44 protein-coding genes and 1 pseudogene are annotated in these 50,507 nt (G+C 69.0%); 20 read left to right on the top strand and 25 right to left on the bottom strand.

The genetic code is table 11. From position 1 onward, the window contains the following. The 5 genes and pseudogenes from OO70_RS47830 to OO70_RS47850 form a co-directional block, all read right to left on the bottom strand. Positions 1–582, bottom strand: a pseudogene (locus tag OO70_RS47830) (condensation protein); the annotation flags it as partial. Then, entirely contained in the window at positions 579–4,991 is a 4,413-nt protein-coding gene (locus tag OO70_RS47835; protein WP_043687095.1) for an alpha-(1->3)-arabinofuranosyltransferase, read from the bottom strand. The pseudogene OO70_RS47830 and the gene OO70_RS47835, both read right to left, overlap by 4 nt. Next, a complete protein-coding gene (locus OO70_RS47840; RefSeq protein ID WP_043687097.1) occupies positions 4,988–5,713 on the bottom strand; it encodes a class I SAM-dependent methyltransferase in 726 nt (241 codons plus the stop codon). The genes OO70_RS47835 and OO70_RS47840 overlap by 4 nt, the downstream gene beginning before the upstream one ends. Positions 5,714–5,787: 74 nt before the next feature. After that, positions 5,788–6,942, bottom strand: coding sequence for a glycosyltransferase family 4 protein (locus OO70_RS47845; RefSeq protein WP_043687100.1), 1,155 nt, complete (start codon positions 6,940–6,942; stop codon positions 5,788–5,790). A gap of 205 nt (positions 6,943–7,147) precedes the next feature. Continuing rightward, on the bottom strand, positions 7,148–8,125 hold the full coding sequence (locus OO70_RS47850; RefSeq protein WP_043687103.1) for a DUF3068 domain-containing protein: 978 nt from the start codon (positions 8,123–8,125) through the stop codon (positions 7,148–7,150). A gap of 162 nt (positions 8,126–8,287) precedes the next feature. Here OO70_RS47850 and OO70_RS55625 point away from each other — a divergent pair, with 162 nt between their 5' ends. The 4 genes from OO70_RS55625 (at position 8,288) to OO70_RS47865 (ending at position 11,431) form a co-directional block, all read left to right on the top strand. After that, positions 8,288–8,440: a hypothetical protein gene (locus tag OO70_RS55625; protein ID WP_199827545.1), complete on the top strand. Its 153-nt coding sequence runs from the start codon at positions 8,288–8,290 to the stop codon at positions 8,438–8,440. A gap of 4 nt (positions 8,441–8,444) precedes the next feature. Further along, positions 8,445–9,716, top strand: coding sequence for a helix-turn-helix domain-containing protein (locus OO70_RS47855; RefSeq protein WP_051742371.1), 1,272 nt, complete (start codon positions 8,445–8,447; stop codon positions 9,714–9,716). 102 nt (positions 9,717–9,818) lie between these two features. After that, entirely contained in the window at positions 9,819–10,592 is a 774-nt protein-coding gene (locus OO70_RS47860; protein WP_043687106.1) for an IclR family transcriptional regulator, read from the top strand. Then, positions 10,589–11,431 (top strand): SMP-30/gluconolactonase/LRE family protein, encoded by an 843-nt coding sequence (locus OO70_RS47865; RefSeq protein WP_043687109.1) that lies wholly within the window; start codon positions 10,589–10,591, stop codon positions 11,429–11,431. The genes OO70_RS47860 and OO70_RS47865 overlap by 4 nt, the downstream gene beginning before the upstream one ends. Before the next feature lie 121 nt (positions 11,432–11,552). Here the strand turns inward: OO70_RS47865 and OO70_RS47870 are convergent, their stop codons facing one another. From OO70_RS47870 to OO70_RS47880, 3 genes are read right to left on the bottom strand one after another with little or no spacing between them, the layout of a single operon-like run. After that, the gene (locus OO70_RS47870) at positions 11,553–12,728 is read right to left on the bottom strand and encodes an MAB_1171c family putative transporter (protein WP_043687113.1); all 1,176 of its coding nucleotides are present in this window, start codon (positions 12,726–12,728) and stop codon (positions 11,553–11,555) included. Next, a complete protein-coding gene (locus tag OO70_RS47875; RefSeq protein WP_043687118.1) occupies positions 12,725–13,909 on the bottom strand; it encodes an MAB_1171c family putative transporter in 1,185 nt (394 codons plus the stop codon). Before OO70_RS47875 ends, OO70_RS47870 begins: the two co-directional genes overlap by 4 nt. Beyond that, positions 13,906–14,445, bottom strand: a complete 540-nt coding sequence (locus tag OO70_RS47880; protein ID WP_078651870.1) for a toxin — start codon at positions 14,443–14,445, stop codon at positions 13,906–13,908. The genes OO70_RS47875 and OO70_RS47880 overlap by 4 nt, the downstream gene beginning before the upstream one ends. A gap of 274 nt (positions 14,446–14,719) precedes the next feature. Between OO70_RS47880 and OO70_RS47885 the strand changes: the two genes are divergently transcribed. The 5 genes from OO70_RS47885 to arfA all read left to right on the top strand — a co-directional run bounded on the left by OO70_RS47885 (position 14,720) and on the right by arfA (position 20,440). After that, a complete protein-coding gene (locus OO70_RS47885) occupies positions 14,720–16,078 on the top strand; it encodes an extracellular solute-binding protein (protein ID WP_043687120.1) in 1,359 nt (452 codons plus the stop codon). Further along, a complete protein-coding gene (locus OO70_RS47890; protein WP_043687123.1) occupies positions 16,075–17,013 on the top strand; it encodes a carbohydrate ABC transporter permease in 939 nt (312 codons plus the stop codon). Before OO70_RS47885 ends, OO70_RS47890 begins: the two co-directional genes overlap by 4 nt. Continuing rightward, positions 17,010–17,867, top strand: coding sequence for a carbohydrate ABC transporter permease (locus OO70_RS47895; RefSeq protein ID WP_043687126.1), 858 nt, complete (start codon positions 17,010–17,012; stop codon positions 17,865–17,867). The genes OO70_RS47890 and OO70_RS47895 overlap by 4 nt, the downstream gene beginning before the upstream one ends. Positions 17,868–17,888: 21 nt before the next feature. Further along, on the top strand, positions 17,889–18,857 hold the full coding sequence (locus OO70_RS47900; protein ID WP_043687128.1) for an arabinan endo-1,5-alpha-L-arabinosidase: 969 nt from the start codon (positions 17,889–17,891) through the stop codon (positions 18,855–18,857). A 68-nt stretch (positions 18,858–18,925) separates the two neighbouring features. Beyond that, positions 18,926–20,440, top strand: a complete 1,515-nt coding sequence (arfA, locus tag OO70_RS47905; RefSeq protein WP_043687130.1) for an arabinosylfuranosidase ArfA — start codon at positions 18,926–18,928, stop codon at positions 20,438–20,440. A gap of 30 nt (positions 20,441–20,470) precedes the next feature. On the opposite strand, the gene OO70_RS47910 is transcribed toward arfA, so the two are convergent. After that, positions 20,471–23,446: a glycoside hydrolase family 35 protein gene (locus tag OO70_RS47910; RefSeq protein WP_043687132.1), complete on the bottom strand. Its 2,976-nt coding sequence runs from the start codon at positions 23,444–23,446 to the stop codon at positions 20,471–20,473. A 118-nt stretch (positions 23,447–23,564) separates the two neighbouring features. Between OO70_RS47910 and OO70_RS47915 the strand changes: the two genes are divergently transcribed. Further along, the gene (locus OO70_RS47915) at positions 23,565–24,023 is read left to right on the top strand and encodes an RrF2 family transcriptional regulator (protein ID WP_043687133.1); all 459 of its coding nucleotides are present in this window, start codon (positions 23,565–23,567) and stop codon (positions 24,021–24,023) included. A gap of 217 nt (positions 24,024–24,240) precedes the next feature. On the opposite strand, the gene OO70_RS47920 is transcribed toward OO70_RS47915, so the two are convergent. Then, positions 24,241–25,092 carry an intradiol ring-cleavage dioxygenase gene (locus OO70_RS47920; protein ID WP_043687135.1) on the bottom strand — a complete coding sequence of 284 codons (852 nt, stop codon included), beginning with the start codon at positions 25,090–25,092 and terminating at the stop codon, positions 24,241–24,243. Positions 25,093–25,360: 268 nt separating this feature from the next. Here OO70_RS47920 and OO70_RS47925 point away from each other — a divergent pair, with 268 nt between their 5' ends. Then, a complete protein-coding gene (locus tag OO70_RS47925; RefSeq protein ID WP_043687138.1) occupies positions 25,361–26,017 on the top strand; it encodes a DUF4360 domain-containing protein in 657 nt (218 codons plus the stop codon). Positions 26,018–26,103: 86 nt separating this feature from the next. Here the strand turns inward: OO70_RS47925 and OO70_RS47930 are convergent, their stop codons facing one another. After that, a complete protein-coding gene (locus tag OO70_RS47930) occupies positions 26,104–26,886 on the bottom strand; it encodes an intradiol ring-cleavage dioxygenase (protein ID WP_043687140.1) in 783 nt (260 codons plus the stop codon). A gap of 146 nt (positions 26,887–27,032) precedes the next feature. Here OO70_RS47930 and OO70_RS47935 point away from each other — a divergent pair, with 146 nt between their 5' ends. Beyond that, the gene (locus OO70_RS47935; RefSeq protein WP_043687143.1) at positions 27,033–27,551 is read left to right on the top strand and encodes a hypothetical protein; all 519 of its coding nucleotides are present in this window, start codon (positions 27,033–27,035) and stop codon (positions 27,549–27,551) included. Positions 27,552–27,576: 25 nt separating this feature from the next. Here the strand turns inward: OO70_RS47935 and OO70_RS47940 are convergent, their stop codons facing one another. Together OO70_RS47940 and OO70_RS47945 are read right to left on the bottom strand one after the other, a co-directional pair. Beyond that, positions 27,577–28,569, bottom strand: coding sequence for a catalase (locus OO70_RS47940; RefSeq protein WP_043687145.1), 993 nt, complete (start codon positions 28,567–28,569; stop codon positions 27,577–27,579). A gap of 7 nt (positions 28,570–28,576) precedes the next feature. Beyond that, on the bottom strand, positions 28,577–28,999 hold the full coding sequence (locus OO70_RS47945) for a hypothetical protein (protein WP_043687147.1): 423 nt from the start codon (positions 28,997–28,999) through the stop codon (positions 28,577–28,579). A gap of 61 nt (positions 29,000–29,060) precedes the next feature. On the opposite strand from OO70_RS47945, the gene OO70_RS47950 reads away from it, so the two are divergent. Continuing rightward, positions 29,061–29,459, top strand: coding sequence for a MerR family transcriptional regulator (locus OO70_RS47950; protein WP_043687200.1), 399 nt, complete (start codon positions 29,061–29,063; stop codon positions 29,457–29,459). Positions 29,460–29,467: 8 nt separating this feature from the next. On the opposite strand, the gene OO70_RS51585 is transcribed toward OO70_RS47950, so the two are convergent. Genes OO70_RS51585 through OO70_RS47965 form a run of 3 tightly spaced genes read right to left on the bottom strand, consistent with a single transcriptional unit; the run spans position 29,468 to position 31,667 of the window. Further along, positions 29,468–30,604, bottom strand: coding sequence for a hypothetical protein (locus OO70_RS51585; protein ID WP_051742373.1), 1,137 nt, complete (start codon positions 30,602–30,604; stop codon positions 29,468–29,470). Positions 30,605–30,651: 47 nt separating this feature from the next. Beyond that, a complete protein-coding gene (locus OO70_RS47960; RefSeq protein WP_043687149.1) occupies positions 30,652–30,846 on the bottom strand; it encodes a DUF397 domain-containing protein in 195 nt (64 codons plus the stop codon). Further along, positions 30,843–31,667 carry a helix-turn-helix domain-containing protein gene (locus OO70_RS47965; RefSeq protein WP_043687150.1) on the bottom strand — a complete coding sequence of 275 codons (825 nt, stop codon included), beginning with the start codon at positions 31,665–31,667 and terminating at the stop codon, positions 30,843–30,845. Before OO70_RS47965 ends, OO70_RS47960 begins: the two co-directional genes overlap by 4 nt. Positions 31,668–31,797: 130 nt before the next feature. Between OO70_RS47965 and OO70_RS47970 the strand changes: the two genes are divergently transcribed. The 5 genes from OO70_RS47970 to OO70_RS47990 all read left to right on the top strand — a co-directional run bounded on the left by OO70_RS47970 (position 31,798) and on the right by OO70_RS47990 (position 36,981). Then, positions 31,798–32,268: an ATP-binding protein gene (locus OO70_RS47970; protein WP_043687153.1), complete on the top strand. Its 471-nt coding sequence runs from the start codon at positions 31,798–31,800 to the stop codon at positions 32,266–32,268. Between the two features lie 7 nt (positions 32,269–32,275). Then, complete coding sequence (locus OO70_RS47975) at positions 32,276–32,605, top strand: hypothetical protein (protein ID WP_043687155.1); 330 nt, start codon at positions 32,276–32,278, stop codon at positions 32,603–32,605. A gap of 58 nt (positions 32,606–32,663) precedes the next feature. After that, entirely contained in the window at positions 32,664–34,049 is a 1,386-nt protein-coding gene (locus tag OO70_RS47980; RefSeq protein WP_043687158.1) for a DUF3500 domain-containing protein, read from the top strand. 125 nt (positions 34,050–34,174) lie between these two features. After that, positions 34,175–35,359, top strand: a complete 1,185-nt coding sequence (locus OO70_RS47985) for a 4-hydroxybenzoate 3-monooxygenase (protein ID WP_234337119.1) — start codon at positions 34,175–34,177, stop codon at positions 35,357–35,359. 17 nt (positions 35,360–35,376) lie between these two features. Beyond that, positions 35,377–36,981 (top strand): methyltransferase, encoded by a 1,605-nt coding sequence (locus OO70_RS47990; RefSeq protein ID WP_043687162.1) that lies wholly within the window; start codon positions 35,377–35,379, stop codon positions 36,979–36,981. Positions 36,982–37,036: 55 nt separating this feature from the next. Here OO70_RS47990 and OO70_RS47995 read toward each other — a convergent pair whose 3' ends face one another. The 8 genes from OO70_RS47995 to OO70_RS48030 all read right to left on the bottom strand — a co-directional run bounded on the left by OO70_RS47995 (position 37,037) and on the right by OO70_RS48030 (position 47,566). Then, positions 37,037–38,713, bottom strand: coding sequence for a pyridoxal phosphate-dependent aminotransferase (locus OO70_RS47995; RefSeq protein WP_043687166.1), 1,677 nt, complete (start codon positions 38,711–38,713; stop codon positions 37,037–37,039). 180 nt (positions 38,714–38,893) lie between these two features. Then, positions 38,894–40,054, bottom strand: a complete 1,161-nt coding sequence (locus OO70_RS48000; protein ID WP_043687169.1) for an aldose epimerase family protein — start codon at positions 40,052–40,054, stop codon at positions 38,894–38,896. A 73-nt stretch (positions 40,055–40,127) separates the two neighbouring features. Then, positions 40,128–41,372 (bottom strand): multiple monosaccharide ABC transporter permease, encoded by a 1,245-nt coding sequence (mmsB, locus tag OO70_RS48005; protein ID WP_043687172.1) that lies wholly within the window; start codon positions 41,370–41,372, stop codon positions 40,128–40,130. Continuing rightward, positions 41,369–42,919, bottom strand: coding sequence for a multiple monosaccharide ABC transporter ATP-binding protein (gene mmsA / locus OO70_RS48010; RefSeq protein ID WP_043687175.1), 1,551 nt, complete (start codon positions 42,917–42,919; stop codon positions 41,369–41,371). The genes mmsB and mmsA overlap by 4 nt, the downstream gene beginning before the upstream one ends. 47 nt (positions 42,920–42,966) lie before the next feature. Next, positions 42,967–44,079, bottom strand: coding sequence for a multiple monosaccharide ABC transporter substrate-binding protein (chvE, locus tag OO70_RS48015; protein ID WP_043687178.1), 1,113 nt, complete (start codon positions 44,077–44,079; stop codon positions 42,967–42,969). A gap of 232 nt (positions 44,080–44,311) precedes the next feature. Then, a complete protein-coding gene (locus OO70_RS48020) occupies positions 44,312–45,286 on the bottom strand; it encodes a hypothetical protein (RefSeq protein ID WP_043687181.1) in 975 nt (324 codons plus the stop codon). Between the two features lie 121 nt (positions 45,287–45,407). After that, positions 45,408–46,412: a zinc-dependent alcohol dehydrogenase gene (locus OO70_RS48025; protein WP_043687184.1), complete on the bottom strand. Its 1,005-nt coding sequence runs from the start codon at positions 46,410–46,412 to the stop codon at positions 45,408–45,410. After that, entirely contained in the window at positions 46,409–47,566 is a 1,158-nt protein-coding gene (locus tag OO70_RS48030; protein WP_043687186.1) for a mandelate racemase/muconate lactonizing enzyme family protein, read from the bottom strand. The genes OO70_RS48025 and OO70_RS48030 overlap by 4 nt, the downstream gene beginning before the upstream one ends. A 245-nt stretch (positions 47,567–47,811) precedes the next feature. On the opposite strand from OO70_RS48030, the gene OO70_RS57250 reads away from it, so the two are divergent. After that, entirely contained in the window at positions 47,812–48,600 is a 789-nt protein-coding gene (locus tag OO70_RS57250) for an SCO2400 family protein (RefSeq protein ID WP_043687189.1), read from the top strand. Positions 48,601–48,645: 45 nt separating this feature from the next. On the opposite strand, the gene OO70_RS48040 is transcribed toward OO70_RS57250, so the two are convergent. Further along, positions 48,646–49,092, bottom strand: a complete 447-nt coding sequence (locus tag OO70_RS48040; RefSeq protein WP_043687191.1) for a MarR family winged helix-turn-helix transcriptional regulator — start codon at positions 49,090–49,092, stop codon at positions 48,646–48,648. 116 nt (positions 49,093–49,208) lie between these two features. Here OO70_RS48040 and OO70_RS48045 point away from each other — a divergent pair, with 116 nt between their 5' ends. Next, on the top strand, positions 49,209–50,207 hold the full coding sequence (locus OO70_RS48045) for an NADP-dependent oxidoreductase (protein WP_043687194.1): 999 nt from the start codon (positions 49,209–49,211) through the stop codon (positions 50,205–50,207). The last annotated feature ends 300 nt before the right edge of the window (positions 50,208–50,507 follow it).

Genomic DNA, 50,507 nt, shown 5'->3' on the forward strand with positions numbered 1-50,507 from the left:
GTCCGTGGGGGGTTCGGGGGTGTCCGGGGGGCGGGTCGGTGGGGCGGTCGGGGCGTTGTCCTTGCCGCCGTACAGCTCCGCTGCGGTGGCGAGGACGCGGAGGCAGGCGGGGCCGTCCAGTGCGGTGTGGTTGACGGTGAGGATGAGGGCGGTGCGGGGTCCCGTGCCGGGGGCTGAGCCGGTGTTGTGGGCGAGGGTGATTGCTTCGAGGCGGATGGGTGGGGATGCGGTGAGGGGTGGGGCCTCGTCCAGGGCGCGGGTACGGGCCTTCTTGAGCGCGTCTCGGGTGGGGGGTGGGAAGGCCACCACCTCTATGTCTGGGGATTCCGTCAACTCCCATTCGTAGCGGCGGCGGTACCAAGGGCCCGGGGCCTCGCGCATGAGGATGCGGGGGTGGCGGTGCAGGGCTTCGGTGAATGCGGTGCGGAGCCGTTCCGGGTTTATGGGGCCTGGGAGGTGGACCTCGATGTGGACGGTTTCCGGTTCGATGGATTGGTGGCAGTGGCGGGCGATTTCGTCGACTGTGGGGAAGGGGATGCGGGTGGGGTTGCTGGCTCGGGCGGGTTGGTCCAGTGCGGTCATTGGGGTGCGTCCTTTTGCTGCGGGTCCGTGGGGGCTGGGCGCGCAGTTCCCCGCGCCCCTATCGGGGCGCCTTCGGGTGCCGTTGGTCGAGTGGCGGGGGCCTGGTGTCCCGGGCCCCGTGCCGAGATCGTCGGGCTGGACTCCACCGGCCCCGGCCTCTCCCCGGAACTCGGTTCCTCGTAGCCCGTTTCCTCCTCGGTGTCCGGTCGCTCGCCCAGCGCGCTCGTTCCCCGTTCCCTGTGTGGCAGGGGTGCCGGGGGCAGCGGCTGTGTTGAGTCGGGGATGCTCGGCTCTCTCCACTCCCTCACGCTCACCAGGCCCGCGAACAACCCGATCAGTGCGAGGAGTTGGGCCGCGTGGCTGAACGCGCCCTCGCCTGCGCCCACCGGGTCACCCGCCCCCGTCGCCGCCACGATCCCCGATCCCGCCAGTGCCACGAAGGCGATCGGGACCAGCAACGCGTGTCGGCGGTATGCCAGTAGTGCCAGTGCCGGTACCAGTAGGGCGAACCAGCCCGCTATCGCCACTCCGACCAGCGTCAGTGCCACCGTGCCCAGCCACAGGCCGGGTAGGGGTGGGGGTGGTTGCATCTCGTCCGTGTTGGGTTCGTCGCGGCGCCAGATCACCAGGGCCAGGAGGATGACCAGTGCGGCTCCGCTGCCTATGAGGCCGGCCTCGTATGTTGTCGCCGGTTCGTAGGAGAGCTTGATCGTGCCGCCCGCGCCTGCGGGGACGCGCCAGCCCTGTTGCCAGCCGTCGAGGCGGACCGACGTCAACTCCTTGCCGTTCAGGGTGGCTTTCCAACCGTTGTTGTAGTTCTCGTAGGTCGTGAAGTAGGACGCGACGCCCGCGCCCACCGTCACCTCGCGGCGGTCGCCCAGCCAGTCCTGGATCGTCAACTTCCTTGTGTCAGGGGTGGGTTCGGTCACCGTTCCCCGGGTCAGGGTCACGTCCGTGAGTTCCAGGGGGCCGGCGTCTCCCGCCTCCACCCGGTGGGGGCCCGAGGTGAGCTCCAACTCGGCGTCGTTCCGACCCTCCTGACAGGGCGTCACATCGACCGATCGCCGCTGCGTGAGGTCTCCTACCGTTCCTGTCACGCTCGTCTGGTACAGCTCGCCGTCGACCGCCACCACGGGCCCTTTTCCGCAGGTCAGCGTGAAGGTGCGGGTGGGGTCGGGTTGGGGGGTGCGGTACTGGTCCAGGGCCGGGATGTAGGCCTCGGTCAGGCCCACGGGGAGTTGGAGGTTCTCGTCCGCTATGGGGTTGTGGAGAGTGAGCGGGGCCGTTTTCGTGATCGTGATGTCCAGGCGGTCCGTGGTGATCGGGTCGAAGCGGACCACGCCGTTCTCGTCCACGCCGGCGATCGTCGCGCCGTCGGGTGAGGTGATGTCCACCTCGGTGGCGCGGGTCGAGAGGCCGCCCGCCGGGGCCAACACCACTTCCCCTACCGCCTGTTTGCCGGTCCAGGAGAGGTGGATCGTGGGGCGGTCGCCCGCTATCCAGCCCGTCGTCAGGTCGCCGTCCGTCAGGTTGCGGGCCGAGAGGCCCGCCCCCAGCGCCGCCGTGGAGTCCGCCGTCGCCGTGATGCGGTCCTGCTGGGCGGGGGCCACCTCGTAGAGCAGCTTGTCCAACTCCTCGCCGGGGATCGCCACCGCGCTCGCCTTCATCTCGTACGTTCCCGCCGTCGGCGTCGAGAACGTGCGGTGCAGGCCCGCCTCCGTGCCCGTCGCGGAGAGGCCGGTCGGGTCGGCCGTGCGGTGCAGGGAGATGATCTCGGCGGACGCGTCGGAGGAGTTCGCGTCGGTGGGGAGCTTGAGGAGCCGGGTGACCTGGATGTGCGGCAGGGCGATCTCGGAGAAGCCCGCGCCGGTGAGACCGGTGCGTCGGGCCACCGAGTCGACGATCGTCAGCTTCATCCAACTCGTCGTGCCGGACGGGGCTTTGACGGTCTGCGTCATGCCGTTCGGCTGGAGGTAGCTGGTCACCGACCCCTTCGCCGTCTCGACCCGCACCTCCGTGGCCGCCGCTCGCACGCTCTCCTGGGGGAGAGGGGTGACCTTGAAGGACTTCGGCATGTCGTACGAGCCGCCCGTGAAGCCGATCCGCAGCCACTGCCCGTTCGGGGAGCCCGCCGCGCCTTCTGCCCACGCGGTGTCGGGGTTGCCGTCGAAGGCGTTCACCGGGTCGTACTGGGGCAGGTAGAACAGCCAGTTGCCGCTGGAGGACGCCGTCACCGAGCGGGCGCCGCGTACCTCCGCCACCGTCTGGTGGGCGATGCCCTTCGTAGGCAGGATCTGTTTCGGTTTCTTGCCCGCGTCCTGGACGGCGTCCGGCGCGTTGCGTTCGTCGGGGGTGTACGTGTACGACGTGTTGCCGTCGACGAGGCCGAACCGGGTGTCCGCCCGGCGCAGTCCGTCGCCGAGGATCTGGAGTGTGGGGGAGCCCAGCCCCGGGTGGTTGTCGCCCGTCAACACCGTTGCCCTGCCCCGGAGTTCGGTGGCCAGGGGCAGGATCGACTCCGGGCCGCCGGAGACCACCGCCGTGTCGGCCACCGGCGTCAGGCCCGCCTGGCCGGGGCGGCTCACGTCCTTGCTCGTCGGCTCGTAGATCTCCACCGCCCGTTGGCGCGGGTAGAGGCCCTCCACCTGGAGCGGGGTGTCGTTCGCGATCCGGCCGCCGGTCATGACCGGGCCGAGGCCGGTCACCCGCTGGTAGCCGGACTGTTCCAGGGTGCGTTTGACGGTGGTCGTCGGGACGTAGCCGATCTGGTCGGGGTCCAGGTCGTTGCGGACGACGACGTAATAGACGCCGGCCCGGCTCAAGTAGTCGGCCAGGCCCGGGACTTCGCTCCCGCTCGCCAGTGCCTGCTCGACCGCGTCCATCGCGCGCCGGTTGCCTGGGGTGCCCATCGGGACGTAATCCCGTTCCGCCCAGCGGGAGTTGGCCAGGACGTCCAACGGCTCGTCGATGGGGGAGCCCCAGGTGTAGATGCCGTGCGCGGTCGCCGGAACGACCAGGGCCCGGGAGTCCGGGGAGTATTTGTGCAGCCAGTCGGCCGTGGCCTGCCAGTACTTGGGGAGCTGCTGGAACGAACCCGGGTTCAGGATCGACCCGTTGAGATACGGCCAGGCCAGACCGGGGAGCACGAGGATCAGCGCGATCAGCGGGACGAGTCGACGGCCCCGGACCGGGCGGGCTCCGCGGGTCTCGGCCGCCACACCCACCAGGTGGGCCAGGCCCAGGACGAGTGCGAGAGCGAGCCCCGCCTGGAACTTGTAGATGTTGCGGAAGGGGACGAGCGGGCCGTTCAGCCAGTCCTGCACCAGCCCGTGGAAGGGCGCCCCGAACGAGCCGCCGTACCCGGCGAACAGGATCAGCGCGACCGACACCCCGATCAGCACCAGCCAGCGCCGCTCCGGCATGTCCCGGCGCGCCAGTCCCGCGAGCCCGAGACCCGCCGCGAGCGCCGAGCAGACGATCACGATCACCGAGGAGGCGACCGTCCAGCCGGCCGGTATCCACGCCTCGCCCAGGTGCAGATAGGCGACCCAGTCACCGGCTCCGCGCAGGCCCTCCGTAGCCGACATGGTCTCGGTCGTGGTCTGTGAAGTCTCCACGTAGGGAAGGAAGTTCTCGCCGTAGACGCCGAGCATGAGGAGCGGAATCCACCACCAAGCCGTCGCCAGAATCACCCCCGGCACCCACCAGGCGATCAGCTTGCGCTGCCGTGGACCGGCTGGACGGGAGAGGAGGTAGAGCCCTACCGGCAGCAGGGACGCAAGGGTCGCGGCCGCGTTGACCCCACCCATGAACGGGACGATCAACGCCGAACGGAGGGCCGCGATGCGGGCCGTGTAACGCTCGTTGGTGAGTGGCAGCAGGACCCAGGGGAGGAAAGCTCCGGGGAGGGCGGCGGCCGAGGTCGAGCCGACGACGATCGTGAACACCGGCCACAGCGCGTAGGTCACGGCGGCGAGCAGCCGGGACGCGGGGCTCCCGACGCGCAGCCGTTCGGCGAGGCGCAGGGCTCCCCAGAAGGCGACCGACACGACGAGCGACAGCCACAGCCGTTCCGCGAGCCACACCGGGAGTTGCACTGCGTGGGCCAGCCAGTAGAACGGCAGCATCGGCCAGAGGTAGCCGGCGTACTGGTCCTGGATACCGCCGAAGGAACCCCGGTCGTGCCACAACTGGCCCAGATCGGAAAGGAATTGGCCGGGGTCGACGGTGACGCCGAGCTTGGTGTCGAAGGTCTGGCGCCCCGGATGCACGGCGAGGAACAGCACGAACACCACGGCCCAGAACCCCAGCAGCCAGCTCCGCGACCTCGGGCCCTCCGGGGGGCCCGCCAGTGTCGTGGTGGTGGGGTCGGCCGCCGGGGGCGGTGCCTGGACCGTGGTCGCCGTCATCGTGGACACCGCCGGAGAATGAGGAGGAGGTTCCAGGTGGCCAACTCCCTTATCCCGGGCGCCTTGACGACGGCTCGGTCGAGGAAGGGCCAGTAGCGGGAGCGCGCCGCGACGACCATGACGTCGTCGCGGGCACGGACCTGCCGCAGGGTGGCGCCGATGTGCACGGCGAACAGGTTCTCGCCGAGGGTGTGCTTGGCGTCCTTGCCGGTACGGCGCCGATAGCGGGCACGGGCCCGTTCCGCACCGAGATAGTGCCAGGGCGCCCACTCGTGACCACCCCACGGAGACAGCCAGTTCGTGAACGACACATAGATCAGCCCACCGGGCCGCGTCACCCGCGTCAGCTCACTGAGAAACGTCTGCGGATCGGCCACATGCTCAAGGACGTTGGACGAGAAGGTGACGTCCGCGATCCCGTCGGACAGGGGCAGCAGATACCCGTCGGCGATCACGGTCCCGTCGGGCGGCTTCTCCCCCAACTCCCGTACGTCAGGCTCGAAGAGGTAGGCGTGGGCGCCACGCCGCCGAAACTCCTCGGTGAAGTACCCACTCCCGCCACCGACATCGACAACGGTCCGTCCGGCGAGGGGCCCGTAGTAGCCCTCGACCTGGTCGGCGGCATCACGGGCGAGCAGCGAATAGCAGGCTTCCGGGTCATCCTGTTCATGCAGGAAGGCACGAAAGAGGGCGAGGGACCGACGAAAAGAGGGATCTTTCATACGCCGGAGGACTGGGGCGCCCCGATAGGGGCGCGGGGAACTGCGCGCCCAGCCCCCACGCACCCGCAGCCAACTCACGACCCCCAGCCCTTCACCGCCTCGCCGGCCACCACACGAAACTGTCTAACTGTCCGATCCCACCGATAACGCGCCGCACGATCCCGCGCAGCCTTGCCCATCACCTCACGGCGATGTCCAGACAGAGCCAACGTGCACCAGGCCGCCGCGAATGAAGACTCCCCACGCGCCAGTACACCGGTCTCGCCGTCGACCACGGAGTCACGCAGACCAGGTACGTCAAACGCGATCGCCGGAGTCTCCCGAGCCGCAGCCTCCGTCACGACCAACCCCCACCCCTCCAACGCAGAGGGATGCAGCAACAGCCAGGCAGCACAGAGCAGTTCATGTTTCCGAGACTCCGAGACATGCCCCGTGAACTCCACCCCGGGCCCCGCAAGCCGCTCCAAAGACTCCCGCTCAGGACCATCCCCCACGATCACAAGACGCCCCCCAACCACGGGACGTACCCGCTCCCACAACCGCAGCAGCAGATCGACCCGCTTGTACTCGACCAGCCGCCCCACCGCCACGAACAACGGCTCCGGCGACCGGTCGGCACGAGGCCCCGGCTCCTCAACTCCGTTGTGGACCACCCGGATCCGGTCCCGCTCGACCCCGATCCCGCGCAGCGCGTGCGCGGTCGAGGGAGAGACCGCGACCAGCAGGCCGCGATGCTGCGCCCCGGTCAGCGCCCAGTGTTCGAGTCTTCGGCCGATCCTCGCCGCCGGTGCCATCGGCCCGCCGAACCGCATCTTCCACAGGTCCGTGTGGACGTGGTTGACCAGGCACAGGGTCGGGCCGTGGTGCCACACGGGGGCGAAGTAGGGCATGCCGTTGCACACCTCGACCAGCAGATCGCAGTCGCCGATGCGCCGGGTGAAGGCGGTACGGGCGCGCAGGAACTGGCCGTAGGTGCCGCCCGCCGACACGACGTGGTAGTCGCGGACGGGGGACGCGGGGCCGCCGCACAACAGGGTGACCTGGTGGCCGAGTCGGGTCAGGCCGTCGGCCAGTCGGTCGACGAGGAGTTCGGAGCCGCCGGCCGAGGGGTTGTCGAGATCGCGGTGCGCGAGGAAAACGATTCGGCGCGGTTGCGGCACAGGCGCCGGGGGGTGCTGCGCGATCTGAGGGAACGGGGCGCGCAGCGAATAGGGCACGTGCTGGGGCATGGGTGCTCCAACTCGTCTCAGGGTGCGGAACTCTGCAGGGTGAGGGCGGGACGCGGTGCGGAGTTCTGTGGGGGGTCTGAGCTGTGGTTAAGGACAGGTTGTGGATGGGCTGTGCTCGGGTGGGGTTGGACAGTTTTCGCCCCGCCGTCCGACTCTGCTACTCACCGAGGTGACAATTTCCGGGGTTATTAGAACTGACGTCACGTCACATCGTGGGCTCAGAAGGGTCCGAGTCGGGGTATTCCGGGCGCCGACGCCCTCGTAGCACCAAAACGCCACCGATCACGGCGAGGACGAATCCGGCCACAGCGGTACCGATCGGCAACGACTGGCCCACCAGGCGCAGTTGGCCGCTCTCCTTCTTCGCCAGTTTCACCTGTGCCTTCTGGGTGGCGGTGGTGAAGGAGAGCTTGTCGGCGTCCAGGAGCAGCACCGCGTCGTAGGCGTGGCCGGGGGCGCGGAGGGTGCGGCGGGGGCCGACCTGGGCGTAGATCACGCGGCCGGTGCGCTGGTCGACGATCAGCTCGATGCCGTGGTTGGAGTACCACTCCTCGGCCAGCACCTGGGGGGAGTCGGGCTGGTCGACGAGGCTGCCGGGCACCAGCCGGGTGCCGATCTTCGTGGGCGGGACCGTGCCCTTGAAGACGTAACCCGAGTAGCCCTGCACCTTCTTGGTGCCGGAGTAACGCAAAGTCACCGTGGAATTGAGGGAGTTGTCCCACCACTGGTAGGCGTGTTTCTGCACGTCGAAGGGGAACTTCAGGAAGGCGTCGCCCTCGAAGTAGGGGTTCTCGTGACAGCAGTGCACGGGCTTGTTGGTCTTACGGTCCGTGACCCAGCGGCTGGGGAAGAACTCCAGCGCGTCGTGCGGATCGGCGGCCGGCAGCGACTTGTCGGTGTCGACGGTCGTGGTGACGTCCCACACCGCGTCGCCGCTCTTCTCGCTGTCCGCGACATCGCCGCGGACCTGCTGGGTCACGGTGATCCGCTTGTCGTCCACGGTCTTCAGCTCGCCGGTGTCGAAGTAGCTGCCGGTGCCCTGGTAGACGGCGGTGGTGTCGATGTTGATCGGGGTCACGGCGGCCCGCGGCTCGACGTACCACGCCAGCATCGGCGCCAGGACCAGCAGAAACGTGCCAAGTCCCAGCAGGATCAAGGAAAGTGGAGAGGCTGTACGGCGCATCCGGGCACTCCAGAGGAATGTGGTTACGGAGTTCGGTAGGCCCTCGGGCCGGGAACCGTAGGCGCCCCTTGACGGAGTGTCAATGTCTGCCGACACTGGGGCCGACGGGCAGGGGCGGGACGACCCAGGACAGAACCTCGCAACAGAGAGGCCGACCCTGCGATGTCCAGACTGCTCGCCGCCGCGCTCACCATGGCCCTGGCCGCCGCCCTCGCCGTGGGTGCCGCGTTCGGCATCGTCGCACTGCTCGACGCCAGGCCCGACCAGCCGAACACACCACTGATCACGTACGAGCAAGCGGGCCAGGGGAGTTGACCCCATGGCCGCTCGACCGGCGACCGCACCACCGGCGACCGTCCGCCCGGCGACCGTGACGGCGCGCTCGGCGTGGCTCGACGTGCCGCGCCTCCAGGTGCGCGAGTTCGCGGCGATCGCCATGGCCGAGGCGCCCGCGCTCGCCGAGGAGATCCTGCGCGAGATCCGCCGCGAATACCCCCAACTGCCCCTGGTCCTCGACGACTCGGGCGAACCCATGGCGATGATCGGCATCCGCCGCGCCATCGAGGTCTTCGTCCAGCACCTGGAGACCGCCGAGGGCCGTCCGACCGTACCGCCGGGCGTCTTCCAGGAGTTCGGGCGCGGCGAGGGCCTGCACGGCCGCAGCCTCGACTCGCTCCAGGCGATCTACCGCATGGGCGTACGGCTTGCCTGGCGCCGCTTCGCCGAGATCGGCCAGCGCGTGGAGATCCCGCCGCCCGCGATGTACGAACTCGTCGACGCGGGTTACGAGTACCTCGACGGGCTGGTCGACCAGTCCGTGCGGGGGTACGCGGAGGCCGCCGCGAGACAGGCGGGGGAGCGGCTGCGGCTCCAGCGCCGGCTCATGGAACTCCTCCTCGCCGAGCACCATCGCGGCGACCCGGCCGAGGCCCTCGCCGAACGCGCCGCCCGGATCGGCTGGCCGCTGCCCGACAAGGTCGCTGTCGGTGTCCTGCTGCGCCCGGCCCGCGAGGCGGTCGCCCCCGCCGTGGGGCAGGAGGTCCTGCTCGACATGGAGTACGAGCAGCCCCGCATGGTCGTCCCCGAACCGGACGCCGCCGGCCGCCCCGATCTGCTGCACCGGGCACTGACCGGCTGGGCCGGCGCGATCGGGCCGCCGGTGCCGCTGGCCGACGCGGTGAAGTCGGCGCGCTGGGCCGAGGCCGCCGTAGGGCTGATGGAGCGGGGGCTGTTGCCGGCGGGAGGGGTTCTGTACTGCACCGAGCACACCGAGGCGCTGGTCCTGTTGCAGCCCGAGGAGCTGATCGACGATCTCGCGCTGCGGTGTCTGGCGCCGTTGGAGCACTCCGGGCCGACGCATCGGCGGCGGCTCGCCGAGACGTTGCTGGCGTGGCTGGAGACGCGGGGTGGGGCGCCGGAGGTGGCCGCGCGGCTCGGTGTGCATCCGCAGACCGTGCGGTATCGCCTCCGGCAGATCCGCGAACTCTGGGGCGACGAGATCGATCATCCCGACCGCCGGTTCGAGCTCGAACTCGTCCTGCGCGCCCAGCGGTTGCGTGGTGAACTGGGTGATCCGAGGGGCGGTCGGTAGTCGAGCGGTCACACGACCATTGCCCGTGCAACCCTCTATGGCTAGCCTGTGTTCGTTATCCCGATCGTCAGTTGAAATTTCGAACACAGAAGGGGGCCGGTTGTGGGACGCCTCGTACCTGCCGTGACCCGGGCTCTCGACATTCTCGAGCTCTTCCTCGACGGGGACGGGACGCTCTCCGCCCCGGACATCGTGCGCAAGCTGCAGCTGCCGCGCACCACCGTGCACGAACTGGTCACCACCCTCGCGGCCCGCTCGTACATCGTGCCCGTGCCCGGACAACCCGGACGCTACCGGCTCGGGGTCCGCCCGTACCAGCTCGGGAGCCGATACGCCGAGCAGCTCGACCTCGCCGCCGAGGGCCAGCAGGTCGCCCGGTCCGTCGCCGAGACCTGCGACGAGACCGTCCACGTGGCCATCCTCGAGGGCACCGACGTCATCTACATCGCCAAGGTCGACTCCACGCACGCCGTGCGCATGGTGTCGGCGGCCGGCCGCCGGCTGCCCGCGCACTGCACCTCCGTGGGCAAGATGCTGCTGGCCTCCCTCCCCGACCAGGAGCTGACCGCCCGCATCCCCGCCGACGCGTCGCTGGTCGCGATGACGCCCAACAGCATCGTCGAGCCGGCCGCCCTGCGCGAGGCTCTCGCCGAGATCCGCTCGCGCGGGGTCGCGGTCGAGAGTCGTGAGTCGAATCCGGATGTGTCCTGCGTCGCCGCTCCGGTCCGCGACCGCACCGGCCAGGTCGTCGCCGCGCTCTCCATCTCCGTCCCCATGATCCGCTGGAGCGACGAACGCCGGGACGAGCTGGAGCAGCTCGCGGCGAAGGGCGCGGCCGAACTGTCGGAGCGACTCGGACACCGGAGCGTGGCATGACGTACGAGGTGGCGGTACGGGCCGAGGCGACCCTCGGTGAGGGGCCGACGTGGGACGCGGCGGCCGGGCGGCTGATCTGGATCGACATCCTCGGCTCCCGAGTGCATACGTACGACCCCGCGTCCGGCGTCCGTACGGTCCGGGTGACCGAACAGCACGTGGGCGCGGCGAAGCCTCGGGTCGGCGGGGGGCTGGTCCTCAATCTCCGGGACGGGATCGGGCTGCTCGACGAGGACGGGGGGTTCCGGTGGCTGCACCGGGAGCCGGTTCCCGGGCGGCGGGCGAACGACGCGGCTGTCGCGCCCGACGGGGCGTTGTGGGTGGGCACGATGCGGTACGACGAGGCGGCCTGTGGTGGCACGTTGTCCCGGGTCGCCGGGGACGGTTCTGTGCAGCTGATTCTTGATGACGTCGCGGTGAGCAACGGGACGGGGTGGAGTCCGGACGGGCGGCTCATGTACTACATCGACTCGCCCACGCGGCGGATCGACGTGTTCGAGTACGCGGACGGGCGGGTGACCAAGCGGCGGCGCTTCGCTGAGGTCGAGGTCGGGGCGGGGTTCCCTGACGGGTTGACCGTGGATGCGGACGGGTGTGTGTGGGTGGCTTTGTGGGACGGGGGTGCGGTGCGGAGGTATACGCCGGACGGGGAGTTGGAGCGGGTGGTTTCGTTGCCGGTGCCGTTGGTGACGGCGTGTGCGTTCGGGGGTGCGGATTTGACTGACCTGTACGTGACGACGGCTCGGGTGGGGTTGGACGCGCCGCATCCTGTGGCTGGGTCGCTTCTTGTTGTGCCGGGGGCGGGGAAAGGGTTGGCGCAGCCTGCATTTGGGGGGTGAGCGTTGAGTTTTGGGTGCGCGCCCGGTGGGGGCTGGGCGCGCAGTTCCCCGCGCCCCTAAGGGACTTGGGCCTCGCGTGTCTGGAAGGCCCAGCCCCCTGCGCCCCTAAAAGCAAACCCGGTCAGCGCGGCGTTGCCTTCATCGTGCCCTCCGGGATCGTCGCCGTCAGGCGGGCTCGGGCCACGGCTCTTGCCAGTTCGACCAAGCCGCCCGTGTCGGAGACTTCCGTGGCGTAGAGGCGGTATGTGCTTGGGGTGATGAAGGGGTCCTCGTGGGCGGCGGCGCGGCGGGCTGCGTCGGCGACCATGGCGGCTTCGGAGGCTACCCGGGCCTCGTGGGGGGAGCGGCCCGCGTGGAGGGCGGCGTCGCGGGTTTGTTCGCGGACTCGGTCGTCGAAGTACGGGGCGAGGGCCAACAGGCCGTCGTGTATGGACACTTCACGCCAGTGCAGCCGCATCCGGGGCAGCTGCCACAGGCCGCTGGGCGGCTTCGGGGCGAGGGACGCGAAGCGGACCTCCGACCACAGCGGGCCGAGGCCGCGCAGGTCGCCGAGGTCGCGCCAGTGCGCGCGGGCCGTGGGCAGCAGCCTCGGCAGGGCGAAGCCGGCGGAACAGGTCAGGGCGGCCAGCGATGCCATCGGCGGGGCGATCCGGGTGGAGAGGAAGTCCAGGTCGTGACCGGTCCAACGGGCCGCCACCGCCGCGTACTTGACGAACTGGAAGCCGACCACGTCCAACAGGGTGCCGAGGAGGATCAGTTGCAGTCCGGTCCTGAGCAGACCGGTGACCTTGCGGACCCAGGTGAGGCACACGGTGCACATCACGAGGGTGGCCGCGCTGTGTCCGAGCAGGTAGAGCACGATCATCTCGCGCATGTACGGGGTGTTGGCGTAGTACGTGTCGAGGTCGGTGAGCCGTTCGGTGTTCGGGTCCGCGAGCATGAAGAGCACGACGATGACGACGATCAGCGCGCCGTAGGCGGCCATGCTGCGCAGCACCATGCGGCGGATCCGGGCGGGGGAGCCGCCCCGCCACTGGATCAGCAGGACGAGCAGGGAGCAGCTGTACGCGGAGAGCATGCCGTAGGTGAGCGGGGCGCCGAAGTTCGGGATGCCGGTGAGGGCGTTGACCGCGCTCAGGGTCAGCGGCGCGGAGCAGACCAGGGCCAGGGAGCCGAGGACGATGGCCGCGCAGGTGGACACGGTCAGCGGGTCGCGCGGGATGCTCAACGGGCGGCGCAGCAGGACGGTGCAGGAGAGACCGAAGACGGCGGCGGCGACGTACACCATGAGGCTCATGCCCGGGTGCTCCCTTCCGTCGTGCCGGTGCGGACCCGGGCGGCGGCGACGAGCGGCGACCGGGTCAACTCGTCGGCGATGTGAGGGAGAAGGGCGGTGCCGGGGGCCGGGTCGGGGAGCCGGTCCGGTTCGCCGGCGGGCGCCAGGCGCGGGTCGTGCGTCCGCTCCTCCGCCACGGCCGCGGCGACGACCGCCGCCCACGCGGTCGCCTCGGCCCGCTCCGGGTCGCCCGTCGTGTGTGCCGCCGCCTCCAACGTCCGTTCGTACAGGGCCCGGTCGAAGAACGCGTCGAGGTGGCCGAGCGCGTTGTGGATGCTGGTCTGGCGCCACACCAGCCGGGTGGCGGGGGAGGACCAGCGCGGCCGGGGCAGGCGCAGTGCGCGGCGGGTGAGGAGTTCGTCCAGTTCGTGTTCCAGCGGTTCGAGACGGGCGTACGTCCGCCGCTCGCGCCGCCGGTCGGTCAACCGGGGCCCGGTCAGCGGGATCAGGACGCCGATGACGGTCAGGACGGCGCCCAGTCCGGCGGCGACCGGCGAGACGGTCGTACCGAGTTCCGTCCAGTCCCGCCCGCTCCAACGGGCGATCACCGCCGCGAACTTGGTCAGGCTGTACCCGGCGCCGCACAGCGAGCCGACGCCCAGCGTGATCAGGCCGGCCCGGAGCCAGCCGTGCACCTGCCGGGCCCAGCGCAGCGACGACACCGTGGTGACACTGACCGCGGCGAGATGCCCGGCCAGGTACAGCACGATCATCTCGGCGATGAACGGGGTCGTCGCGTAGTAGGTGTCCAGGTCGGTGCGGCGCTCCACGGGGGTGTCGCCGAGCGCGAACATCACACCGATGCCGACGAGGACGAGGGCGTAGGCCATGATCCAGCGGCGGGCGGTGCGGTGCACGTGCGGGCCGCCCCGCCAGTAGACGACCAGGACCTGCGAGGAGGCGCCGTACGCGGTGACCGACGCGTACGTGAGCGGTGCGGCGAGGTTCGGGACGCCGCTGAGGTCGTTGATCGCGCCGACGGTGGGCGGCGCCCCGAGGAGGAAGCAGGCGCCGGCCAGGCCGAGGAACACGCAGATGACGCGGAGATAGGGATCGCGCCAGTGGCGTATCAGGTCCGGGGCCTTCACCAGCAGGCCCAGCCACAGCAGAGCGCAGCTGAGGTAGTCGATCAGGGCGCTCATTTTCTGGTTCCGCGGTAGTTGAGGGCGGCCCCGATGCGCCCGGCGACCCCGTGCTGCGTTCCGTCGTCGGCTACGGCGGGGTCGTGCGCGGAGTCCCCGGCCGCCGCGGACTCCAGCCAGGGCCGCAGCCGTCCGCTCATCAACATGCCGAAGCGGTCTGCCTCCTGCTCGTCGGCGAGGCTGAAGTCGGAACGGGCGGCGACGGCCCGGGGGCTGCCGTCGGGGGTCGGCGCGGGGGCGGGCCCGGCGGTCCGCTGGTGCATGTGCCACACCTCGTGGCAGAAGATCACGATCTGGTGCCAGGCGGCGGCCCGCCTGTCGATGACGATGACGTCGTACGTGTCGCCCTCCAGCCACAGCCCGCTGGCGGTGTGCGGCGGGAACACCTCGCGGCGCACGACGACTTCACGCCCCCGCCAGCGGATGACGGAGGCGACCAGCGCGTCGAACAGGGCCTCGGGATCGGCGGGGACCGGAACGCGCATGGGATCGATGAGGGTACCGGCGAACCGCCGCATCTCCTTCTTCGTGCGCACCGCTGCAATATGCCAGGACATACGCCGACTCAGCCACCTCACCGTTGCACAGCCGGTCCGAGGTTACGCGCCCACAACTGCCGACGTCATGTCATTCGGTGGCCGTTGTGGGACCGGGAACGACCGCTGTGTCCAGAAATCGACCCCGTGAATGAACGTTGCACTGTGCTCAACCCATTGACGCGGAAGCGCTTCGATTTTACGGTCCCGTTCGAAGTTACGAGCGACATACGGCATTTCGAACACGATGGGACTCCTACAGTAAGGGCAGGGAATGGGACTACCTGACCTGAATCGCCGGCGGCTACTGGCTGCGGCGGGCGGCCTCGCGGTCGCCGGAAGCTTCGGTTTCGCGGCCCTCGGCACCGGCGCCGACGCACTCGCGGCGGGCGCCCGCACCCGCGTGACGTACTGGAATCTGTTCAGCGGGGGCGACGGCGGCAACATGGTCGCGATGGTCGACGCCTTCCAGAAGGCCACCCCGGACATCGCGGTCAAGGCCTCGACACTCACCTGGGGCGGCCCCTACTACACGAAGCTCGCGATGGCCGCCGCCGGCAGCCGCGCACCCGACCTCGCCGTCATGCACCAGGGCCGCGTACCCGGCTTCGCCCCCGGCCGCCTCCTTGATCCATGGGACATGGACCTCCTCACCAAGTACGGCGTGAAAGAAGCCGACTTCAACCCCGTGCTGTGGCAGCGCGGCATCGTCGACGGCAAGCTCTACGCCCTGCCCCTCGACATCCACGTCCAGCTGAACTTCTACCGCACGGACATCTGCAAGAAAGCCGGACTCCTCGACGCCGACGGCAAGTTGCCCTCGGCCACCTCCACCGACGACTGGTTCCGCATCCTCAAGTCGGCCAGGAAACAACTGAAGTCGGGCGTCCAGACCCTCGGCCTGCACGCCAACGACCAGAACTTCTCCTGGTGGTTCTTCGTCGCCTTCTACCAGCAACTGGCCGGAACCTACTTCGACGACGCCCGCACCGACGTCACCTTCGACACCCAAAAGGCCACCCGGGTACTGGAGTTCCTCCGCCGGCACGTCACCGACGGCTACGCGATCGTCGGCGAGGCCGACGCCGAGGCGTTCCTCGCCGGATCACCCTTCACCTGGGAGGGCGACTGGTCGGTGCCGTACTACAGCGGGGCGAAGGTCGGCTACGGCGCCCAGCCGCTCCCGCCCGTCTTCGGCACCCCCGCCACCCACGCCGAGTCGCACTCCTTCGTCCTGCCCCACCAGTCCGACCGCGGCGGCGCCGCCAACGAGGGCGCCCACCGACTCGCCGCCTACCTGGTCACCCACGCCACCGCCTGGGCGGGCGGCGGCCACGTCCCCGCCTACCTCCCCACCTTCAAGGACCCCGCCTACCTCCAACTCACCCCGCAGGACGAGTACTCCAAGCCCGCCATGGAGCACCCCGCCACCGAACCCCACATCTGGTTCGCCGGCTCCACCGGCATCCTCGCCCAGCGCCTCGGCCCGATCATCGCCGCCTCCAACCTCGGCTCCACCAAGCCGGACACGGCGGCCCGCAGGATGAAGTCCGCCCTGGAACAACTCCTCGCGATGAAGAACCCCATGGACGGCCGCACCGCCGCCCAGGAGCTGACGGGAGCCGGCACATGACCGCCACCGTGGCCACCGCCACCCTGCGCCCCCGCACGACCACCGCCACCGACTCCGCCCGCCTCCGCTGGGGCCGCCGCTTCCAGCACGGCGGCTGGTTCGTCGCCCCGTTCTTCGTCCTCTACGGCCTCTTCGTCGTCGTACCGGTCGTCCGCGGCCTCTACCTCAGCTTCACCGACGCCAACATCTCCGGCGACCACACCAGCTTCATCGGCCTCGCCAACTACCGCGAGGCCCTCCAGGACGACCTCGTCTGGTCCTCGCTGTGGCACAGCGTCAAGTTCACGCTGTGGGTCGTACCGATGATCGTCGTGGTGGCGCTGCTGATGGCACTGCTCGCCCACCACACCGTCCACTTCAAGTGGCTGTGGCGCCTGTGCTTCTTCGCGCCCTTCCTCCTCCCCTCGGCGGTCGTCGGCAACCTGTGGTGGTGGCTGTTCCAGCCCACCAACGGCATGGTCAACCACGTCCTCGGCCTGCAGACCCCGTGGCTCGCCCAGAAGTCCACGGCCATGCTCGCGGTCGTCATCGCCACGCTCTGGTGGACGGTCGGCTTCAGCTTCCTCCTCTACCTGGCCGCCCTCCAGAACATCCCCCAACACCTCTACGAGGCAGCCGAGTTAGACGGAGCGGGCCCCTTCCGGCGCCTGCTCCACATCACCGTGCCCAACCTGCGCAACATCACCGGACTGGTCCTCGCCCTCCAGATCCTCGCCTCGCTCCAGGTCTTCGACCAGGCCGTCGTCATGTACCAGTTCGGCCCGGGGCCCGAGGAATCGACCCGCACCTTCGTCCAGTACACCCTCGAACAGGGCTTCACCAGCTACCGCGTGGGCTACGCCTCCGCGATCTCCTTCATCCTGTTCGTCGTCATCGCGGCCGTCGCCCTCGGCCGGATGTGGCTGCTCCGCCGACGCGAGGAGGACGCCCGATGACCACGCCAACTCACCTGCACCGCAAGTCGCGCAGCACCTGGACCCCGGCTCAGATCGCCCTGACGACGGTCGCCGCCGCCCTCTCCCTCATCTGGCTCTCCCCCCTCGTCTGGGCCCTGTCCACCTCCCTCAAAACCCCGACGGAATCGGTCGCGTCCCCGCACTGGATCCCGGACCACTTCACCCTGGAGTCCTGGAAGGGAGTCCTCGACGCCGGCAACATCCCCAACTGGTTCGTGAACTCGGTCGTCGTCTCGGTCTGCGTCACCGTGATCGTGCTCCTGGTCGCCTCCCTCGCGGCCTACGGCTTCGCCCGCACCGAGTTCCGCGGCAAGGGCACCCTGATGGCGCTCACGATGGCGGGCCTGATGTTCTCCCCGGCGATCCTGGGCGTACCGCTGTTCACGACGGTCCAGTCGCTCGGGATGGTCGACACGTACTGGGGCATGATCCTCCCGCAGTGCGCCCCGGCCGCGATGGTCTACATCCTCTACAAGTTCTTCCAGTCACTGCCGAAGGAGCTGGAGGAGGCCGCGTTCATCGACGGCGCGGGCCGCTGGCGGATCTTCTTCACCATCGTCCTGCCCCTGTCGAAACCGTCCCTGTCGGCGGTCGGCATCTTCACCTTCATCGCCTCCTGGAACAACTTCATCTGGCCCTACATGGTGACCAACAACCCCGACCTGATGACCATGCCCAACGGCATCGCCACCGTGCAGAACGCCTTCGGCATCGTCTGGCCCCAGCTCATGGCCGGCGGCCTCATCGCCGGCCTCCCGCTGATCGTCGTGTTCGTCTTCTTCCAGAGCCAGATCGTGCGGGGCGTAGCCCACACGGGCCTGGCAGGCCAGTAACTCACCGATGGAGGCACTGAGTTGAAGAGCCTGAGACTTACGACCCTGATCGCCGCCGCGACGTTCGCGCTGCTCCCCTCCACGGCCCGGGCGGACGTCACCTACCCCGACCCCCAGCCCATCACAGGCCAGCAGATCATCCACGACCCCACGGTCATCCACCTCAAGTCCGGTGGCTACGTGGCCTATTCGACCGGCGGCATCATCGGCGCCCGCACGTCCAGGGACCGGGTCCAGTGGGACGACGCGGGCAACGCCTTCGCCGCGCCCCCGAGTTGGTGGTACGAGTACAACGCGACCGGCGACCCCTGGGCACCCGACCTCTCCTACCGCGCCGGCCGCTACTGGCTCTACTACGCCGTCTCCTCCTGGGGCACCAACCACTCCGCGATCGGCGTAGCCACCTCCCCGACCGGCCTCCCCGGCATCTGGACCGACCACGGCAAGGCGTTCACCTCGGAGACCACGGACGCCTGGAACGCCATAGACCCGGCCGTCGTCCAGGCCGACGGCAGACTCTGGATGGCGTTCGGCTCGTACTGGACGGGCATCCGCATGGTCCAACTCGACCCCGCAACGGGCAAGGCACTCGCCAACGCCCCCGTGGAACACCTGGCAACCCGCCCGGACGCGCCGTACGCGGTGGAGGGTGCGTATGTGCTCAAGCACGGCGCCTACTACTACCTCTTCGCGTCGTACGACGCGTGCTGCGCGGGCGTGAACTCGACGTACAAGATCCGGGTGGGCAGGGCGACGACGGTGACAGGCCCATACGCGGACAGCACAGGCAAGCCAATGCTGGACGGCGGCGGCGACCTGCTCCTGGCAACCCACGGCCGCTACATAGGCCCGGGCGGCGAATCCATCTTCCAAGACAAAGGTAAGGATGTCTTGGCATACCACTACTACGACGGAGAGGATAACGGCACCCCCAAGCTGGGGCTCAACACCCTGAGCTGGACAAGAGACGGCTGGCCAAAGGTCTTTTAGGGGCGCGGGGAACTGCGCGACCAGCCACAACGCACCGGCAGACAAAACTCAACCCCCGGAAGGAAGCAATGCGCACCGCCCGCTTCACCCTCGACCCCGCCTTCACAGTCGGCGAAGTCAACCCCCGCCTCTTCGGCTCCTTCGTGGAACACCTCGGCCGCTGCGTCTACACCGGCATCTTCGAACCGGACCACCCCACAGCGGACGCGGAAGGCCTCCGCCAGGACGTCCTGGACCTGGTGAGAGAACTCGGCGTCACCACCATCCGCTACCCCGGCGGCAACTTCGTCTCCGGCTACAAGTGGGAAGACTCGGTAGGCCCCGCAGAGAATCGACCCCGCCGCCTCGACCTCGCCTGGCGCTCGACGGAGTCCAACCGCTTCGGCCTCTCCGAGTACATCGCGTTCCTGAAGAAGCTCGGCCCCCAGGCAGAACCGATGATGGCGATCAACCTCGGCACCCGAGGAGTCGCCGAGGCCCTGGAACTCCAGGAGTACGCCAACCACCCCTCCGGCACGACCCTCTCCGAGCAGCGCGTGGCCCACGGCGACAAGGAACCCTTCGGCATCAAGGTCTGGTGTCTCGGCAACGAGATGGACGGCCCCTGGCAGACGGGCCACAAGACCGCCGAGGAGTACGGCAGGATCGCCGCCGAGACGGCCCGCGCGATGCGCCAGATCGACGCCGGTGTCGAACTCGTCGCCTGCGGCTCCTCCTCCCAGGCCATGCCGACCTTCGCCGAGTGGGAGTCGACGGTCCTCCAGGAGACGTACGACCTGGTCGACTACATCTCGCTGCACGCCTACTACCAGCCGACCGACGGAGACCTCGACTCCTTCGTCGCCTCCGCCGTCGACATGGAGTCCTTCATCGAGAACGTGGTCGCGACCGCCGACCACGTGGGCGCCCGCCTCAAGTCGAAGAAGAAGATCAACCTCTCCTTCGACGAGTGGAACGTCTGGTACACGTCGGACTGGGAGGAGCAGGCGAAGAACGCGGACCCCGCCGACTGGCCGGAGGCCCCGCGCCTCCTGGAGGACAACTACAGCGTCATGGACGCGGTGGTCTTCGGCTCGCTCCTGATCGCGCTGCTCCGGCACGCGGACCGCGTCACCGTCGCCTGTCTCGCCCAGCTCGTCAACGTCATCGCGCCGATCATGACCGAGCCGGGCGGCCCGGCCTGGCGGCAGACGACGTTCTTCCCGTTCGCGCAGGCGTCGAAGTACGGGCGCGGCCAGGTCCTGGACGTCCGCGTCGACTCCCCGACGCACGAGACGAAGAAGTACGGCGAGGCCGACCTGCTGCACGCCACGGCGGTGCGCGGCGAGGACGGTTCGGTCACGGTGTTCGCCGTCAACCGGAGCCGTACCGAGTCGCTCCCGCTCCAAGTCGGCCTGAACGGGCTGGACTTGACGTCGGTCGTCGAGCACAGCGCCCTCGCGGACGCCGACCCGGACGCCCGCAACACGCTGGCCGACCCGGAGCGGGTGGCCCCGCACCAGGTCGAGGGCACCGCCCTCCAGGACGGCACCCTGACCGCCGTACTGGAGCCGCTGTCCTGGAACATGATCAGGATCAGCTGAACCGCAGCAGAGCCCTGAACCGAAGCAGAACTACCGGCCGGGGGAGGCCACCGGCGAGACCGGTACTCCTCCGGCCGCGCTGCCCAGCAGGGTCAGGCGTACGTCCTTCGGGCCCGCCGGTGTGGTGCCGTCGGACAGGACTGCCAGCGCGAGTGTGTTGGTGCCACGTGTGCGGAGGATCCCGTTCGGCAGGGCGAAGGTGTGCTGCGGGCCCACGTCGTTGATGTACTGGCCCATGTTCCAGCCGTTCAGGAAGATCTGGACGCGGTAGGCGCGTGCCGGGTCGTCGTCGAGGACGAGGCCGATCGAGGCGTCGATGCCGGTGTCCACGGCGAGCTTGAAGGTGGTCCGGTACCAGGCCACGCCCTGCCGCTGGTCGGCGCGGGGGAGGGTGACGGCCTCCCAGCCGGAGTCGGCGTAGTCCGGCAGATGCCAGCCCTCGCGTTCGCCGTACAGGCCGCCGTTGTTCTGCGGCCCGCGCACCGGGTCGGGAGTCGTCTCGCCCTGGATGCGCCAACTCACCTTCGGGGAGGCGCCCTTGAAGGTCGCGGCGGTCAGACCGCGGGCCACCTTGTGGGTGTCGAGGGCCTTGCCGTCCTGGTCGTGCTGCATGCGCCGGACGAGGACGGACAGGACGTGGGGGCCGGCCGTGCGCAGCTTCTCCGGGACGGTGAGAGTCGGCTTGGCGGTCCAACTGCCCTGCCGCACACTGCTGGTGGTCGGTACCGGCATCCGGTGTGTGCCCAGCGGTTCGCCGTCGAGCCAGGCCATCAGCAGGCCCTGGGTGCCGGTGCTGTAGGCGAGGGTCACCGATTCCAGGGCGTCGGTGGTGGCCGTGGTGAAGCGGCCCCGGTACCAGACATCGCCGTAGTGGAAGCCGTAGTCGTCCGCGAAGAGCACGGGCTGTCCGGCGGGGACGGCCGTCGTGCTGAACGTCGAAGTCCTGTTCGCCGCCGTCCACTTGGAGTCGTCGAAGGCGACCGCGGCCTCCTGGTTCTCCACCTTCCGCCGCCAGCCGTCGAGCGCGGGCAGCGGTACGGCGGGCACCCCGGGCAGCAGCGCGTCCGGGTTCGAGCGCAGGCTCCCGGCGTTGGTGACGGTCGCGGGCACGGCCTGTCCGTTCCAGGTGACCGTGGCGATGCCGCGCGGGCCCCACACCTCCAGGCCGGTCTCGCCGATGACGTCGCCGGTGAGCTGGGCGGTCGTGCCGCTGACGGTGGCCTCGCGCAGCAGTGCCGGACCGTAGACCAGCGCGGTGCCCGAACCGGTCTCGTACGGCCACAGGCGGACGGAGGTGGCCTCGTCGGCGAAGAGGAGCAGGAGGGGGTTGTCGACGCCGCCGCCCTGGACGAGGACCCGGGTCAGGCCGCCGATGCCGAGCGGGACGGTGATGTGCAGGAGACCGCTGTTCCACACCCAGGCGGCCTGTGCGTCGAGCCGGGTCACCACCGGCTCCTCCGGGCAGTCGAGCACGACGTGGGCCATCTCGCCGCGCTTCCCGGCGAACACGGCGAGGTCCTGCCGGCCGGTGGTGAGGGACATCATCGGTGTGATCGTCGAGTACCTCAACTTGCGTCCGTTGAGCGCGAGTTGGGTGACAAGGAGACGCGCGTCCTGGGCCGCGACGGTGACCTCGATGTCGTCGGTCGCCGTCGGCAGCGTCGAGGTCACCGCCTCCGTGCCGTCGTTGCGCAGGACGTAGACGTGGGAGCCGGTGTCGGCGTTGGTGAGGTGGTAGACCTTCAGGCCGTCGGCCTTGACGTCCGCCGCCTTGTCCAGCTTGGCGAAGTCGGGCACGGTGCGCAGCAGATGGCCGAGCTGGTGCATCGGGACGAGCTTCGCGGTCGGGTTGCGGCCCTCGTCGAAGGCGGCGCCGTAGTCGTACGACGTGTAGACGACCGGCGCGGGCAGCCAGCCCCACGAGGTGCCGCCGAAGGTCATGTAGACGCTGTGCAGGGTGAGTCCGTTGGCGAGGTTGGTGAGATAGAAGCGGCGCTCGTACGCCGCGTCACGCGTCCGGCGTGACTCCGCGTACCCCTTGCCCTCGAACCAGGACCCGCCCCACGGGTCGAACCAGCCACCCCCGAACTCGGGCACGAAACCAGGGGTCTTGGGGCTGGCGGTGGCCCCGCCCTTCGCCCCGCCGATCCCGAAGTGCCCCCAGTCCGGCGGTAGTTGGGACGGCGAGGGATAGCCGTCGAAGCCGTACAGCCAACCGCCCGTGTCGGTACCGGTGTCGAAGGACCCCGGGGTCCAATAGCCGTTGCGGCCCTTGTCGTTGTGGAACAGGGGGACGTCGATGCCGTCGGCGCGCACCTTCTTGTACAGGTGGGACATGTAGGCGGTGCCGTCCGGGTGGGTCACCTGGCCGTCGTACTCGTTCTCGATCTGGTAGAGCAGCACCGTGCCCGTGCCCCGGGTGAACAGGTGCTTCGACACAATGGAGTTGACCTGGGTCAGCCACTCGTCGACGTGCGAGAGATACGTCGGGTCGGCCGTCCTGGCGGTGCCCTTGGTGGCGGTCAGCCAGCCGGGGAAGCCGCCGGCGTCGATCTCGGCGTTGATGTACGGGCCGGGGCGCAGGATGACGTAGAGGCCGGTCTCGGCGGCCATGCGCAGGAACAGGTCGAGGTCGCGGACGCCCGTGAAGTCGTAGCTGCCCTGGGCGGGGGAGTGGTAGTTCCACGAGACGTAGATGCTGACCGCGTTGTAGCCGAAGGCGCGCATCTTCTGCAGGACGTCGAGCCACAGGGACGGGCTCGGCAGCCGGAAGGGGTGCATCTCGCCCGACCACAGGACCAGGCGTTTTCCGTCGACGATCAGGGAGTAGCGGTCGTAGCCGATCGTGTGGCTGAGGCCGTCCGCGCTCGGTGGGGCGGGGGCCGGGCCGGTCGGCACGACGTGTGCGGCGTACGCGTCGCCACCGCCGCCGCTGCCACCGCCCAGCGCGAATCCGAGCGCGGCCGTGCCCGCGAGGGTGCTGAAGGTACGCCTGCTCAGCTCCACTGGAAGCTCCTCCCGGGTCCGGACCGTCGGCGGCACGTGCGAAGCCATTTTCCGTGGTGATCCCAGGAGGCCGTCGTGCGGGGTCATTCTGTACGCCAGAACGGCCCACAATGGACGCATGAGGATCTCGGCACGGGCGGATTACGCGGTACGGGCGGTACTGGAGCTCGCCGTACGGGGTGACGACGGCCCGCTGAAGGCCGAGACCATCGCCACGACGCAGGACATCCCGCACAAGTTTCTGGAGGGGATTCTCGGCGATCTCCGGCGCGCCGGGATCGTCGACAGCCGGCGTGGCGGGGGTGGCGGCTACCGGCTGGCGCGCGCCGCGACCGCGATCACCGTCGCGGACGTGATCCGCGCGGTGGACGGCCCGATCGTGTCCGTGCGCGGCGAACGCCCCACGGGCCTCGCCTACACCGGCACCGCCGAACCGCTCCTCCCCCTGTGGATCGCCCTGCGCGCCAACGTCCGCAAGATCCTGGAGGGCGTCACCCTCGCCGACATCGCGGCGGACGCCCTGCCGGAACCGGTACGGGCACTGGCGGCGGAACCGGCGGCCTGGGAGAACCCATGACAAATCGACCTGTACAGGATGTGGCTGTACGGGATGTGGCTGAACCATATGTGGCTGAACCATATGTGGGCTGCCGTCCTGGCGTACTCGGTCCGCGCCTGGCGCCGGGAGAGGGCGGGGCAGGCGTGGACCGAGTCCGAGTCCGCCGAAGGACGGCAGCCGACCGGGGTGTGATCGGCGATCCCCGATCAGTGCTTCCTGATCATCTGCCTCCTGGTCAACTGGTGCTGACGCCCACGGTCAGGGTGGCCGTGTAGCCGTCGGACACGCTGGAGCCGAGCGCGGTCAGCGTGAGCAGACCGGACGCGGCGCCTCCGTCGTCGTAGATCGAGTCGTCGGCGAGGGCCGTCTCGGCGGTGGTGTTGTCCGAGTAGGGCGAGGTGGCCTGCACCGCTTCGTTGAGGTCCGCGTCGAAGAAGAGCTGGCCGGTGTGGACGACCGTGCCGCCGGTGTAGGTGCCGTCGGCGATGGTCACGTCCGTGTGCACCCGCATATGGACGTGGACCGCGCGGGAGACGTAGTGCCCCGGCCAGATGGAGATGAGACTCGCCTCGCCGCTGGAGTCGGTGAGGACACCGCCGCGCAGGAAGGTGCCGTCGTCGTCCTCGGTGTGGCCGTTCTTGCCGACGTAGCCGGAGTACTCGCCGAGCGCGTCGCAGTGCCAGAGCTCGACGAGGGCGTCGGCGAGCGGCGCGCAGTCGTTGTCCTGGTCGACGACGGTGAAGGTGTACTGGACCTCGACGCCCTCCTTGGTCTCCCTGATGTCCTCGCGGATCAGGGCGCCGTCGAGCGAGTACGGCCCCTCGGTGACCTCGGCGGTGAGGGTGCAGACCCCGCTGCTCGCGGACGCGTCCGTGGAGACGGTGGACGTCGCCTCCGATGCCGAAGTCGCCGTGGTGGAGCTTGAGTTGGTTGTGTCGGCCGAGGCGAAACCGGCGGCCGCGAGACCGCCCGCCACAGCCACGGTGCCGCCGCCGATGAGGACGCGCCGGCGCTGGAGGCCCTTGTCCCGGCGGTGCCGGGCGGGCTCTTGGTCGTGCTGCTCGTTGTGCTCTCGTTTTCCCGTCATGCCAGCGAAGCTAGGGCCGTATCTGAAGGATTCCTTAATGTGCGGCTGTGAAGGCCCTGGGGATGGATCGGTCAACGCCCCCTTATTTCAACAGAGTTCACACACTGTGGAGAGAGTGTGAAAGGCGCGTCTGTGAATGGCTTGAGTTCACCCTGACCGATTCCTGTGCCGCTCCCTACGATGCGAGCGCGCCGTCGGTCTTCACAGGAACTTCATTGGTTCTTCAAAGACTTGGGGCGCAGCCACCCCCCAACCCCAAGGAGAAACCATGCCTGGTGGGCTCCTCCTGAGTGGTGCGGTCGCCGCACTGCTCGCCACCGCGCTGCCGTCCGCGCAGCACTCGTCGTCGCCCGTGTTCGACGACCCGCCCCCGGACAAGATCGTCATCAACGTCGCCACCGTGAACGGCTCGGGCTGCCCGCAGGGCACGACGGCGGTCGCCGTCTCCGAGGACAACACCGCCTTCACGGTGACCTACAGCGCGTATCTCGCCCAGGTCGGCGGCAACTCCGACCCCACGGCGTTCCGCAAGAACTGCCAGCTCAACCTGGTCGTCCACGTCCCGCAGGGCTTCACCTACGCCATCGCGAGCGTGGACTACCGCGGCTTCGCCTCGCTCCAACGCGGCGCGAGCGGTGCGCAGAAGGCCTCGTACTACTTCCAGGGCTCGTCGAGCACCGCGTCCAAGAACCACCCGTTCAACGGCCCCTACGACGACAACTGGCAGGCGACCGACAGCACCGACTGGGCCCAACTGGTCTGGGCGCCCTGTGGAGTTCAGCGCAACTTCAACATCAACACGGAGCTGAGGGTGGCCGCCGGTACCTCGTCGTTCAGTGCGGTCAGCTTCATGACGATGGACTCGACGGACGGCGACATCAGCACGGTGTACCACATGGCGTGGAAGGAGTGCCCGAGCTCCTGACGTGAGCTGACATGAGGAAGGGGTGGCCCGTATCGCACCGCGGGCCACCCCTTTTCAGGTGGGGGGATGGTGATGTTCGGGCTGTGTCAGCTCTGGCTCACGCCCAGCGTCAGGGTGCCCGTGTAGCCGGAGGAGGTCGAACTGCCCAGCGCGGTCAGGGTCATGAGGCCGGACGCGGCGCCTCCGTCGTCGTAGACCGAGTCCTGGGCGAGGGTGGTGCGGGTGACCGTGTTGGTCGAGTACGGGGAGATCTTGGCGACGGCGGTGGTGATGGTCTCGTCGATGAACAGCTGGCCCGTGTGGAGTTCGCTGCCGCCGGTGAACGAGCCGTCCGAGGTGAGCGTGACGCCGGTGTGCACCTTGACGTGGATGTGGATGCAGCGGCCGCGGTACCAACCGGGGTAGATCGTGGTGATGCTGGCGAGCCCGCTCGAGTTCGTCAGGACACCGCCGCGCAGGAAGGTGCCGTCGTCCGCCTCGCTGTGGCCGTTGTTGCCGACGTACCCGGAGTACTCGCCGAGCGCGTCGCTGTGCCAGATCTCCACCAGCGCGTTGGGGATCACGGCGCAGGTGCTGCTGTTCACGACGGTGAGGGCCAGCTTGAGCGGGATGCCGGCCTTGCCTTCGGTGACATCGGCGCGGACCAGGGCGCCGTCGAGGTAGTAGGGGCCTTCGGTCATCTCCTCCGTGAGGGTGCAGACTGCCGCCGCGGCGGCGGGAGTCGTACCCGTCGAGTCCGCTGTCGTGACGGTTGTGGGGGCTTCGGGCGCGGCGGCGCCGACGGCCAGCACGGCTGCCGTGGTGCCGGTGGCGATCAGTACGGTGCGGCGCCCGATCGAGTTCGTTCCTGCTCCAGAAGTGTCTGTCATGAACACGGCACCTTAGGGGCGGAGTCTGTCCGCCGGCTGTGAGGGCGGCAAAGTGACGAGGCGTCAAGTTACTTGCGAGACAGGGCACATGGTCATTGCCGATACCTGCCTCCCGTCGGCGCGATGGGTCGGGAGAGGATCAACGGGTGAACGACTCCGACCCCCGCCGCGCCGAACCCGGCGAGTTCCCGAGACTCGCCGCCGCGCTCGACACCGTCAACCGCGACTTCGCGGCGATCTTTCCCGACCACGATCCGCTGGTGCTGATGGTCTGGGGCTGGGACGAGGACATCGCCGAACGGGTCTACGTCGCCCGGTCCGACGGCGCCTGGCAGGGCAACGGCCTCGCGGAACCGGACGCCGATGCCTCCGACCCCCTCGACGCCGTCGCGGACGCGGCACAGGACACGGTGATGGAACTGTTCTGGCAGGCCTGGCCGGTCTGCCCGTTCCACAAGATGGGCACGCATCCGCGTCTCGAGGGGACAGAGGTCGACTGGGTGTGGGGAGAGGACGCGGGGCCGCGCGTGGTGTGGTGGTGCCGGGGCCATCACGGCACCGACTGCCACGACCTCGCGCCGGTCGGGGAACTCGCCGGCGCCCTGCCCGGGAAGCAGCGGCGGGAGATACGGCGCAGGGAGCGGAAGCGGGGCGGGGCGCGGTAGTGCCGTGGCCCCGCCTCGCCCGAGGTCAGGGAGCGAGTCGACGCTCAGCCGACACGGAATAGGCGTGGCGGCGGAAGGACAGCATGGTGTCGTCGGAGGGGTCCACGCCGGGGGCGAGGCGGGTCGGGTCGAAGACCTGTTGCTGCCAGTGGTCCTCGCGGGCCGAGCGGGCCGTCACGTGCAACTGCCCTGCCGGGATCAGCGGTCGGTGCTCCGGCCAGGCCTGGGAGGGATCGTGGGTCGGGTCGTCCGGTTCCGCGAACTGGAGGACCAGGGTGAAGCTGAGGGGGCCGGTCTTCAGCCGGGAGTCGAGGTCGCCGATGAGGAAGTCCGGGGCCAGGGTCTCGGCGTACGCGGAGTCCAGTTCGACCTCGCCGAGTTGGGGCACGAGGCGGTAGCGGAAGGGGCGGCGCTCACCGGATTCGTCGACCAGGACGAAGGCGTGCAGGCCGTCGTAGCGGGCGGTGGCGAAACTGGCGGGCGCCTGCTGACCCGCGAAGGACTTCAACGCCCCCCGGCTCTCCGGGTGTTGGGCGAGTACGGTGGCGAACTTGCCGGCCGCAGCCAGCTTCCCCTTGGCGCGGTCGGCGAATCCGCCCTCGGTGCCCGCCTTGCCCAACGCCTCGACGAGGTCGATGAATCCCTCGGGATTGTGACTCGGGAAGACCCGGAAGGTCGCCGCCACCAGATCCCAGACGCCCTTGTCGGCATCGAGGAACTTCACCGCCATCCCGCGTACGCCACGCACCCGGTCGTCGGCGTCGAAGCGCCCCGAGCCGTTCGAGAAGCGGACGACCGCCTCGGACTCGGCGAGGAGAGGGACGGCGGTCGTCCACTTCGCGACCTGCCCACTGGGCACGAAGTGCGCGTCGTAGACGGCCCCGCGGGCGTGCAGCCGGCGATCGTGCGGACGCGGCGGCGCGGCGGCCTCGATCCGGTCGACGGCCTGGGCCGCGGTCATTCCGTCCGCGGTGACCGAGGAGTCGGTGACCGAGGCGTCCTGCGGTGACTGTGACATGGCGGCATCATCGCACCAGCGCCTCCCGCAATCCCGTTCCCCGCCGCCACCATGGCGCCAGTTGGAGCACGCCGAACACCGCCTCCACGGTCAGGAACAGCCACAGGAACCGAGGGGCGCCCTGCGCGAGGGCGTACCCCTGCCAGGCGGTGAACAGCACGCGGGCCACCCCGTCGAGCAGCCCGTACAGAACCAGCGGGCGGACGAGCCGCAGCACGGCCCAGACGACCACCACCGACCCCATCAGATTCGCGTACAGGGTCTGCACCGGGTCGAGTTCGGGCAGCACGCCCAGCCCCCAGTCCCGGCCCAGCGACGACAGTGCGTCTTGCACCAGCGCGTACGTCCACGGGGTCGCGAAGCCGGCCGTCACGACGAGGTCGTACCAGGCACTGGCCCGCACGACCCGGAGATAGGAAGCGATCGTCATGCCGCCGACGCTAAACAGTGGAGTGCGGTCCAAGGTCAAGCCATCAAGTCATCATGTGGGCATGCGTATCGGGGAGTTGGCGACACGGGTGGGTCTGAGCAGGGACGCGCTCCGGTTCTACGAGCAGGTGGGCATCCTGAGCAGCGATCGGCTCGCGAACGGGTATCGCGACTACCCGCCCGAGGCGGTTCCCTGGCTCGAGTACGTCCGTACGGCCCAGGCCCTCGGCTTCTCCCTGGCCGAGATCGCCGAGCATGGGGAGGAGTTGACCGAGGCGTCTGATCAAGCGGCGGCGCTGTCCGCCCTGTTCGCCGACAAGGTCCGGATCATCGACACCCGCATGACTGAACTGGCCGCCCTCCGAGCTGAGTTGACGGCCCGCGCCGGTACGGACTGCCCCCTGCGGAAGCAGCCGACACCCGTGGCGCGGGCCGGGAGACGGTCAGGATTCCCGGGGTGACGACGGGCTCACTGGAGCGACGGGTGTGACGTCGCGCGGACGGTCCACGGTTCCTGGTCGATGTGCGCCGAGTCCAGCGTCATCCCCGCGAGGAGGCCAAGGGCCCCCGAGACCACGCCCAGCAGCAGGGCGGCCCAGTAGGGGACGACATCCAGCAGGAACGGCAGCGCGAAGAGGGCGCCGACCGCCGCGATGCGCAGATGCGAGGCGTGCACGCCCGGGAGGTAGCGGGCGGGCCGGGGCACCGGCGCGACGGCGAGTGCGGGGTCGGTCTCCCGCAGCGGGGCGGCACCGTCGCGCAGGAAGGGTTCGTAGTCCTCCTCCACGGTCTGACCCCAGACCACGTGACCGGAGTCGGAGACGAACGCGGCGGGTACCAGACGTTCCTTGTTTGTCCCGGCGATGTCCCGCCACCGGGTGGGCCAGCACAACCAGCCGCCGTGGCCGCCGAGTTGGGCCACGGCGTTGGCGAGGTGCTTGTCACCGACCGCGCTGCTGTGACCGGCACTCATGGCCTGGAGCCGGACGGTCGGTTGCCCGCCGGTGTCGCCGTCGTCCACCAGCTCGACGCTGTAGGTGGCGCGGGCGGCGATCCTACCGAGGCCCTGCCCCGTCGGATACCGGTACGTCTCCAGCACCGGCGTCCCGAACCGGACCCGGACCGCGTGGACACCACCCTTGGCGGCGTCCTCCTTGAGCATCCGCTGCATGGGGCCGAGATAGCTCTGCAGCAGGCAGAGAAGACACACGGACGTCACCACGCCGACGATGAAGGTGAGCCCGCAGTACACGGCACCGAGTGCTGAACCCCGGCCGCCGTAAGCGCTGTTGGCGGCGGCGAAGGGCGCCCAGACGACGAGATACGCCGTCGCGACGAGCCCCCAGTCCCGCCGCACCGTCCCCAACGCGCCGGGTATCGCCTCCCGGGGAGCACTGGCCGCCGCCATCGGCTTCACGAGTGGCGCCGCCCGGCAGACGACCAGCCACCCCACGACGAACGCCGCCGCGAGGGCCAACGGCACGAGGATGTCCGGACGCGCGTGGTGCGGGTCGTACTGGAACGCCGCCGCGGCCCAGGCGACGGCCGTCGACAACAGGGCCGCCGCGCCGAGAGTTCTGGCGAGTGGCGTGGAAACGTGCGGCATGTGATCTCCCCCCGGACCATGGTGCGGAGATCATATGCGGCGTTTCGTCAGACGGTGCGGATGAATTCCGTCCAGGTGGCGGGGGAGAGGGCGAGTTGAGGGCTCTGGGGGTTGTGGGGGTTCTGGTTGTTCTTGGAGTCGCGGATGTGGATGGTGGAGGGGGAGGTGGCGATCTCGACGCAGTCGCCGTCGCCGCTGCTGCTGTAGCTGCTCTTGAACCAGGCCAGGTCGGACGTGCTCATAGCGCTCCTCGTATCCGTTCCAACAGGCTCATGGACTCCTCCGAGGTGAGAGCCTGTGAACGCATCCTGGCATAACGCTGTTGGAGCACGCTTACTTCTTTCGGCTCGGAGATCAACAGACCGGCTCGCTGCCCCTCGCAGTAGGCGAACCACGTGTTGTTGGGGGTCTCCAGCAACTGCATGGGACCGGCCAACCCCGCGTGGCTCTCCCGTACTTGCGGCATGACCTGGACCTCGATGTTCCGAAGCTTGGCGACCTCAAGTACGTGGTCGATCTGCCCCCGGGTGATCTCAAGCCCGCCGGTGCGCCGCAGGAACAACCCCTCCTCCAGGATGAAGCTGAACGCCGTGTTCGGCCGTCCCCTCAGCAACTCCTGCCGCTTCGCTCGCTCTACCCACTGCGCCTCGACCTGCGCGTCGTCCATCGGCGGCAGTTGTTCCAGGAACAGGGTCCGCGCGTACGCCTCGGTCTGCAACAGCCCTGGAATCATCCGGCACTCGTAGGTGTACAGCGTGATCGCCGACTTCTCCTTGTGCGCCCACTGCCGGAACCAGGACGCCAACCCCGGCCGCCGCTCCAGGTGTTCCGCAGCTCGCTGGACCGCCCCCGTGTTGCCCAGCACCGGCTCGGAGCGATCGACGAACATCGAATCCGGCATCCGCCTCCCCAACTCCACCGACTCCACGGTGTGCTTGGAGAACCCGATCTGCCTTCCGAACTCCTCCCGGCTCAACCCCGCATGCTCCCGCAAGGCCTGCAACATCGCCCCGAACGTTCGCAGGCTGTCGGACACTTCGGGCTCGCCGCTGCCCTCGACCATGGTCACCCACCTCCCGCGCACATGGTTACGGAACGTAGCGCGTACTGTCCAGCGTGTGACCCCGTACGCTGCCGCAGCGTACGGGGTCGGGACCTGGTGAAGTGCCCTCCCGGAACGCCACATTGGGCCCATGACCATCCAACCCCCCGTCACCGTACGTACGTTCACCCAGCGCCTCAGCCCAACTCCCCGCGGCGCCCGCCTCGCCCGCCACCTCGCCCTCAACCAGCTGGAAGCCTGGGGCATCCCGCACGGCAGTGACTCCTCCGACGCCGTCGCCCTGATCGTCGCCGAACTCGCCGCCAACGCCGTGACGCACGGGCGCGTACCGGGACGGGACTTCGAACTGCGGCTCTCCCTCGTCACCGGGAGCGTCCGGATCGAAGTCACCGACACCCGCAGTGGGCCGCGTCCCCCGGGACCCGGGGCCGTACGGGAGCCGTTGCCGCTGGCGGAGTCCGGGCGCGGGCTCGTGCTCGTCGGCGCGCTCGCGGACCGGTGGGAGGTGGTGGACCGGGAGCCGTTGGGGAAAACCGTCCGCGCGGAGGTCGACGTGCCACGCTGGTTGTCCCGTTTCCAAGGCGCCCCACCGGTGCGATGATTGGCCGGTGCTCATAGCCCTGAACGTGCTGCTTTTCGTCACCGCCTTCTTCTGTCTCGCCGTGGGCATCGCGGCCGTCACGTCGACGCGGGTGCTTCCCTGGTTGGTCGGCAAGGTGATCAGGCCTCGGCTGTGGGGCGCGGGATACATCTTGTTCGGTGTCGTCGTCCTGTACCACGCGGTGGTCGCACTGGCGCCTGTCGACCCGGCGGTCTCCATGGTGCTGACAGCCGTCACCACGGCGACGGCTCTTGGCGGCCTCGGGATGATGTGGTCCGCCCAGCGGGTCGGCCGGGGGACGCCGTCGCTCCCCACCGGGCCCGGCGTCACTGAGTAGCCTTCTCTCACAGGTTCCTGACAAGAACGCTTCAGGTTCGGCGTGGATTCTCATCCGCATGCATGGACACCGACCCCACACCCCCGCATCCGAGCGCAGCCGCCGCTGGTTCATGAACAAGGCGCTGCTCGCCGGAGGTGTCGCCGCCGTGGCGACCATGACCGGATGCTCCAACGACTCGTCGGACACGGCGAGTTCGTCCTCCGCCGCACAGTCCGGCGCCCCGAGCGGTATGCCCTCGGGCGGGCCCGGAGCCGGTGGTGGTGGGGGTGGCGGCATGGGCCCCGGGGTCTCCCAGGTGAAGTACAAGGACCTCAAGGGCGTCACCGCCGACGGCAAGGTCGTCGACGACCTGTTCACGATCCACTCGACCGGTGTGTCCACGGACGGACTGGTCAAGGCGGCGCAGGCGTTCCTCGACGGGCTCTCCGCGAAGGAGCGCAAGTCCTGCACGTTCGACGTCGACGCCGACGAGTGGACGGCCTGGAGCAACGTCGACGGCTACGACCGCAAGGGCGTCCGCATGGGCGACCTGACCGACAAGAAGCGCAACCTCGGGTACGCGCTGCTCGGTGTCGCGCTCTCCGCCGACGGTCTCACCCAGACCCGCAACATCATGAAGCTCAACCAGTTCCTCGGCGACTCCAACGGCGGCAACCAGAAGACGCTGACCGAGGGCCACTACTTCTTCACCTTCATGGGCACCCCGTCGACCACGAAGCCGTGGGGTTTCCAGTACGAGGGTCACCACGTCGCCATCAACTACTTCGTGCTCGGCGACCAGGTCGTGATGACACCGACCTTCATGGGGTCCGAGCCGACCACGGCCACGTACAAGGGCGAGAAGATCACCCTGTTCCGGCCGGAGACGACGGCCGGCCTGGCGATGATCCGCTCCCTCACCAAGGCGCAGCTCGCCAAGGCGGTCTCCTCGCAGGGCAACGGCAACGAGGACATGAAGGCCGGGGCGGGTTCGGACAACCTCAAGCTCGCCTACGAGGGCGTGCGCGGCTCCGAACTCACCGCCGCCCAGCGGAAGAAGCTGCTGGCCGTGGCCCAGGTGTACGTCGGCTACATCAACGAGGGCCACGCCGAGGTCAAGATGACCGAGGTGGAGAAGCACCTCGACGACACGTACTTCTACTGGATGGGCGAGACCAAGGACACGTCCGCCTTCTACTACCGCATCCACAGCCCGGTCGTGCTGATCGAGTACGACGCCCAGGCCCCGCTCTTCTACCACGAGGCCTCCTCCGCCAGCCCGAGCGCCAGTGCCAGTGCCAGTGCCAGCGCGAGTTCGAACGGTGGTGGCCCTCCCGGCGGCGGCATGGGCATGGGCGGCGGCACCCCGTCCCAGGAGCACATCCACACCATCATCCGCACCCCCAACGGGGGCGACTACGGCGTGGACCTGCTGAAGCTGCACCTCGAGAACGACCACTGACGACAACAGCCAGTGACATATGCCCAATTGGACCTTATGGGCTACATGGTCACTTTCAATTCCTCATCATCCTGATCTGGCTGATATGAAACCCCTTGGCCGAAAAAGCAAGATCAGGGGTGGATGTGGGGAAACGATTCAACTCCGGGGCACGGACCGGGGTGGTGATCGTCGGGGCAGGCCCGGCGGGGCTGGTCCTGGGGAACCTGCTCCTGGACCACGGTATCGACTGCGTGATCCTGGAACGACGCGAACGCAAGGCGGTGGAGGGGCGGGCCAGGGCGGGATTCCTGGCCGCCCACTCCGTCCGCGTACTGACCCAACACGGCCTGGCCGAAGGGCTGTTGACTCGGGGCCGGTCCCACCGGACCTGCCTCTTCCGCAGCGAGCAGGGTGAATTCACCCTCGACTACGGCCAGTTGGGTCGCGGCGAGGTCCACACCGTCTACCCCCAGCAGGAGTTGGTACGGGACCTGCTGGCCGAGTACCTCCGGCGCGGCGGCGAGATCCGCTTCGACGCCGAGGTCGAGGAGATCTCCGAGGGCCGGGTACGGGTACGCGACGGCGCCGACGTGACCGGGCGCTATGTCGCCGGCTGCGACGGACACCGGGGAGTGGGCCGCGCGGCCCTCGCGGCACTGGGTACCCGGACGGCCCGCCGGGACCACGGGGTGAGCTGGCTGGCGGTCCTGGTCGCGGCCCCGCCCAGCCTCGCGGCCGTCGGATACGCCCTGCACGCACGCGGATTCGCCGGGCACATGGCCCGCACGGACACCGTCACCCGCTACTACCTCCAGTGCCCGCGCGGCACCGATCCCGCCGACTGGAGCGAGGACCGGATCTGGACCGAGCTGGCGACCCGGCTCAGGACCGCCGAGTTCGGTCCGCTCAAGGACGGTCCCGTCCTGGAGACGGCGGTCGTCGACCTGCGCTCCGACGTACTGGACCGGCCGGGCACCGGACGACTCTGGCTGGCGGGCGACGCCGCCGGACTCATCAGCCCCTCCGCCGCCAAGGGCGCCAACCTCGCCGTACTCCAGGCGGAACGTCTCGCCGAGGCGTTCGCGCGCGTCCTCAACCACGACGACGACAGCGGCCTCGCCCGCTACGCCGCCGACTGTCTGCCGCGCGTCTGGCGGGCCCACGAGTTCTCCCACTGGATGAGCACGCTGCTGCACGGCCCGTCCGCCGAGGACACCGACGAGGCCGAGGCCCGCTACGGCCGCGCGCTCCAGTACGCCCGCCTCGACAGCCTGCGCACCTCCCGCACGCATCAGGACTTCTTCGCCGAGAACTACACCGGCATCTGAACCGAGGGACCCCCCACATGAACTTCCCCGTCGTACAGGCGCGCCTCGCCGAGGCCGACGTGGCCCGCATCCAGCGAGCGGCCGCCTATGTCGAGGCCCACGACACGGACGACGTCCTGGCCGAACTGCTCCCGGACCTCACCATCGCCGAACGGGCGGACGTCTCCCGCCACTTGGTCTTCGACCACACCGCCGTACTCGTCTTCCCCGACTCCCTCGACGGCCTCTGCGAGGAACTCCGCCGCCTCGGCCTCGCACCGGGCCCCGTCTCCCCGAGCGTGGTGGTCCGCGACCGCCTCGCCCGCCGCTACGGCCCAGCCCTCGCCGACATCCCGGTGGGCATCGTGCACGTGGCGGTCGCCGGGCGCAGCGTGGAGATCTTCGCGCTCCCCGTCGCCCCGGACTCCGCGCTGGAGGCCGTAGCGGCGGACGAACGCGAGGCCGAACACGAGTCGCACCACGCCTTCGCGGTCACCGCCCCCGGCCCGGTCGTCCCCGCAGGCCTACGAACCCTCCTCAGGGAACGCGGCGGCGCGGTCCCCGACGGCGGCGGCTACAACGGCCACGAGAACGTCACCGTCCTCTACCACCGCACCAGCACCCACCGCCGCTTCGAACTCCGCCTCCCCGGCCGCCACGAGCCGCTCCCCGACCCGACAACCACCCTGCTCACCGTCATGACCGGAGCCTGGGCCACCCAAGCGGTCGCCACGATGGCCGAGTTGAGGATCGCCGACCACCTGGCGGACCACCCGCGCATGACGGCCGACACCCTGGCCCACCTGACCTCGACCGACCCGGACGCGCTACGACGCCTCCTCCGCTACCTCACCACCCTCGGCCTCCTGACCTCGGCCGGCGACACCTACCACCTCACCGCCGCCGGCCAACCCCTGCGCACAGCAACCGAGTTCTCCCTCCACCCGCTCGCCCAGCTCTACGCCGGCCCGTTCTACGACTCCTTCGCCGGCCTGACCCACTCCGTACGCACCGGGCAGGAAGCTTTCGCCCACCGCTACGGCCAACACCACTTCACGTATTTCGCCGAACACCCCGAACTGGGACCCCTGTTCCACCGCGCGATGGCGGCCAGCGCCGAGATGTTCACGCCGGTCCCCACCCTGGTCGACTTCTCGGCCGTACGACGCGTGGTCGACGTGGGCGGCGGAAACGGCGCGCTGCTGGGCCGGTTGCTACGAACCCACGCCCACCTGGAGGGCGTGCTGTACGAACGCCCGGAGGCCCTGGAGGCGGCCCGCAAGGAACTGACGGAGCGCTGCACCTTCGTATCAGGCGACTTCACGAAGTCGGTACCGAAGGGCGGAGACGTCTACCTCCTGTCCCGAGTCCTCCACGACTGGGACGACGAACGTTGCCTGACAATCCTCCAGCGATGCGCGGAGGCAATGCGCCCAGGCACCCGACTCCTGCTGGTGGAACGCCTGTTGCCCACCCCGACGGCGGTGGCGTGGGACGTCCACATGCTGTGCAACGTGGGGGGCCGGGAACGCGACGAGGACCATTACCGGCGGCTGCTGGAGAAGGCAGGCTTCGAGGTACAGGGTTGCGACGCGCTACCGCTAGGGGCGTCACTGATCAACGCCGTGAGGTCAACCCCCTAGGGGCGCGGGGAACTGCGCGACCAGCCCCCATGCACCCGCACCCGACAACGAACCCCTACCCCGCCTGCCCCATCCCCGCAGCATTCGGCCAACTCTGCGCATTAGGCCACCCAGTAGCAGGCGCCGGCGCCAAGTTCTGCATCCCATTGGGACTGGTAGCCCCCCGAACCTGCGCGGCGGTAAGCCCATTACGCGCAGGCACCCCGGTCGGAGTGGGCCCTTGCGCCACCGGTGCCATGGCCGGCGCCGGCGCAGGCACACCGTAGGGCTGCTGCTGGGGCATCTGCTGCGGCACCGGTTGTGGCATCTGTTGCGGCATCTGCATCATCGGCATCCCCATCCCGTTCGACTGGTCGGCCATCGCGGTCATCGGCATCTGCTGAACCTGCGCGGCGGCAACCATCGGCTGGTACTGAGGTTGGGGCTGGGGCTGGGGTTGCGGCTGAGCAGGCGCGGCCGCCGGTACCTGCATCGGCACAGGCTGCGGCTGCATCTGGGTGACCGCCGCGGGCATCTGCATCCCCGCCCCGTTCGTCGCACCGACGAGGCGATCCACGGCCGCCGTACCCGAGCTGTAGTTGGTCCCTGTACCCAGCTCGGGCACGGCGGCTCCCCTCCTGGTCCCGTAGAGCACCTGTTCCAGGCCGGACACCAGGCGACGCACATCCACCTGGGGGCGCACCACGAGCCGCAGGAAGCGGCTGGACGAACCGATCTTGTTGCCGCACTCGCGGACCAGGATGCGGTGCTCGGTGAGCATCCGGTCCCGGACCACGGTGCCTTCGGCGCCCACGGGGAGGCGCACGAAGAGGAAGTTGCCCTGCGACGGGTAGACCGTCAGGCCGGGCAGCGCGGAAAGATGGCTCGCCATGTCGAGTCGGTCGCGGCGCACCTGCTGGAGGCTCTGCGCGTACTCCGCGCCGTGCTCCTTGAGGATGAACACCACGTGTTCCGCGAAGGCGTTGAGGTTCCACTTCGGGAGCATGGAGCGTATGCGGCCGGCGAGGGCGGGGTTGGCGACGAGGTAGCCGAACCGTATGCCGTGCAGGCCGAAGTTCTTGCCGAGGCTGCGCAGGACGACCACGTTGGGGCGGAGCATCGCCTCTTGTACGACGCTGGGTTCGACCTCCGCGTCGGCGAACTCGAGGAACGACTCGTCGATGACGATGAGGTCCAGGTCGGCCATCGCGTCCATGAACTGGACGAGCGCCTGCTTGTGCAGATAGCCGCCGTCGGGGTTGTTCGGGTTGCAGATGACGGCGACCTTGGTGTTGCGCTTGCGGATGAACTCCGCGTACTGCGTGAGGTCGAGGGCGAAGCCGCTGGACTCCTGGAGCGGGAACATGTCGACCCGCTTGCCGGTCTCCATGGGCTGGTCGGTCCAGCGGCCGAAGGTGGGGACGGGGATGGCGAGGGACTCGCGGACCATCAAGTGGTCGATCCAGGTGATCAGTTCGGTGGAACCGTTGCCCATCGCGACGCAGCTCGGCGGGAGTTGGAGCAGGTTGCACAACTCGGCCGTGATGGTGTCGGCGCTGCTCGGGTAGTACGTGATGATCTCGCGCAGCCGGGCCGCCATGTCGTCGAACATGGCGGGGGTGGGGAAGTACGGGTTGCACGGGATACAGAAGTCCACCGGGCCTGTGCCGTCGCTCTCACGCGCCAGCGCTGCCATCGACGGGCTGTGCGCCGCCGTACTGCGGAACAGCGAGGTGACGTTGGAGTCGGCCAATGGAACCTCCGTATGAAGGCGGGCCCGGCGGGGACGACCGGGCCCGTCGTCTTGGGTGGCCCGCGCGGGGGAGCACGGGCCGCCCTTAAGTACGGAGACAGGTGTGGCACTGTTCAACGGATGTGAAAATGGTGTGAGTTCGGGAACCCCGGGTCCGAACTGTGTTTCAGCTGTGAGGCTTCAGGAGCTGAAGGTGTGGATCGTCGACGTCTTGTACGTCTGCCCCGGCCGCAGCACTGTCGACGGGAAGTTCGCGTGGTTCGGCGAGTCCGGGAAGTGCTGGGTCTCCAGGCAGAGCGCGTCGCCCTGGCGGTAGGTGTGGCCGCCGGTGCCGGTCAGCGTGCCGTCGAGGAAGTTGCCGGTGTAGAACTGCAGCCCCGGCTGGTCGCTGGCGATCTTCAGGGTGCGGCCGGAGTGCGGGTCGTGCAGGGTCGCGGCATGCTCGGGCTTCGCGGTGATGCCCTTGTCGAGGGCCCAGTTGTGGTCGTAGCCCTTGGCCTGCACCTGCTGGACATGCCCGGCCCGGATGTCACGGCCGATCGGCTTCGTCTTGCGGAAGTCGAAGGGGGTGGCGGAGACCTTGGCCAACTCGCCCGTGGGGATCAGCCCCGAGTCGGTCGGCGTGTAGCGGGACGCGGGGATCGTGAGCTCGTGGTGCTCGATGGTCCCGCTGCCCTCGCCGGCGAGGTTCCAGTAGACGTGGCTGGTCAGGTTGACGACCGTGGCCTTGTCGGTGGTGGCCTCGTAGTCGATGCGCCAGTCGCCGTGCTTGTTGAGCGTGTACGTCACCTTCACCTTGAGGGTGCCGGGGTAGCCCATCTCGCCGTCGACGCTGGTGTAGTACAGGTGCAGGCCGACGTCGGAACCGGAGGTGAAGCCCTCCACGTCCCAGATGTGCTTGTCGAAGCCCTGGGTGCCGCCGTGCAGGCTGTTGACCCCGTCGTTGACGGAGAGCTGGTAGCTCTTGCCGTCGAGGGTGAACTGGCCCTTGGCGATGCGGTTTCCGTAGCGGCCGATGAGCGCGCCGAAGTACGGGGTCTTCGCCACGTAGTCGGCGATGTTGTCGAAGCCGAGCGACACGTTGGCGTACTTGCCGTGCCGGTCCGGGAGTTCGAGGGACTGGACGACTCCGCCCCACGACAGCACCTTGAGCCGGGTGCCGCCGTTCTCCAGCGACCAGCGGTAGACCTTGCTCCCGTCGGCGAGGGTGCCGAAGAGTTCCTTCACGGGCTTCTTACCGCCTCCCGAGGTTGCTGCCTGCGCCGTACCCGTACCGAGTGCGCTCGCGGCGACACCCGCTGCCGCCGCGCCTGCAATGACCGTGCGTCTGTTCAGTTCCATTGAGCGGCTCCTGCACATGGAAGGGGCCCCGCCGTGCTGTGCGAATGACAGACGTGCGGGGCCCAGTCTGGACTTACGAACCGGACTTGCGTTTGTTCCACACATCGAAGCCGACCGCGGTCAGCAGGGCGAGGCCCTTGATGACCTGTTGCCAGTCGGTGCCGACGCTGAGGAGGTTCATGCCGTTGTTCAGCACGCCGAGGACGAGACCGCCGATGATGGCACCGAGGACGGTGCCGACACCGCCGCTCATGGACGCGCCACCGATGAACGAGGAGGCGATGGCCTCCAGTTCGAAGCCGTCGCCCGCCTTCGGCGAGGCCGCGTTGAGGCGGGAGGTGACCACCAGACCCGCCAGGGCCGCGAGCACGCCCATGTTCAGGAACACCTGGAAGGTGACGCGCTTGTCCTTGACGCCGGACAACTGCGCGGCCGGCAGATTGCCGCCGATCGCGTAGATGTGGCGGCCGAAGACGGTGTTGCGCATCACGTAGCCGTAACCGGCCACCAGGACACCGAGGATGATCAGGATGATCGGCGCACCGTCGTAGCTGGCGAGCAGCAGGGTGAGCCAGAGGATCGCGGCGACGATCGCGACGAGCTTGAGCAGGAACAGCTTGGCGGGTGCCACGTCGAGCGAGAACTCCTGCTGGCGGCGCCGGTCGCGCACCTCCTGCCACACCACCGCGGCGATCATCACGAAGCCCAACAGCAGGGTGATGTTGTGGTAGTTGGTGTTCGGGCCGACCGCGGGCAGGAAGCCGTTGCCGATCTTCTGCAGGCCGTTGGGGAAGGGGCCCAGCGTCTGGCCCTGGAGCAGGATCTCGGTGAGGCCGCGGAAGAGCAGCATTCCGGCGAGGGTGACGATGAAGGACGGTATGCCCGCGTAGGCGATCAACAGGCCTTGCACCGAGCCGGCTACGGCGCCCATCAGCAGGCACAGCACCAACGCGACCGGCCACGCCACATGGTGATTGACCATCAGGACCGCCGCGAAGGCGCCCACGAACGCCGTCAGCGAACCGACCGACAGGTCGATGTGCCCGGCGATGATGACCAGCATCATGCCGATCGCGAGGATCAGGATGTAGCTGTTCTGCAGCACCAGGTTGGAGACGTTGCGCGGCAGCAGCAGGTCCCCACCGGTCCAGACCTCGAAGAGGATCACGATCAGACCGAGGGCGATCAGCATGCCGTACTGCCGCATGTTGCGGCGCAGGCCGCCGAGTATCAGCTGTAGAAGACCGCCGTCCGTGCCCGATCCGCCCTTGCCCGGCGGTGCCGCCGCCGGGCTCTTGTCGGTGACGTCCGTGCTCATCGGGTTACCTCTTTGTCCTTCGTCATCTGGCGCATCAGCACTTCCTGCGTGGCCTCGGCCCGGGGCACCTCACCGGTCAGCCGGCCCGCCGCCATCGTGTAGATGCGGTCGCACATGCCGAGCAGCTCCGGCAGTTCGGAGGAGATGAAGACCACCGCCTTGCCCTCGGCGGCGAGTTGGTCGATGACCGTGTAGATCTCGTACTTGGCGCCCACGTCGATGCCGCGCGTGGGTTCGTCCAGGATCAGCACCTCGGGCCCCGCGAAGATCCACTTGCTGAGGACGACCTTCTGCTGGTTGCCGCCGGACAGCTTGCCCACCCGCTCGAAGACGGTCGGCGCCTTGATGTTCATGGACTTGCGGAACCGCTCGGCGACCTGCCGCTCCTCCTGCTCGTCGACCACACCGCGCTTGGCGACCTTGTTCAGGGCGGCCAGCGAGATGTTCCGGTTGATCGTGTCGATGAGGTTGAGGCCGTAGTGCTTGCGGTCCTCGGTGACATAGGCGATGCCGTGTCCGACCGCCTCCGCGACGGACTTGGTCCGGATCTCCTGGCCGTCCTTGAGGACCGTGCCGCCGGCGTAGCGGCCGTAGGAGCGTCCGAAGACGCTCATCGCGAGTTCGGTGCGGCCGGCGCCCATGAGTCCGGCGATGCCGACGATCTCACCCCTGCGCACATTTATTGACACATCGTCAACTACCTTGCGCTGCTGGTCGATCGGGTGGAACACGGTCCAGCCGCGGATCTCCATGGCGGGCGCCGCCTCGGGCTTCCCCTCGTACGGGGTGCGTTCGGGGAAGCGGTGGTCGAGGTCGCGGCCGACCATGCCGGAGATGATCCGCTCCTCGGTCGTCTCCGGCGCCTTCACGTCGAGCGTCTCGATGGAGCGGCCGTCGCGCAGGATCGTCACCGAGTCGGCGACCCTGCGGATCTCGTTCAGCTTGTGCGAGATGATGATGCAGGTGATGCCCTGCTTCTTCAACTCCAGGATGAGATCGAGGAGTTTGCCGCTGTCCTCGTCGTTCAGGGCCGCCGTCGGCTCATCCAGGATGAGCAGTTTCACCTTCTTCGACAGCGCCTTCGCGATCTCGACGAGCTGCTGCTTGCCCACGCCGATGTCGGCGACGCGGGTCTCCGGGTGGTCGCTCAGGCCCACCCGGCGCAGCAGTTCGGTGCCGTGCCGCAGGGTCTCGTTCCAGTTGATGAGCCCGCGCGAGGCGTGCTCGTTGCCGAGGAAGATGTTCTCCGCGATGGAGAGGAACGGCACCAGTGCCAGTTCCTGGTGGATGATGACGATGCCGCGGTGCTCGCTGGCCCTGATGTCGCGGAAGCGGCACTCCTCCCCTTCGAAGAGGATGTCGCCCTCGTAACTGCCGTGCGGATGGACGCCGGAGAGCACCTTCATCAGGGTGGACTTCCCGGCGCCGTTCTCACCGCAGATGGCGTGGACCTCGCCCTGACGGACCGTCAACGTGACGTCCGACAGCGCTTTTACACCGGGAAAGGTCTTGACGATCGAGCGCATTTCCAGGACGGGTCCCGCCATGGTCGTGCCTACCAATCAAGTGTGGGGTCGGGTAACTGGCCGCGGACTTACTTGAGTTGAGCGTCCGTGTAGTACCCGCCCTTGACCAGCACGTCCTCGTAGTTCGTCTTGTCGACGCTCACCGGCTGCAGCAGGTAGGCGGGGACGACCTTGGTGCCGTTGTCGTAGGTCTTGGTGTCGTTGGTCTGCGGCGTCTTCTTGTTGAGGACGTCGTCGATCATGGTGTCCGCGACCTTGGCCAGCTCGCGGGTGTCCTTGTAGACCGTCTGCGTCTGCTCGCCGGCGATGATCGACTTCACCGAGGCCAGCTCGGCGTCCTGGCCGGTGATCACCGGCAGCGGCTTGCTGGAGGAGCCGTAGCCGTCCGACTTCAGCGCGGACAGGATGCCGATGGAGATGCCGTCGTAGGGCGACAGCACCGCGTCGACCCGGCCGCTCTTGTAGGAGCCGGTGAGGATGTCCTCCATGCGGTTCTGCGCCTTGGTGCCGTCCCAGCGCAGGGTGGTGACCTTGTTCAGCGCGGTCTGCCCGGACTTGACGACCAGTACCTTCTGGTCGATGTACGGCTGGAGCACGCTCATCGCGCCGTTGAAGAAGTACTTGGTGTTGTTGTCGTCGTTCGAGCCGGCGAACAGCTCGATGTTGAACGGGCCCTTCTTGCCGGCGTCCAGACCGAGCTTCTTGACGATGTAAGTGGCCTGGAGGACACCGACCTTGGTGTTGTCGAACGACGCGTAGTAGTCGACGTTCTTCGTGCCGAGGATGAGGCGGTCGTAGGCGATGACCGGGATCTTCGCGGCGGCGGCTTCCTGGAGCACGTTGTTCAGGGACTTGTTGTCGATCGCCGCGATGATCAGGCCCTTGACGCCCTGGGTGATCATGTTCTCGATCTGGGAGACCTGGGTGTCCGGGTCGTCCTCGCCGTAGACCAGCTTGGTCTTGTAGCCCTTGGTCTTGAGGTCCTTGACCATGTTGTCGCCGTCGGAGATCCAGCGCGCGGAGGACTTCGTCGGCATCGCGATGCCGATCGTGCCGCCCTTGGCGCTGCTCTCCTTCTCCTTGCTGCCGCCCGAGCCGCTCTGCCCGCACGCGGACAGGGTCAGCGCGAGGGTGGCGGCGCCGGCTATGAGGGGGAGGGCGCGGCTTCTGCGGATGCGCATGTGAACTGGCCTCATTCTTCTCGTCGTTGAGAGTGCAGCGAGTGCGTGGGGGGTGGTTCAGGATGCGGGGAGTGTTTTGTTTTGGGGTGGTGCCGGTTGTGTTGTGTGGTGCGGCCCGGTGGGGGCTGGTCGCGCAGTTCCCCGCGCCCCCGAAAAACACCGGTCGGCCTGCGCTTCTAAGGGGCGCGGGGAACTGCGCGACCAGCCACAGCCGGCCCGCAGCCCCCAACGCTCATCCAGTGGCACTCTCGACGGGGAAACGGTGCAGAGACCCCGGCAACCTGGACCCGAGCGGAGCCATGTCCCCGTCCGCGCCGTGCCTGGCCAGCAGGTCGAGGGCGAGCCGCCCCCGACGAACCCGTTCCCGCGCCGTGTCGAGCGTGACGTCCCGCAGGTGGGTGCCCCACGGGTAGATACCGGGCGCCTTGGAGAGGCCGAACTTCAGGTACAGCGGAGCGCCCCGGCGGATCAGTTCCGCGACCTCGTACATCCGGATGTAGCCACCGAGGTCGTCGGGCGCCTCGATGTACATGTCCATGGGGGCAGCGGAAACCCGGCGGATCTCCGTGAGGTGATCCAGCGTCAGATCGCTGGGCACGTTGAGAGAGTCGGCGCCCAGTCGCTCGTACACCGCGTACGCCGCCGGGTTGACCGGCCCGATCAGCGCCGAGACCTTGAGCGTCGTGTCGGCCGGGATGATCCCGGCCACCCGCGCCCGGTGCAACGTCCACAGCACGCCCTCGTCCGCGACGAGCAGGCACTTGACGCCCAACTCCGTTGCGCGGACGGCGTCTTCGATGCACCCGGCGACCGCGTCGTGACCCCGGGCACGCAGGCCACCGCCACGCGAGTCGGAGCGGACCGAACCGCCGATGTCCCACGTCCCGCGCGGACCGGTGAACAGGCAGAGCTCGATGTCGCGTTCACCGGCGGCCTCGACCATCTCGGTGATCTCGGAGTCGGTCAGCATCCACACGCCGCTGCCCTGGCTGATCCGGTGGATCGGCACGTCGAGCCGCGAGGACTCCTTGAGGATGACCGCCAGCGCCTCGGGACCCTCGCACGAGGGGATCTCGGTGCGCCAGCGACCGCCGCCGGGGAAGGTGTGGGTCGAGGCGTCGGCGGGGTCGAGGGCGGGCGCGCCCAGGCCGAGCGCGGAGAGCGCCTGCTCCCCGGGCCTGCGGGCTGCCGTGGCGGTGTCGGTCACTTGCTGTCCTTCGCGTTCGGTATTTCGGACGAGGTTCGCGGCTCGGGGTAGAAAAAAGCTCTGGTGGTACGCCGGCACGGGGTGGTCAGGTCACTCCGTGCCGGCGCACGGCTGGGGTTTCCTACGGCCGCAGCAGCACCTTGCCGACCTGGGGATCGCCGGACCCCACCAGCTCGATGGCCTGCGGGAACTCGGCGAGCGGCAGCTCATGGGTGACCAGGGGGAGTGGATCGAGCAAGCCCGCCCCGAAGACCCGGACCGTGTGCGCCCAGGCGTCCGGCGGTGCCCCGAAGACGGTGTGCACCTCCAGCTGCCGTACGACGAGATCGGTCGGGTCGAGACCCTCGGCGCCCGGCGCCGGGATGCCGGTGAGGACCAGGCGTCCGCCGCGCCGGAGCAGGGAGGCGGCGGTGCGCGCGGCGGACGCGGACCCGGCGGTCTCGATCACGACGTCGAAGTCGTCGGGCAACTCCTGGTCCCTGGTGAGGAATCGGCTCGCGCCGAATTCCTTCGACAGCTTCTCGCGGTCGGGCCGGGTGCCCACCACGAGCAACTCGGCGGGGGAGCCCGCCTTCAGGAACTGCACCGCGAACATCCCGAGCGTGCCGGTGCCGACCACCGCGACCCGCTCACCCGGCCGCGCGTTCGCCTTCAGCGCCGCCGCCGCGATGCAGGCCGCCGGCTCCAGCAGCGCCGCCGCCGTCAAGTCGGCCTCGTCCGGGAGGACATGGAGCAGCCGGGCGGGCAGGGTGAGGGTGGTGGCCATCGCCCCGGGCTGGGTGAAGCCGGTCTCCTCGTAGCCCGCAGTGCACAACGTTGTCTCGCCCGCGTGGCAGCGGTCGCAGACCTGGCAGTTGCGGAAGCCTTCGCCGACGACCTTGCGGCCGACGAGAGTTGACGGCACCCCGGTGCCGACCGCCTCCACCGTGCCGGACCACTCGTGGCCCGGGGTGAGGGGGTAACGGACGTATCCCTCGGGCCTGTTGCCCTGGTACACCTCGCGGTCGCTGCCGCAGATGCCGACCGCGTGGACGCGCACCAGCGCCTCGCCCGCGTCCGGCTGCCGGGGCTCGTGCGCGGTCAGCCGGTGCTCGCCCGGTGCCGCGATGACGACCGCGGTGCTCACTTCGAGCCCTTCGGCTTGCGCTGCTCCCAGCCGTCCGCCCACAGGTCGAACCGCGCCTGCTGCTGCGGGAATTCGGCTGCCGCGTCGGTGTCCAGCTCGACGCCGAGACCGGGCGCGTCCGAGAGGTGGAAGTAGCCGTCGATCACCTCGGGCGCACCCTTGACGACCTTCTTGATCTCCGCGTCCGCGAAGTCGTTGAAGTGCTCCAGGATCTTGAAGTTCGGGGAGGAGAAGCCGACTTGGAGCGAGGCGGCGGTCAGGACCGGTCCGCCGACGTTGTGCGGGGCGACGAGGACGTAGTGCGCCTCGGCGGTCGCGGCGAGCTTGCGGGTCTCCCAGATGCCGCCGATGTGACCGACGTCGGGCTGGATGATGTCGACGGCCTGGCTCTCGAACAGCTCGCGGAACTCGATGCGGTCGTGGATGCGCTCACCCGTGGCGATGGGGATGTCCACCTTGGCGGCGACCTTCTCCAGCGCCTTCAGGTTCTCCGGCGGAACCGGCTCCTCCAGCCACGCGGGCTTGAACGGCGCGAGTTCGTGCGCCAGCCGTACGGCGGTGGACGGCGAGAACCGGCCGTGCATCTCCAGCATCAGCTCGGCGTCCGGACCGATCGCGTCCCGCACGGCCTCGATGAGGGAGACCGCGTACAGGGTCTGCGCGTGGTCGAGTTCGAAGTGCCCGGTGCCGAAGGGGTCGATCTTCAGCGCCTTGTAGCCGCGCTCGACGACCCCCTGGGCGGCCTTGTGGTAGGCCTCCGGGGTCCGCTCGGTGGTGTACCAGCCGTTGGCGTACGCCTTCACCTTGTCGGTGACCTTGCCGCCGAGCAGCTGCCACACCGGGACGCCGAGGGCCTTGCCCTTGATGTCCCAGCAGGCCATCTCGATCACGGCGATGCCGGACATGACGATTTCACCCGCGCGCCCGTAGTCGCCGTACTTCATCCGGCGTACGAGGTCTTCCACCGCGAACGGATCGGAACCGAGAATGTGGTTTGCCTCGGCCTCGCGCAGGTAACCGATCAGCGCGTCGGTGTGGCCCAGCATCCGGGTCTCGCCGACGCCGGTGACGCCCTCGTCGGTGTGCACTTGGACGTACGTCAGATTGCGCCATGGCGTCCCGACCACGTGCGTGCTGATTCCCGTGATGCGCACGGCAGATGCCCCCTGTGCTCTTCAGTGCTGTTCGAAATTTCGGCTCACGTTCGAAATGCTGGGCAGACAGTAAGGACGCCAGGGCGGGAGTGTCAATGGGTCGAACGCGTAACGGTTTCGGCAAGGGTTTCGATCGTGGTCCCGGCCAGTCGTGTCGGTTCGTGTCGATTGTCGTCTGTTCCCTACACAACTTTCACAGGCGCGCCTATGAACGTTACCTGTGAGGAACTTAGTCTTCCGGCGTCATGGACTACTGCCACCCCTGCGGCCGGCACCTGAACGGCGCCCTCGCGTGCCCGGGGTGCGGCGTACCAGCCCAAGCAACAGCCGAGTCGACTCACGTGCGCGCGCGGGGAGTTGACGCGCGTTCGCAAACGGACGACGCCTCGCGCGAGGGCGCGGGTGAGGGCGCGCACGATGCGCGTGACGCGCACGACGCGCATGAAGAAGGCGATGCGGACGGCGAACACCAGGGGCGTGCCGCGCGCCGTAGGAACCGCGGGCGCGGCCGGGGAGACGGTGACAGTGGGGGCCCGGGCGCGGCGGACGCGAGCCGTCGCGATCGCAAGGCCGCGGCGCACCGTCGACGACGGCGCCGGGTGCTCCTGATAACGGCCGGTTTTCTACTGGCGGCGGGCGGCCTGAGCCTGGCCGAACTGGGCACGGACGCGCCGTTCTCGACCCAGAGGTCCGCGGCACCGGGCGCGTCGGCGGAGGGCGGGGCGGACTCGGAGGCGAGCGGGACGGCCGAGCCCCTGGACGTCACGAAGACCGTGGGCACCGATACGGCCACGGCGTCCCCGGACGCCTCCGCGTCCCGGTCCGCGTCCCCCTCGGCATCCCCGACGGGCACGAAGGATCCCGATGTGTCGAAGGCGCCCATGACGGGCAGCGGCGACGGCAGCACGTCCCCCGCGTCGACGTCCTCGGCGGACCCGACGACCACCCCGTCCTCGGAGCCGTCGTCCTCGGACCCGAGCCCGACACCGTCACCTTCGGAGACGTGCAAGCAGATCCTGTGGTGGTGTTCCTGAGGTGCTCCTGAGCCGCCAGGCTCAGATGCCCGCGGGTGACCCGGCTCAGACTTCCAGCATCCGTCGCAGTAGTCCGCGCAATGCCAGCCGCTCCTCGTCCGACAGCCCCGCGAGCGGCTCGCGGGCGAACCGCAGCGACTCCCGCAGGCTACGGGCCACCCGGCGCCCCTCGTCCGTGGCCGCCGCCAGCTTCACGCGCCGGTCGGCGGGGTCGGGGCGGCGCTCCACCAGCCCGCGCGCCTCCAGCCGGTCCACGATCCCCGTGACGTTCGACGGCTCGCACTTCAGCTTCTGCGCCAGCTTGCGCATCGGCAACGGCTCCAGGGACAGCAGGCTGAGCAGCCGGGCCTGCGCGCCGGTCAGCGTGTGGTCGCCCGCCGCCTCCTCGTAGTCCTCGTAGAACCGCGCCACGACGTCGCCGATCAGCTCGACGACCTCCATGGTCACGGGGTCGGTGCGGCGCGTCTTGTGCGTCTTTTCGGGTGTGGCCATGGGCTCAAGCGTACCCCGTTACTTGACAACATGAAATATTCAGGAGCATGGTTGTTTCAGGTACTGAAGTATTTGGCAGTATGCGAATCACCCCCGCACGAGGAAAGGCACTTGTGATGATCAACCGCGAATGGCACCTGCTCAGCCGCCCGGTCGGCTGGCCGAAGCCCGAGGACTTCGCCCTGGTGGAGACCGAGACCCGGACCCCGGGCGAGGGCCAGGTGCTGGTGCGGAACAAGTACCTGTCCGTCGACCCGTACATGCGCGGCCGCATGAGCGCCGCCAAGTCGTACGTCGCCCCCTTCGAGCTGGGCAAGGTCATGCAGGGCGGCGCGGTCGGCGAGGTCGTCGAGTCGAACGCCGAGGGCTTCGCGGCCGGCGACCACGTCCTGCACTTCGGCGGCTGGCGCGAGTACGCGACCATCGACGCCAAGGGTGCGGTCAAGGTCGACCCCGACCTCGCCCCGCTCTCCACCTACCTCGGCGTCCTCGGCATGACCGGCCTCACCGCCTACGCCGGCCTGCTGCGCACCGCGTCCTTCAAGGAGGGCGACTCGGTCTTCGTCTCCGGCGCCGCGGGTGCCGTGGGCAGCCAGGTCGGCCAGATCGCCAAGCTCAAGGGCGCCTCGAGGGTCATCGGCTCTGCCGGGTCCGACGAGAAGGTCAAGCTCCTGGTCGAGGAGTACGGGTTCGACGCGGCCTTCAACTACAAGAACGGTCCGGTCGGCCAGCAGCTCCGCGAGGCCGCTCCGGACGGCGTCGACGTGTACTTCGACAACGTCGGCGGCGACCACCTGGAAGCGGCGATCGGCTCCCTGAACGAGCGCGGCCGCATCGTGATCTGCGGCATGATCTCGGTCTACAACAGCACCGAGCCCGCCCCCGGCCCGAAGAACCTCGGCCGCCTGATCCAGACCCGCGGCCGCATCGAGGGCTTCCTCGTCGGCGACCACTACGACCTCCAGCCGCAGTTCGTCCAGGAGGTCGGCGCGTGGGTCGCGTCCGGCGAGCTGAAGTACCGCGAGACCGTCGTCGAGGGCATCGAGAACAACCTGGAGGCGTTCCTCGGGCAGCTGCGGGGGGACAACACGGGGAAGATGATCGTCAAGCTCTGATTTAGCGGGGTTTGATCGTCAGGATCGGGCTGGGCCGGTGTTTGATCGTCGGGCTCTGACTGAGCCGGTGTTGGATCGGCAGGCTCGGTCGGTCAGGCTCTGGCTGGGCCGGTGTTGGATTGGTCGGGCTCGGGCGGGGCCGGTGTTGAGAAGTCACCCCGCGCGCACCTCTTTTGGTTCGGTCGCCTTCGGGGCGCTGGGAGCCGGTGTCGAGAGCCCCACCGTGCTCGGCGCTGCGCGCCTCCGCGCGCTGGGGCTCTCGACACCGGCGCGCCCCTACGGCTCCCTCTCGGCCGACGC

Origin of the sequence: Streptomyces xylophagus (assembly GCF_000716435.1) — a bacterium.
Lineage (GTDB): Bacteria > Actinomycetota > Actinomycetes > Streptomycetales > Streptomycetaceae > Streptomyces > Streptomyces xylophagus.

Coding starts and splice junctions, on each gene's coding strand:
- OO70_RS47835 (WP_043687095.1), bottom strand. CDS start 4,991: ATGACGGCGACCACGGTCCAGGCACCGCCCCCGGCGGCCGACCCCACC.
- OO70_RS47840 (WP_043687097.1), bottom strand. CDS start 5,713: ATGAAAGATCCCTCTTTTCGTCGGTCCCTCGCCCTCTTTCGTGCCTTC.
- OO70_RS47845 (WP_043687100.1), bottom strand. CDS start 6,942: ATGCCCCAGCACGTGCCCTATTCGCTGCGCGCCCCGTTCCCTCAGATC.
- OO70_RS47850 (WP_043687103.1), bottom strand. CDS start 8,125: ATGCGCCGTACAGCCTCTCCACTTTCCTTGATCCTGCTGGGACTTGGC.
- OO70_RS55625 (WP_199827545.1), top strand. CDS start 8,288: ATGTCCAGACTGCTCGCCGCCGCGCTCACCATGGCCCTGGCCGCCGCC.
- OO70_RS47855 (WP_051742371.1), top strand. CDS start 8,445: ATGGCCGCTCGACCGGCGACCGCACCACCGGCGACCGTCCGCCCGGCG.
- OO70_RS47865 (WP_043687109.1), top strand. CDS start 10,589: ATGACGTACGAGGTGGCGGTACGGGCCGAGGCGACCCTCGGTGAGGGG.
- OO70_RS47870 (WP_043687113.1), bottom strand. CDS start 12,728: ATGAGCCTCATGGTGTACGTCGCCGCCGCCGTCTTCGGTCTCTCCTGC.
- OO70_RS47875 (WP_043687118.1), bottom strand. CDS start 13,909: ATGAGCGCCCTGATCGACTACCTCAGCTGCGCTCTGCTGTGGCTGGGC.
- OO70_RS47885 (WP_043687120.1), top strand. CDS start 14,720: ATGGGACTACCTGACCTGAATCGCCGGCGGCTACTGGCTGCGGCGGGC.
- OO70_RS47890 (WP_043687123.1), top strand. CDS start 16,075: ATGACCGCCACCGTGGCCACCGCCACCCTGCGCCCCCGCACGACCACC.
- OO70_RS47895 (WP_043687126.1), top strand. CDS start 17,010: ATGACCACGCCAACTCACCTGCACCGCAAGTCGCGCAGCACCTGGACC.
- arfA (WP_043687130.1), top strand. CDS start 18,926: ATGCGCACCGCCCGCTTCACCCTCGACCCCGCCTTCACAGTCGGCGAA.
- OO70_RS47915 (WP_043687133.1), top strand. CDS start 23,565: ATGAGGATCTCGGCACGGGCGGATTACGCGGTACGGGCGGTACTGGAG.
- OO70_RS47920 (WP_043687135.1), bottom strand. CDS start 25,092: ATGACGGGAAAACGAGAGCACAACGAGCAGCACGACCAAGAGCCCGCC.
- OO70_RS47925 (WP_043687138.1), top strand. CDS start 25,361: ATGCCTGGTGGGCTCCTCCTGAGTGGTGCGGTCGCCGCACTGCTCGCC.
- OO70_RS47930 (WP_043687140.1), bottom strand. CDS start 26,886: ATGACAGACACTTCTGGAGCAGGAACGAACTCGATCGGGCGCCGCACC.
- OO70_RS47940 (WP_043687145.1), bottom strand. CDS start 28,569: ATGTCACAGTCACCGCAGGACGCCTCGGTCACCGACTCCTCGGTCACC.
- OO70_RS47945 (WP_043687147.1), bottom strand. CDS start 28,999: ATGACGATCGCTTCCTATCTCCGGGTCGTGCGGGCCAGTGCCTGGTAC.
- OO70_RS47950 (WP_043687200.1), top strand. CDS start 29,061: ATGCGTATCGGGGAGTTGGCGACACGGGTGGGTCTGAGCAGGGACGCG.
- OO70_RS51585 (WP_051742373.1), bottom strand. CDS start 30,604: ATGCCGCACGTTTCCACGCCACTCGCCAGAACTCTCGGCGCGGCGGCC.
- OO70_RS47960 (WP_043687149.1), bottom strand. CDS start 30,846: ATGAGCACGTCCGACCTGGCCTGGTTCAAGAGCAGCTACAGCAGCAGC.
- OO70_RS47965 (WP_043687150.1), bottom strand. CDS start 31,667: ATGGTCGAGGGCAGCGGCGAGCCCGAAGTGTCCGACAGCCTGCGAACG.
- OO70_RS47970 (WP_043687153.1), top strand. CDS start 31,798: ATGACCATCCAACCCCCCGTCACCGTACGTACGTTCACCCAGCGCCTC.
- OO70_RS47980 (WP_043687158.1), top strand. CDS start 32,664: ATGCATGGACACCGACCCCACACCCCCGCATCCGAGCGCAGCCGCCGC.
- OO70_RS47990 (WP_043687162.1), top strand. CDS start 35,377: ATGAACTTCCCCGTCGTACAGGCGCGCCTCGCCGAGGCCGACGTGGCC.
- OO70_RS48000 (WP_043687169.1), bottom strand. CDS start 40,054: ATGGAACTGAACAGACGCACGGTCATTGCAGGCGCGGCGGCAGCGGGT.
- mmsB (WP_043687172.1), bottom strand. CDS start 41,372: ATGAGCACGGACGTCACCGACAAGAGCCCGGCGGCGGCACCGCCGGGC.
- mmsA (WP_043687175.1), bottom strand. CDS start 42,919: ATGGCGGGACCCGTCCTGGAAATGCGCTCGATCGTCAAGACCTTTCCC.
- chvE (WP_043687178.1), bottom strand. CDS start 44,079: ATGCGCATCCGCAGAAGCCGCGCCCTCCCCCTCATAGCCGGCGCCGCC.
- OO70_RS57250 (WP_043687189.1), top strand. CDS start 47,812: ATGGACTACTGCCACCCCTGCGGCCGGCACCTGAACGGCGCCCTCGCG.
- OO70_RS48040 (WP_043687191.1), bottom strand. CDS start 49,092: ATGGCCACACCCGAAAAGACGCACAAGACGCGCCGCACCGACCCCGTG.
- OO70_RS48045 (WP_043687194.1), top strand. CDS start 49,209: ATGATCAACCGCGAATGGCACCTGCTCAGCCGCCCGGTCGGCTGGCCG.